General features: G+C 72.8%; 47 protein-coding genes (1 of these 47 cut by a window edge). 27 read left to right on the top strand and 20 right to left on the bottom strand.

Features of this window, described 5'->3' with window-relative positions; all coding sequences use genetic code 11:
* From ACFWBW_RS22650 to ACFWBW_RS22630, 5 genes are all read right to left on the bottom strand, one after another.
* Positions 1 to 608, bottom strand: the 5' end (the start) of a protein-coding gene (locus ACFWBW_RS22650) for a class I SAM-dependent DNA methyltransferase (protein WP_385375094.1). Its footprint begins 4453 nt before the window's first position; the window shows 608 of its 5061 coding nt (coding positions 1-608); it begins with the start codon at positions 606 to 608; its stop codon lies off the left edge, out of view.
* A 10-nt stretch (positions 609 to 618) separates the two neighbouring features.
* Positions 619 to 3510, bottom strand: coding sequence for a DEAD/DEAH box helicase (locus ACFWBW_RS22645; protein WP_385375092.1), 2892 nt, complete (start codon positions 3508 to 3510; stop codon positions 619 to 621).
* Between the two features lie 125 nt (positions 3511 to 3635).
* On the bottom strand, positions 3636 to 4853 hold the full coding sequence (locus ACFWBW_RS22640; RefSeq protein ID WP_385375090.1) for a protein kinase: 1218 nt from the start codon (positions 4851 to 4853) through the stop codon (positions 3636 to 3638).
* A 190-nt stretch (positions 4854 to 5043) separates the two neighbouring features.
* On the bottom strand, positions 5044 to 7614 hold the full coding sequence (locus ACFWBW_RS22635; protein ID WP_385375088.1) for a DUF262 domain-containing protein: 2571 nt from the start codon (positions 7612 to 7614) through the stop codon (positions 5044 to 5046).
* A 134-nt stretch (positions 7615 to 7748) separates the two neighbouring features.
* Positions 7749 to 8198, bottom strand: a complete 450-nt coding sequence (locus tag ACFWBW_RS22630) for an Lrp/AsnC family transcriptional regulator (protein WP_385375087.1) — start codon at positions 8196 to 8198, stop codon at positions 7749 to 7751.
* 136 nt (positions 8199 to 8334) lie between these two features.
* On the opposite strand from ACFWBW_RS22630, the gene ACFWBW_RS22625 reads away from it, so the two are divergent.
* Complete coding sequence (locus tag ACFWBW_RS22625; protein ID WP_385375085.1) at positions 8335 to 9345, top strand: asparaginase; 1011 nt, start codon at positions 8335 to 8337, stop codon at positions 9343 to 9345.
* Positions 9346 to 9646: 301 nt separating this feature from the next.
* On the opposite strand, the gene meaB is transcribed toward ACFWBW_RS22625, so the two are convergent.
* From meaB to ACFWBW_RS22605, 4 genes are all read right to left on the bottom strand, one after another.
* Complete coding sequence (gene meaB / locus ACFWBW_RS22620; protein ID WP_385375084.1) at positions 9647 to 10633, bottom strand: methylmalonyl Co-A mutase-associated GTPase MeaB; 987 nt, start codon at positions 10631 to 10633, stop codon at positions 9647 to 9649.
* An 8-nt stretch (positions 10634 to 10641) separates the two neighbouring features.
* Positions 10642 to 12831 carry a methylmalonyl-CoA mutase gene (gene scpA, locus ACFWBW_RS22615; RefSeq protein WP_385375138.1) on the bottom strand — a complete coding sequence of 730 codons (2190 nt, stop codon included), beginning with the start codon at positions 12829 to 12831 and terminating at the stop codon, positions 10642 to 10644.
* A 20-nt stretch (positions 12832 to 12851) separates the two neighbouring features.
* Positions 12852 to 14708, bottom strand: a complete 1857-nt coding sequence (locus ACFWBW_RS22610; protein ID WP_385375082.1) for a methylmalonyl-CoA mutase family protein — start codon at positions 14706 to 14708, stop codon at positions 12852 to 12854.
* Between the two features lie 62 nt (positions 14709 to 14770).
* A complete protein-coding gene (locus tag ACFWBW_RS22605) occupies positions 14771 to 16108 on the bottom strand; it encodes an ROK family protein (RefSeq protein ID WP_385375081.1) in 1338 nt (445 codons plus the stop codon).
* Between the two features lie 1279 nt (positions 16109 to 17387).
* On the opposite strand from ACFWBW_RS22605, the gene ACFWBW_RS22600 reads away from it, so the two are divergent.
* The 8 genes from ACFWBW_RS22600 to ACFWBW_RS22565 all read left to right on the top strand — a co-directional run bounded on the left by ACFWBW_RS22600 (position 17388) and on the right by ACFWBW_RS22565 (position 25264).
* Positions 17388 to 18356, top strand: a complete 969-nt coding sequence (locus tag ACFWBW_RS22600) for a TauD/TfdA dioxygenase family protein (RefSeq protein ID WP_385375079.1) — start codon at positions 17388 to 17390, stop codon at positions 18354 to 18356.
* A gap of 77 nt (positions 18357 to 18433) precedes the next feature.
* Positions 18434 to 18991, top strand: coding sequence for an NADPH-dependent FMN reductase (gene ssuE, locus ACFWBW_RS22595; protein WP_385375077.1), 558 nt, complete (start codon positions 18434 to 18436; stop codon positions 18989 to 18991).
* A gap of 71 nt (positions 18992 to 19062) precedes the next feature.
* The gene (locus tag ACFWBW_RS22590; RefSeq protein WP_385375075.1) at positions 19063 to 20097 is read left to right on the top strand and encodes an ABC transporter substrate-binding protein; all 1035 of its coding nucleotides are present in this window, start codon (positions 19063 to 19065) and stop codon (positions 20095 to 20097) included.
* Positions 20098 to 20106: 9 nt separating this feature from the next.
* Positions 20107 to 20928 carry an ABC transporter ATP-binding protein gene (locus ACFWBW_RS22585; RefSeq protein ID WP_385375073.1) on the top strand — a complete coding sequence of 274 codons (822 nt, stop codon included), beginning with the start codon at positions 20107 to 20109 and terminating at the stop codon, positions 20926 to 20928.
* Positions 20925 to 21872 carry an ABC transporter permease gene (locus ACFWBW_RS22580; protein WP_385375071.1) on the top strand — a complete coding sequence of 316 codons (948 nt, stop codon included), beginning with the start codon at positions 20925 to 20927 and terminating at the stop codon, positions 21870 to 21872. The genes ACFWBW_RS22585 and ACFWBW_RS22580 overlap by 4 nt, the downstream gene beginning before the upstream one ends.
* A gap of 97 nt (positions 21873 to 21969) precedes the next feature.
* Positions 21970 to 23319, top strand: coding sequence for an LLM class flavin-dependent oxidoreductase (locus ACFWBW_RS22575; RefSeq protein ID WP_385375069.1), 1350 nt, complete (start codon positions 21970 to 21972; stop codon positions 23317 to 23319).
* 86 nt (positions 23320 to 23405) lie between these two features.
* Positions 23406 to 24899, top strand: coding sequence for an FAD-binding protein (locus ACFWBW_RS22570; protein WP_385375067.1), 1494 nt, complete (start codon positions 23406 to 23408; stop codon positions 24897 to 24899).
* A complete protein-coding gene (locus ACFWBW_RS22565) occupies positions 24896 to 25264 on the top strand; it encodes a 4Fe-4S binding protein (RefSeq protein WP_385375065.1) in 369 nt (122 codons plus the stop codon). The genes ACFWBW_RS22570 and ACFWBW_RS22565 overlap by 4 nt, the downstream gene beginning before the upstream one ends.
* Before the next feature lie 76 nt (positions 25265 to 25340).
* Here the strand turns inward: ACFWBW_RS22565 and ACFWBW_RS22560 are convergent, their stop codons facing one another.
* Positions 25341 to 26261 carry an NADP-dependent oxidoreductase gene (locus ACFWBW_RS22560; RefSeq protein ID WP_385375063.1) on the bottom strand — a complete coding sequence of 307 codons (921 nt, stop codon included), beginning with the start codon at positions 26259 to 26261 and terminating at the stop codon, positions 25341 to 25343.
* 84 nt (positions 26262 to 26345) lie between these two features.
* A complete protein-coding gene (locus ACFWBW_RS22555; RefSeq protein ID WP_385375061.1) occupies positions 26346 to 27071 on the bottom strand; it encodes a DUF2470 domain-containing protein in 726 nt (241 codons plus the stop codon).
* 205 nt (positions 27072 to 27276) lie between these two features.
* On the opposite strand from ACFWBW_RS22555, the gene ACFWBW_RS22550 reads away from it, so the two are divergent.
* The 4 genes from ACFWBW_RS22550 (at position 27277) to ACFWBW_RS22535 (ending at position 31038) form a co-directional block, all read left to right on the top strand.
* Entirely contained in the window at positions 27277 to 27672 is a 396-nt protein-coding gene (locus ACFWBW_RS22550) for a cell division protein SepF (protein WP_250742110.1), read from the top strand.
* 1180 nt (positions 27673 to 28852) lie between these two features.
* The gene (locus tag ACFWBW_RS22545) at positions 28853 to 30043 is read left to right on the top strand and encodes an ATP-binding protein (RefSeq protein WP_385375058.1); all 1191 of its coding nucleotides are present in this window, start codon (positions 28853 to 28855) and stop codon (positions 30041 to 30043) included.
* Positions 30036 to 30428 carry a nucleotide pyrophosphohydrolase gene (locus tag ACFWBW_RS22540; protein ID WP_385375056.1) on the top strand — a complete coding sequence of 131 codons (393 nt, stop codon included), beginning with the start codon at positions 30036 to 30038 and terminating at the stop codon, positions 30426 to 30428. Before ACFWBW_RS22545 ends, ACFWBW_RS22540 begins: the two co-directional genes overlap by 8 nt.
* 124 nt (positions 30429 to 30552) lie before the next feature.
* On the top strand, positions 30553 to 31038 hold the full coding sequence (locus ACFWBW_RS22535; protein ID WP_385375054.1) for a DUF6099 family protein: 486 nt from the start codon (positions 30553 to 30555) through the stop codon (positions 31036 to 31038).
* Positions 31039 to 31390: 352 nt separating this feature from the next.
* Here the strand turns inward: ACFWBW_RS22535 and ACFWBW_RS22530 are convergent, their stop codons facing one another.
* Entirely contained in the window at positions 31391 to 31678 is a 288-nt protein-coding gene (locus ACFWBW_RS22530; protein WP_385375146.1) for a hypothetical protein, read from the bottom strand.
* 203 nt (positions 31679 to 31881) lie between these two features.
* Between ACFWBW_RS22530 and ACFWBW_RS22525 the strand changes: the two genes are divergently transcribed.
* Together ACFWBW_RS22525 and mmuM are read left to right on the top strand one after the other, a co-directional pair.
* Complete coding sequence (locus tag ACFWBW_RS22525; protein ID WP_385375052.1) at positions 31882 to 32805, top strand: LLM class F420-dependent oxidoreductase; 924 nt, start codon at positions 31882 to 31884, stop codon at positions 32803 to 32805.
* Positions 32806 to 32819: 14 nt separating this feature from the next.
* A complete protein-coding gene (mmuM, locus tag ACFWBW_RS22520) occupies positions 32820 to 33731 on the top strand; it encodes a homocysteine S-methyltransferase (protein WP_385375050.1) in 912 nt (303 codons plus the stop codon).
* Here mmuM and ACFWBW_RS22515 read toward each other — a convergent pair.
* Both ACFWBW_RS22515 and ACFWBW_RS22510 read right to left on the bottom strand, forming a co-directional pair.
* Positions 33718 to 34140, bottom strand: coding sequence for a hypothetical protein (locus ACFWBW_RS22515; protein ID WP_385375048.1), 423 nt, complete (start codon positions 34138 to 34140; stop codon positions 33718 to 33720). The genes mmuM and ACFWBW_RS22515 overlap by 14 nt on opposite strands.
* Positions 34141 to 34281: 141 nt before the next feature.
* A complete protein-coding gene (locus ACFWBW_RS22510; RefSeq protein ID WP_385375046.1) occupies positions 34282 to 34527 on the bottom strand; it encodes a hypothetical protein in 246 nt (81 codons plus the stop codon).
* Positions 34528 to 34595: 68 nt separating this feature from the next.
* On the opposite strand from ACFWBW_RS22510, the gene ACFWBW_RS22505 reads away from it, so the two are divergent.
* The 5 genes from ACFWBW_RS22505 (at position 34596) to argF (ending at position 41829) form a co-directional block, all read left to right on the top strand.
* Positions 34596 to 36116: a 3' terminal RNA ribose 2'-O-methyltransferase Hen1 gene (locus ACFWBW_RS22505; protein WP_385375044.1), complete on the top strand. Its 1521-nt coding sequence runs from the start codon at positions 34596 to 34598 to the stop codon at positions 36114 to 36116.
* Entirely contained in the window at positions 36113 to 38695 is a 2583-nt protein-coding gene (locus ACFWBW_RS22500; RefSeq protein WP_385375042.1) for a polynucleotide kinase-phosphatase, read from the top strand. Before ACFWBW_RS22505 ends, ACFWBW_RS22500 begins: the two co-directional genes overlap by 4 nt.
* A gap of 201 nt (positions 38696 to 38896) precedes the next feature.
* Positions 38897 to 39364, top strand: coding sequence for a hypothetical protein (locus tag ACFWBW_RS22495; RefSeq protein ID WP_385375040.1), 468 nt, complete (start codon positions 38897 to 38899; stop codon positions 39362 to 39364).
* Positions 39365 to 39482: 118 nt separating this feature from the next.
* A complete protein-coding gene (locus ACFWBW_RS22490; RefSeq protein WP_385375038.1) occupies positions 39483 to 40712 on the top strand; it encodes an arginine deiminase in 1230 nt (409 codons plus the stop codon).
* 106 nt (positions 40713 to 40818) lie between these two features.
* On the top strand, positions 40819 to 41829 hold the full coding sequence (argF, locus tag ACFWBW_RS22485; RefSeq protein WP_385375036.1) for an ornithine carbamoyltransferase: 1011 nt from the start codon (positions 40819 to 40821) through the stop codon (positions 41827 to 41829).
* 31 nt (positions 41830 to 41860) lie between these two features.
* Here argF and ACFWBW_RS22480 read toward each other — a convergent pair whose 3' ends face one another.
* Positions 41861 to 42280 carry an ATP-binding protein gene (locus tag ACFWBW_RS22480; protein WP_385375034.1) on the bottom strand — a complete coding sequence of 140 codons (420 nt, stop codon included), beginning with the start codon at positions 42278 to 42280 and terminating at the stop codon, positions 41861 to 41863.
* A 240-nt stretch (positions 42281 to 42520) separates the two neighbouring features.
* On the opposite strand from ACFWBW_RS22480, the gene ACFWBW_RS22475 reads away from it, so the two are divergent.
* Positions 42521 to 43348 carry an enoyl-CoA hydratase family protein gene (locus tag ACFWBW_RS22475; RefSeq protein ID WP_385375032.1) on the top strand — a complete coding sequence of 276 codons (828 nt, stop codon included), beginning with the start codon at positions 42521 to 42523 and terminating at the stop codon, positions 43346 to 43348.
* Positions 43349 to 43382: 34 nt separating this feature from the next.
* On the top strand, positions 43383 to 45725 hold the full coding sequence (locus ACFWBW_RS22470; protein ID WP_385375136.1) for a bifunctional salicylyl-CoA 5-hydroxylase/oxidoreductase: 2343 nt from the start codon (positions 43383 to 43385) through the stop codon (positions 45723 to 45725).
* Positions 45726 to 45734: 9 nt separating this feature from the next.
* Here the strand turns inward: ACFWBW_RS22470 and ACFWBW_RS22465 are convergent, their stop codons facing one another.
* The 4 genes from ACFWBW_RS22465 to ACFWBW_RS22450 form a co-directional block, all read right to left on the bottom strand.
* Positions 45735 to 46193 (bottom strand): hypothetical protein, encoded by a 459-nt coding sequence (locus ACFWBW_RS22465; protein ID WP_385375030.1) that lies wholly within the window; start codon positions 46191 to 46193, stop codon positions 45735 to 45737.
* On the bottom strand, positions 46190 to 47029 hold the full coding sequence (locus tag ACFWBW_RS22460; protein WP_385375028.1) for a GNAT family N-acetyltransferase: 840 nt from the start codon (positions 47027 to 47029) through the stop codon (positions 46190 to 46192). Before ACFWBW_RS22460 ends, ACFWBW_RS22465 begins: the two co-directional genes overlap by 4 nt.
* A 62-nt stretch (positions 47030 to 47091) precedes the next feature.
* A complete protein-coding gene (locus ACFWBW_RS22455) occupies positions 47092 to 47901 on the bottom strand; it encodes a PaaX family transcriptional regulator C-terminal domain-containing protein (protein WP_385375026.1) in 810 nt (269 codons plus the stop codon).
* 4 nt (positions 47902 to 47905) lie between these two features.
* Positions 47906 to 49552, bottom strand: a complete 1647-nt coding sequence (locus ACFWBW_RS22450; RefSeq protein WP_385375024.1) for an AMP-binding protein — start codon at positions 49550 to 49552, stop codon at positions 47906 to 47908.
* 162 nt (positions 49553 to 49714) lie between these two features.
* On the opposite strand from ACFWBW_RS22450, the gene ACFWBW_RS22445 reads away from it, so the two are divergent.
* The 3 genes from ACFWBW_RS22445 to ACFWBW_RS22435 all read left to right on the top strand — a co-directional run bounded on the left by ACFWBW_RS22445 (position 49715) and on the right by ACFWBW_RS22435 (position 51870).
* On the top strand, positions 49715 to 50917 hold the full coding sequence (locus ACFWBW_RS22445) for an acyl-CoA dehydrogenase family protein (protein ID WP_385375022.1): 1203 nt from the start codon (positions 49715 to 49717) through the stop codon (positions 50915 to 50917).
* Positions 50914 to 51312 carry a RidA family protein gene (locus tag ACFWBW_RS22440; protein WP_385375020.1) on the top strand — a complete coding sequence of 133 codons (399 nt, stop codon included), beginning with the start codon at positions 50914 to 50916 and terminating at the stop codon, positions 51310 to 51312. Before ACFWBW_RS22445 ends, ACFWBW_RS22440 begins: the two co-directional genes overlap by 4 nt.
* A gap of 180 nt (positions 51313 to 51492) precedes the next feature.
* A complete protein-coding gene (locus ACFWBW_RS22435; RefSeq protein ID WP_385375018.1) occupies positions 51493 to 51870 on the top strand; it encodes a hypothetical protein in 378 nt (125 codons plus the stop codon).
* A 135-nt stretch (positions 51871 to 52005) separates the two neighbouring features.
* On the opposite strand, the gene ACFWBW_RS22430 is transcribed toward ACFWBW_RS22435, so the two are convergent.
* Positions 52006 to 53394, bottom strand: coding sequence for an aminopeptidase P family protein (locus ACFWBW_RS22430; RefSeq protein ID WP_385375016.1), 1389 nt, complete (start codon positions 53392 to 53394; stop codon positions 52006 to 52008).
* Positions 53395 to 53574: 180 nt separating this feature from the next.
* Between ACFWBW_RS22430 and ACFWBW_RS22425 the strand changes: the two genes are divergently transcribed.
* Positions 53575 to 56001, top strand: a complete 2427-nt coding sequence (locus ACFWBW_RS22425; protein WP_385375014.1) for a collagenase — start codon at positions 53575 to 53577, stop codon at positions 55999 to 56001.
* A 48-nt stretch (positions 56002 to 56049) separates the two neighbouring features.
* The gene (locus ACFWBW_RS22420; RefSeq protein WP_385375012.1) at positions 56050 to 57219 is read left to right on the top strand and encodes an NAD(P)/FAD-dependent oxidoreductase; all 1170 of its coding nucleotides are present in this window, start codon (positions 56050 to 56052) and stop codon (positions 57217 to 57219) included.
* Positions 57220 to 57415 lie beyond the last annotated feature (196 nt).

Raw genomic sequence — 57415 nt, 5'->3', positions numbered from 1 at the left:
ACGATTACGCCGCCGGCCAGGAGCAGCACGTACCGCGGTGCGTCCTCGCTCGCGAAGAGGAACGACGCCAGCTTCGAGCCCGTACGGAGGGATGCGGATGCATCCAGGGAGATGGGGGCGAGGAGGCGGCCGGGGCCCTCCGGGTCCAGGGCTGCGTCCGGTTCGGCCGCCCAGCCGCAGTCGACCGCCACCAGGCCCGTTTCGGCGTGGGCGACCGGAATCTCGTACGTGTGGTCCGCGCGCACGACCGTGAGGGTCTGCGGCTTGGCGTCGTAGCCCAGGGAGCGGAGGACCGAGGCGTTGAGCGAGGTCGCCCGCTCACGCCAGTCCGGGGAGTCGTACGTCGTCGCATCGTCGGCCGTACCGGCCGCCTCCGCGAAGAAGGCGCGCGTACGGAAGTACGGGCGGCGCAGAGTGCGCAGGCCCAGGCGGGGAGTGACCGGGAGTGCCTCCGCGGCTGGTTCCCGTTCGTCGTCCGAGGACTTGACCTCCTCCTCGCGGGTCTTCCAAGCCGCCAGCAGGCCGGACTTGAGGTCCTTCGGGAAGACCTCGGCCAGGTAGTGCGCGGAGAAGTACTCGCCGCGGTTGACCAGGGAGTCGTACGTCATGGGGATTCTCCTAGGCCTGTGCGGCGGAGCCGTGGGCGGAATCGAGGACGGCCAGCACGCGCAGCATCGGGCGGCCCGTCGTCAGCAGGGAGTCGGCGAGGCGGGAGAGGTCGTCCTTCGTCTCCTCGCCCGCGAGGGTGGGCTGCTCCCACTTGCCCAGGCGTTGCCGGTACTCCTCGATCGGGGCGAGGAGAGCCTTGTCCCATTCGGAGCTGTGGAGCGAGAGGAAAGCCTCGGCCGTCTCCAGGGCCGCCGGGATGCCGGCCCGCAGGCCGTCCAGGTCGTGGCGCTGCAACGGGTTGGCCATTGTCGGGCCGATGCCCGCCTCGCGCAGTATCCCCACCATGTCGTCCGTGACCTCGTCGCCCGTGACGGCCATCCACTTCACGACCGTGGGGCGGCCCAGGGCGTTGGAGTAGATGCCCTGTACGAGGTACACGGGCGCCTCGACGTCGGCCGTGATGACCGGGGCCTCCTGGCGGCCCAGCTTCACCAGCACCTTGTCGGTCAACCACTCCACCACCGGGTGGAGATCGGTGAGCAGGGAGATCTCCGGCCAGCTGGAGGTGCCGGACTCGCGGGCCCGTACGAGGGAGCGGTCGGCGAGCTTCCGGTTGAGGGTGACCAACAGGCGCTCGCTCAGGCGCTGCTCGCGACGGTAGTCGGGCGGCAGCGCCTTGAGCCGGTGCACCAGGTCCACCGGCGGCTTGAAGGAGATCAGGCCGTTCTCCGGGTCGCGGTCCATCCCGAGGGTCTGCTGGGCGTCCGGGTAGACCTCCCGCACCGCCTCGTCGACGAACTCACGCGTGGTCGTGAAGAGACGGGGGACGTCAGCCTTCGGCGGGGCCGAGGACTCGTCCGGTGCGGACGCGTCGGAGTCGGGCGTCCCAGCGGCCTCGGCGGTGTCGTCGACCTGGGCGAAGAAGTCGGCCAGGAAGTCGTCGGCCCCGCCCGCCTCCTCTGCGGTGTGCTGGAGGGACTCGTCGACCGTACGGCCCTTGAGCAGGTCCTGGATCAGCGACTTCTCCTCGGCCTCCGCGCGGTACAGGCCGGAGACCGCCTCCGCCGTGCCGAGCGAGCGGTGCGCCTCGTCCTCGCGTTCCAGGAGCCGCTCGGCCACCGTACGGTCGTCCTTCGCGCCGTCCACCTCGCTGGTCAGGATCAGGGCGCGGAACTGCGGCTTGTGGGTCTGGCCGTAGCGGTCGATACGGCCGTTGCGCTGCTCGATGCGGATCAGCGACCAGGGGACGTCGTAGTGGATGAGCTGGTGGCACTGGCGGTGCAAGTTGACGCCCTCGGAGGCGACGTCGCCGGTGAAGAGGATGCGTACGGGTGCGTCGGCGAGGCCGAAGTCCTCGACGCACTGCATCTGCTGCTCGTCGGAGAGTCCGCCGTGCATGACCCGGGCTGCTTCTTCAAGGGCTTTGCCCTTGAAGCCGAGGGCCGCCGGTACGGCGGACCGCAGCCACTCCAGGGTCTGGACGCGCTCGGAGAAGACCACGACCCGGGTCTCACTGCGAGGCCCGACTCCGATTTCCTTCAGCTGCTCGACGAGAGCGGTGAACTTGGCTGAATCCTGATCGGTCAGACCGGCCGTCAGCTCCTGGAGCCGGTGGAGAGCGGCCAGTTCGGCGCCCGTCGTGCTCGGGGCGTCCTTCTTCTCCAGCGTCTTGATGCGGGTCTCGACCGTCGAGCCCAGGGCGGCGTGGGAAGAGAGGAAGGACTTCAGCAGGGTGTACGGGAAGAGCGGGACCTCGCTCACCGAGCGGCTCTCGGTGGGCAGCCAGACCTGGGCGAGTTCCTCGAAGATCTTCTCCTCGGCCGGGGTGGCAGCGCAGCGCACCGACTCGGAGCGACCCCGTTCGGCCCACTGGCCGGACATCTTCTCCCGTACCTCGGCGCTGACCTTGGTGCGCCGGATGAAGAGGTGCTTGATGTCGTCGGCCGAGTAGCGCTCGGGGTCACGGATCGCCGCGGGGTCCAGTAGCGCGATCAGTTCGGCGAAGGAGCGGGCGTTGCCGTTGTGCGGGGTGGCGCTGGCGAGGATGAGGGCGTCGGTCTGCGGGGCGAGGAGCTGTGCGAGCTGGTTGCGGAGCGAACCGCGGTTGATCAGGTTGTGCGACTCGTCGATGACGACGGCGTCCCACCGGATGTGCTCCAGGTGGTGCTTGTACTGATCGGTGTTCTTGAGGGTGTCGATGGAGACGATCACGCGCTTGAAGAACGTGAAGGGGTTGCGGCCCGCCGGGATCTCGCGCTGGATCCGCTCGATGCCCGCGGAGTCGAGCCGGATGAGCGGAATCGCGAATCGCGTCCACAGCTCGTGCTGGAACTGCTCCAAGACGTGCTGCGGGGTCACGACGAGGATGCGCTCGCCCCGCCCGCGGCGGATCAGCTCCGCGAGGGTGAGGCCGATCTCGAGGGTCTTGCCGAGGCCCACGACGTCGGCGATGAGCATGCGGGGGCGGAGGTTGCGTCCGGAGAGCGCGAGCTGCGCCGGCCGCTGCTGGTAGGGGAGAGGGTCGAGCAGGAAGCTGTCGGCGAGGGCCAGGCCGCGCTCGGACTGGGGCAGCGGGGTCTTGCGGAGGATCGCTTCCAGGAAGAGCCGGCTGCGGCGGAAGTTCGGGGAGTCGTCGCTGATCAGCGTGGTTTTGGCGGGGTCCATCAGCTCGATGCCCGGTTCGCCGTCGCGCGTGCGCTCCAGGCCGGTGAAGAACACGGCCTCCTGGTCGCGGACGAACTCGGAGATCCCGACGGCCTCGATGCGGTCACCGTCGTGGTCGGTCCGGGTGACGTTCTTGACCAGCCATTCCTCGTCGCGCACGACGATCTGGGCGCCGGGAGGGAGACTCGTGCCGGTTTCGCCCTGGCCGGATGGCGGGCTGGACTGCTGGGCGGTCACCCGCGGTACCTCCTGGTAGCTGCTGAACTGTGTAAATCTTCGTGTGGCCCGTGGCCCGTGGCCCGGGATAAGGGGCGACGGTCCCCTCTGCCCGACCCGCCCTCGGGCCGTGGGCCGCGGTCCGCTCAGAACGCGGCAGTCGACGCGTACGTCTCGCGTAGCTGGGTCGCGATCCTGCGCGCGGCGGCCGAACGGCGCGGGCCGGCAGGCGGCGTGGACGCGGCCACGGGCTGCGGTGCGGAACCGGCCGCGGGCTCCGAGTCCGGAGCGGTCTCCGCGACGGTGGGGGTGTAGCCCGGAGAGTGAGCCGGTCCGGCTTGCTGCGGGAGCGGGACAGTCGGAGCGAGCGTCGTCGGGTTGGCGTGCGGGGCCGGGACCGGGAGGGTGCCGGCCTCCGCGAAGGCCGCGGTCTGTGTCGTCGGCGGGACGGGGGCCGGTGCCGGGTTGGGCTCCGGCGGTTGGTACCCGACCGCCGCGAGAGAGGTCAGCTGCCGGCGTGCGTGGGCTACCGACACTCCGTGTGACTTGATGACCTCCACGCATTCGGAGACCACCCCGGCCATCGTCGGACGGTCCTGCTGCCCGTACTGCAGCATGGACGACAGGAGGCCGGTCAGTTCAGCGGGGGCTCCTGACAGGTCGGGTGCCTTGTCGGGATTGACGATGTGGCTGAACAGCACCTGCACGTGGTCGGCCTGGTACGGGTAATGGCCGGTGGTCATGTACAGCAGTACGGCCCCGAGGGCGTACACGTCCACGGGAGCCGTCAGCGGCTTCTCCCCGTTCGCCTGCTCCGGGGACATGCAGGCCGGTGTGCCCATCACCATGTTCGGGGCGGTGAGGGAGGCGCTGGACTCGGCGAAGACGGCGAGGCCGAAGTCGATGATCTTGGGCCCGTTGGGGCCGAGCAGGATATTCGCCGGCTTGAGGTCCCTGTGCAGCAGTCCCTGGCCGTGGACCCCGGCCAGCGCCTCGGCCAGGGTGGCTCCGAGCGAAGCGGCCGCCAGGGGCGAGAGGACTCCGCGCGTATCGAGGAGCCGGCGCAGGTCCGGGCCTTCCACGTACTCGGTCGCGAGCCACGGCTGCTCCGACTCCGTGTCGGCCTTCACGAACGCCGCGACGCGCGGCCCCCAGACCGTCTTGAGCACCTCGATCTCTTGGGCGAACCGCTGCCGGGTCTCCGAGTCGACGACCGTCGGCTTGATGACCTTCACCGCGACGGCCTCACCTGCGGCGGACTCGCCCAGATAGACCTGGCCCATGCCGCCGTGGCCGATTCGTCCAAGCAGCGTGAACCCGCCCAGCTCGGCCGGATCGTCCGGGCTCAGCGGCGTTGTGTTCACTCTGGTCCCACCCTTGAAGATCTACCGATGCTCGCGCGCGTACGCGCCAAGGGTATCGGCGGTGTCCGGCGTATGGCCCGGTCGGGGGCGGGTCCCCTGCGCCTTGGCCGGATACCGCCTCCAGCAGCGTTTCGCTATCTGCTGTACCTGGTCGCAGGCACCGTGCGGGGCGGGAGCGCCCGCCGCGGCCTCAGGCCGTGTCCCGGCTGTCCCAGTGGTCCTTGAACCACGCCAGGGTTTTGGAGAGGGACTCGGGGTTGGTGCCGTTCCCCAGGAGCGACAGCCGGACGTTGGGGCGCAGCTCCAGCTTGCCCTCGGGGATGTCGATGCCGTCCAGTTCGTTGAGACGCCGCAGGAGTTCGGAACGCAGCGCGCGGTCGGTGAACGGCTCCCGGGCCGCGAGGTGCTGGAAGACCACCTCCGCCGTGCCACCGCGCCCGCTGCCCGGGTAGAGAGTGAGAGGCCAGATGCCGCTGCCCGGAGCACCCGCGTCGCCGAGCATGAAGAACGCGCTCGTGGTGACGCGGCCCGATCCGTAGCCGATCCAGCCACCGAGTACCTGCCAGCGGGCGAAGAGGTCGCGTACCGCCTCGACCGTCTCGGAGGAGTCGTCGGCGGAGAGTTGCCGGAGGAAGCGCGCGGCCCGCGTCTCCTCGCCCTGGGCGTCTTCGCCGGCACCTTGCTCGGTGCCCTCTCCGTCCACGTCGTCGTCGGTGCCGGCGGCCAGCAGCGCGAGGTCGTCCGCCGTGAGGCGCTGAGCGGGGTCGGCCGCTCCGCTCGCCGTGAAGTGGATGCCGTCGGCGGTCAGCCGGGCGCGGACGTCCCCTCCCGCGTCCTGGGGGCCCCACTGGAAGCCGTCGGCCACCTTCCCGTCACCCGTCAGGACCCGGTACGCATGATCGACCCCAGGCGTGTCGGCCAGGTGGTTGCCGACGGCCTGGGCGCCGGACCCGATGAAGGCGGCGAGGTCGCCGTAGGAGGTCCAGGTGCCGTGGGGGAGGGCCGCGAGCACCTCGTGAGCCAGTTGCCAGTCCCGGCTGCGCTCCGCCCGGCCGACTCCCCGCAATGGCGCCGGCCACAGACTCACCGCGCGGTCGGCGAGCTCGTCGGCACGGGCAAGTATCTCCTTCGCACCCCAGCGGTCGGTCGCGGCGATACGGCGGTTCATCTCCAGATGGCTGCCCTGGAGTAGGTCCTGCTTGCGCTCGAACGGATGGTTCGAAAGCTCCGAGTTGACCGCGGTGAGAGTCAGGTTCCCGAGGGTGTGTTGTAGTCGGGTGTGCAGGTCCCCCGCGCTCTCCCCGTCATCGGCGTCCTCGCTCAGCATTCGGAGCCACTCGTCGCCGGGCGACTGCGGCATGACGTGCTCGATGGTGAGCTGGGCGGCGGTGAAGTCCACCGGTTCGGGGTGCCCGTGACTCTCCTCCAGACGCTGAAGCACCGCCTTGCGCTGGTGCCAGCGCCCGTACTGGTAGAACGGAGCCGTTCGGATCTTCTCGCGCAGTTCTTCGTCGCCGGGCCAGAATCGGTTGTCGGCGGAGAGGAGCTGGTGCAGTCCGTCGGCTACGGGCATATCGCGCGGAAGCTGTCCGGGCACGGCCTGGAAGATCCTGTTGAGGTTGTTCGTCGGCAGTCGGCAGATCATCCGACGGACGAGGAAGCTCTCGACGTACGACAGGGCCCGGGCCGTTTCGGAGGAATCGAGTTCCCCTCTCTCCCGCCGGTCTAGGAGCAGCATCAGCGCCGGATAAGTGGCCTGGGCCTGCCAGTCGTTCAGGCGGCGCAGATGGGCGCGGACCGCCTCGTCCGGCTCCTCCTCGGGGTGGAGCAGCCGCCGGAAGAGAGGGCCGTGGCGGTGCAGTTCCCGGATGTAGGCCTCGATGGCCGCCTCGCTCGTGTCCCCGCGTTCGAACCGGTGCTGTTGAGCCGTGTAGAGGTCTTGGCGGCGGACCCGGTCGTCCCCGTCGAGTACGAGGCGCAGCCACATGAGCTGTTCGAGCTCGTCATTGCCCAGACTTGCCTGCAGCGGCAGCCAGTGGGTCTCGTAGACGTGCTCACCTCGGTCGGGCAGCCGCATGAACAGGTAGTTGCGCAGCAGGTCCGCCTGGCTGAGCTTGAGGCCCGTGTTGTTGAGGGACTCGAAGATGCGGTGCACGTTGTCGCCGTGGTCGGCGGTCACGGCCACGATCGTGAGGCGGGAGGTGATGGCCTGCTCGATCCGGAATACGTCCTGCGGAGCCGCCGGATCCTCGGCCGCGACGAGCTTGCGGCGGAAGAACTTGTAGGCGTCGGCGACGCTGCCTCCGACCGACGTGCTCCTGGGGCCACGGATGTGTGTGGCGAACTGGGACCGGTCGGCCTGGGTCGGCAGCAGGCGAAAGTGGTCGTCACCCTTCTTGCGCTTGTTGATGAGGTATTCCTCGTCGATGCGTTCGGCCTCGTCGGGCCGGGCGTCGGCGATGTGGTCCCGGATCGCCGCCAGGGCGAGGGAGAGCGTGGTCAGCCGCTGCTGACCGTCGACGACGAGCCAGCGGGGGAAGGTCGCCTCGTTCTGCGGGGAGGGCGCGAGGACGACGGAGCCGAGAAAGTGCGTGCTCCCCTGCTCCCCGGACTCGACCAGCTCGACCTGTTCCAGGATGTCGCTCCACAGCTGCTTCAGCTGCTTCTCCGTCCAGGAATACGTCCGCTGGTACAGGGGCACCTGGAACTGCTGGGCCCTCCCCTGTACGAGATCGGCGAACAGGGTCTCCTTCGCCTGCATGGCTCCCCCTCGGTTGGTGCTGCGGCCGCGGCTCGCGCGAACGAATAGGGACAGATTGCATGACCGCTGACCCTCGCCGCCCCGCTTTCCGACGGAACGGGACGATCGTCGTGCGCGAACCCCGCTCTTCATGGTCAGACCGGCAGGCCCGTGTGTTCCTTGATGCGTTTCATGATGATCTGGGAGTTGACCTCCGTGACGCCCGAGAGGGCCGTGAGTTTTTCGATCCAGAGGCGTTCGTACGCGCGGAGGTCCGCCACCGCGATGCGCAGGAGGCAGCCGGGGCTGCCGAAGAGGCGGTAGGCCTCGATGACGTCGGGGATGTTCTGGAGGGCGGCTTCGAAGGCTTCGACGGCCTCGCGGTCGCGGCGGACCTCCACGGAGACCAGGACCTCGAAGCCGCGGCCCACCGCTTCGGGGGAGATCACGGCGCGGTAGCCCTGGATGATGCCTTCCTCTTCCAGCTGGCGGACCCGGCGCATGCAGGGGGAGGGGGTGAGGCCCACGCGCTGGGCCAGCTCCTGGTTGCTGAGCCGGCCGTCGGCCTGGAGCTCGCGCAAGATTTCTTTGTCAATGGCGTCCATTGCGCAATTATCACGCAGGTTGTGTTACAGGGTGGGGGGAAATCGCAATCGCATTGCGCGTAGATCGGCCTACCATTGCCGTTTGTAGAAAATCTGTACGGGCCGTTTCGGGCTGTGTGAAGGAAGGGTCGTGGTCATGGGACGCATCGTCGTGATCAGCACCGGCGGGACGATCGCCAGCCGCTGGCAGGGTTCCGGTTTCGCGGCCGATGCCGACGGGGCCGAGGTCATGGCGACCGCGCCGCTGCCCGAGGGTGTGAGCGTCGAGGTCGTCGATCTGTTCAGTGTGAACAGCCCCCGGCTGACCACCGCGCACCAGTTGACCCTGCTGCGGACCGTGCACGAGGTACTCGCCGATCCGGGTGTGGACGGGATCGTCGTCACGCACGGCACGGACACGCTGGAGGAATCGGCGTTCCTGGTGGACCTGCATCATCGTGATGAGCGTTCTGTGGTCTTCACCGGCTCGCAGCGGCCCATGGGTGCGGCCGACGGGGACGGTCCCGGCAATCTCTACGATGCCCTGCTGACCGCGTCGACCACGCGCGGGCTCGGCGTCCTGATCGCGTTCGCGGGGCGGGTGCACGCGGCCCGCGGGACCGTGAAGACGCAGGCCGTGGCGCTCGATGCCTTTGCCGACCCGTCGAAGCAGTTGTTGGGGAAGGTCGGCTTCGGCAAGGTCACCGTGCTGCGGACGCCGGTGCGGCCCGAGCCCCTGGCGTTGCCCGCGATGCCCGAGGCGCCGGAAGGGCCGCCGCGCGTGGATGTCGTGATGCACCACGTGAGCGGTGACGCGGTGCTGCTGAACGCCGCGGTGGCGGCGGGGGCGCGGGGGATCGTGCTGGTCGGGACGGGCGCGGGCAACGCTACGCCGGAGGTCGTCGACGCGGTGAAGGCGGCTGTCGCGGAGGGCGTGCTGGTGGCGTTGACCACGCGGGTCGCGGCGGGGCCGGTGACGGAGATCTACACCCATGGGGGTGCGGTGGATCTGGTCGCGGCCGGGGCCGTGCCGACGGGGACGCTGCGGGCGCCGCAGGCGCGGGTGGCGGTGCTCGCGGCGTTGCTCTCCGAGGGGGATGTGGGGGAGCGTGTTCAGGTGTTGAGGCGGGTGCTGGCCACGGGTGGGCCCGTGCTGGTTGCCGCCTGACCCTGGCGGGTCCTGACCCTGGCGGGTCCTGACCCTGGCGGGTCGGGCCGGGGGTGCGTGATTCCGGGGCGGGGTCTGGGGTGCCGCTGCGCGGGGCTTGCTCCCCGCCCCGCCCTTTCTCCGTTTCCCGGGGCTCCGCCCCGGACCCCGCGCCTCAAACGCCGGCGGGGCTGGATTCGGCCGCCCCGGACCCTGCGCCTCGAACGCCGGCGGGGCTGGATTCGGCCGCCCCCGACCCTGCGCCTCGAACGCCGGCGGGGCTGGATGCGCCCGGCGGGGCTGGATCGGGTGGGGTTCCCCGTCAGGAGTCCGTGAAGGCCGCCAGGAGGTGGTCCGCCGCCAGGGTGGGGGTCAGGGTGCCCGCCCGGACCGCTGATTCCAGGGTCGGGGCGAGGTCCCGTACCGCCGGGTTCGAGCGGAGGCGTTCCAGGAGTTCGTCGCGGACCATCGACCAGGTCCACTCCACCTGCTGGGCCGCGCGCTTCGACGCCAGGCGGCCGCCCGCTTCCAGGAGCACGCGGTGTTGTTCCAGGCGGTTCCAGACCTCCTCCAGGCCCGTGGATTCCCGGGCGCTGCACGTCAGGACCGGTGGGGTCCACGCGGCGTCGGCCGGGTGCATCAGGCGTAGCGCGCTGGACAGTTCGCGTGCCGCCGCCTTCGCGTCGCGCTCGTGCGGGCCGTCCGCCTTGTTGACGGCGAGGACGTCGGCCAGTTCCAGGACGCCCTTCTTGATGCCCTGGAGGCCGTCGCCGGTGCGCGCGAGGGAGAGGAGGAGGAAGGAGTCGACCATGCCGGCGACCGTGGTTTCGGACTGGCCCACGCCCACCGTTTCGACCAGGACCACGTCGTAGCCCGCGGCCTCCATCACGATGATCGATTCCCGGGTGGCCTTCGCCACCCCGCCCAGCGTCCCCGCCGAGGGGGAGGGCCGGACGAAGGCCGCGGGGTCCACGGAGAGGCGTTCCATGCGGGTCTTGTCGCCCAGGATGGAGCCGCCCGTACGGGTGGAGGAGGGGTCGACCGCCAGGACCGCCACGCGGTGGCCCAGGCCCGTCAGCAGCGTGCCGAAGGCGTCGATGAAGGTGGACTTCCCGACGCCCGGCACACCGCTGATGCCGATCCGGCGCGCCTGCCCCGCGTGGGGGAGGAGTTCCGTCAACAGGCTCTGGGCCAGGGCCCGGTGCGCGGGCAGGGTGGACTCGACGAGGGTGATCGCGCGCGCGATGAACGCGCGCTTCCCGTCGAGTACGCCCTTCGTGTAGGCGGGGATGTCGATCCGCGGCGGCACGGCGGCCCCTACAGCTCGTGCAGCTCGTGGCCCAGGTCCGCGGCGAGCCGCGTCACCAGGTCGTGCGCCGCGTCCGGGATGACCGTGCCGGGCGGGAACACCGCCGTCGCGCCCATTTCCAGGAGCGTGGGGACGTCCGCCGGCGGGATGACCCCACCAACCACGATCATGATGTCCTCGCGGCCCTCCGCGGCGAGGGCCTCGCGCAGCGCCGGCACGAGGGTCAGGTGGCCGGCGGCGAGGGAGGAGACGCCGACCACGTGCACGTCGGCCTCGACGGCCTGGCGGGCCACTTCCTCCGGGGTCTGGAACAGCGGGCCGACGTCCACGTCGAAGCCCAGGTCGGCGAAGGCGGTCGCGATCACCTTCTGGCCGCGGTCGTGCCCGTCCTGGCCCATCTTGCAGACCAGGATGCGCGGGCGGCGGCCCTCCGCCTCCTCGAACCGGTCGACGAGCGCACGGGTGCGCTCCAGGGACGGGGACTCGCCTGCCTCGGTTCGGTACACACCCGAGATCGTACGGATCTGGCTCGCGTGCCGCCCGTACACCTTCTCGAGGGCGTCCGAGATCTCGCCGACCGTGGCCTTCGCGCGCGCCGCGTCGACGGCCAGGGCGAGGAGGTTGCCGTCCCCGCGCTCGGCCGCGTTCGTCAGGGCCCGCAGGGTGTCCTGGGTGACCGCCTCGTCGCGCTCCTCGCGCAGCCGCCGGAGCTTGGCGATCTGCTGGGAGCGGACCGAGGAGTTGTCGACCTTGAGGACGTCGATCTGCTCGTCCGTCGCCACCCGGTACTTGTTGACGCCGATCACCGGCTGACGGCCCGAGTCGATACGGGCCTGCGTGCGGGCCGCCGCCTCCTCCACGCGGAGCTTGGGGATGCCCGCGTCGATGGCCTGCGCCATGCCGCCGGCCGCCTCGACCTCCTGGATGTGCTGCCAGGCCCGGCGCGCCAGGTCGTACGTCAGCTTCTCTACGTACGCGCTGCCGCCCCACGGGTCGATCGAGCGGCAGGTGCCCGACTCCTGCTGGAGCAGGAGCTGGGTGTTGCGGGCGATGCGGGCGGAGAAGTCCGTGGGGAGGGCGAGGGCCTCGTCCAGCGCGTTGGTGTGCAGCGACTGGGTGTGGCCCTGAGTGGCGGCCATCGCCTCGATGCAGGTGCGGGTGACGTTGTTGAAGACGTCCTGCGCCGTGAGGGACCAGCCCGAGGTCTGCGAATGGGTGCGCAGGGACAGGGACTTGGCGTTCTTCGGATCGAACTGCTTGACCAGGCGCGCCCACAGGAGGCGGGCCGCGCGCAGCTTCGCCACCTCCATGAAGAAGTTCATGCCGATCGCCCAGAAGAAGGACAGGCGCGGCGCGAAGGCGTCCACGTCCAGGCCGACGGCCTGCCCGGCCCGCAGGTACTCCACGCCGTCCGCGAGGGTGTACGCCAGCTCCAGGTCGGCCGTGGCCCCGGCTTCCTGGATGTGGTAGCCGGAGATCGAGATGGAGTTGTAGCGGGGCATCTTCTGCGAGGTGAAGGCGAAGATGTCGGAGATGATCCGCATCGAGGGCTTCGGCGGATAGATGTAGGTGTTGCGGACCATGAACTCTTTGAGGATGTCGTTCTGGATGGTCCCGGCGAGCTTGTCGGGGGAGACGCCCTGCTCCTCCGCCGCCACGATGTAGAGGGCGAGGACCGGCAGCACGGCGCCGTTCATCGTCATCGACACCGTCATCTTGTCCAGCGGGATGCCGTCGAAGAGCTGGCGCATGTCGTAGATCGAGTCGATCGCCACGCCCGCCATGCCGACGTCGCCCGTCACCCGCGGGTGGTCGCTGTCGTAGCCGCGGTGCGTGGGCAGGTCGAAGGCGATCGACAGGCCCTTCTGGCCGGAGGCGAGGTTGCGCCGGTAGAAGGCGTTGGACTCCTCGGCCGTGGAGAAGCCCGCGTACTGCCGGATCGTCCAGGGCTGGTTGACGTACATCGTCGGGTACGGGCCGCGCAGGTACGGGGCCACACCCGGGTAGGTCTGGAGGAAGTCCAGGCCCTCCAGGTCGCGGCCCGTGTACAGGGGCTGTACGCCGATGCCCTCGGGGGTCTCCCACAGCAGCTCGGCGGCTCCCGAGCCGGTGGACTCCTTCAGCGCGGTGCGCCACTGATCCTCGGACCCGGCGGCCGGGGCCGCGCCGTCCAGCGCGAGTTCGGAGAAATCGGGGATGCGGGGGGTGCGGTCGGTGCTCAAGACGCGACTCCCATCCGGTCGAGTACGGAGGACAGCACGGCGATCGCGTCGCAGCCGGCGAAGACGTACTCGTCCACGGCCGCCGCGGCGGTGCCGGGCCTGCCCGCGAGGAACACGGTCGTCGCGCCGGCCGAGCGCAGGGCCGCGGCCACCGCCTCGGCCTGCTCCTCGTACAGCGCGTCGCTGGAGCACAGCACGGCCATGCCGTCGGCCCCGCTCGCCGCGTAGGCCGCCGCGGCGGTCTCCGGGGTCACCGACACCGGGTCGTGGACCGGGGTGATGCCGCCCGCCTGGAACAGGTTCGAGGCGAAGGTGGCGCGGGCCGTGTGCGCGGCCGCCGGGCCCAGGGCCGCCAGGAAGACGGTCGGCCGGGCGCCGGTCGCCGCCAGGTGTACGTCGCTGCGGGCGCGCAGTGCCTCGTACGCCTCATCGCGCCGCACGCGCGGCAATCCGCCGGTGAGCGGGGCCGGAGCGGGTTCCCGTACGACCGGCTTCTCGGACAGGTGCGGGAACTCGCTGACTCCGGTGACGGGTTCGCGCCGGGTGGCCAGCTTCTTCGAGCGCGCGGCCCAGGTGGCGGCGAGGCGTTCGGCGACCAGCCCGGAGCGCAGCGCGGCGGCCTGGCCGCCCGCCTTCTCGACGGTCTGGAAGAACTCCCAGGCGGCGTGGGCGAGTTCGTCGGTGAGCTGCTCGACGTAGTACGAGCCGCCCGCCGGGTCGATCACCCGGGCCAGGTGGGACTCCTCCAGCAGGATCGTGGAGGTGTTGCGGGAGATGCGGCGCGCGAACGCGTCGGGCAGGCCCAGCTCTTGGTCGAACGGGAGCACGGTGACCGCGTCGGCTCCGCCCACGCCCGCCGCCATGCAGGCGACGGTGGTGCGCAGCATGTTCACCCACGGGTCGCGGCGGGTCATCATCACCGGCGAGGTCACGGCGTGCTGGCGCTGTGCGCCGGCCGCCGGAGCTCCGCAGGCTTCGGCGATCCGGGCCCACAGGCGGCGGGCGGCGCGCAGCTTGGCGATGGTGAGGAACTGGTCGGCGGTGGCGGCGTAGCGGAACTCCAGCTCGCCGAAGGCCGCTTCGGTGCTCAGACCCGACTCGGTGAGGGCGCGCAGGTAGGCGACCCCGGTGGCCAGGGAGAGCCCCAGCTCCTCGGCGGCGCTGCCGCCCGCCTCGTGGTACGGCAGGGCGTCGACGGTCAGGGCGCGCACGTGCGGCCAGGCGGCCGTCTCGGCGGCGAGCGCGGCGGCCCGCGCCAGGTCCAGGGCCTCGCCCGTCCGGGCCTCGTGGCCCAGCGGGTCGGCGCCCAGGGAGGCGTGGGCGGCCTCGGGGGCTACCCGGCGCTCGGCGTACAGCGCGAGCAGGGCCCGGGCGGCCTCCGCGTACTGGGCTCCGGGGTCCAGGGACACGGGCGCGAGGTCGAGGTAGACCCCCTCCAGCGCCCGGCCCAGGCCCTCGGCGGGCAGGCCGGCGTCGCCGACGGCCAGCCACAGCGAGGTGGTGCCGTTCTCCAGGTCGGCCAGGGCCGCGTCGTTCACCCGTACGGGGTCGGTGCCCGCGATCCGCTGGCGCACGTCCCAGCCCGAGGCGGCGCTGCCCTCGGCGCGTCCGCCCCGCACGAACGGCGCGAACCCGGGAAATCCGGTGTCCGGCGCGGTTTCGGGCGCGGTGTACAGCGGGCGGGTGGTGAGCCCGTCTTCAAGCTTCGTGGACAACGCGTCTTCCGCTGCCTCGCCGGAAACTTCCTTGCCCGACTTGCGCAGCACGCCCTCTACCAGGCGCTGCCACTGCTCATGCGTCGCGTCAGGGAATTCGGCGGCCAAGGAGAGCCCGTCATCAGGCAGGACCGTCATGGCTCGAATGTTAGGGGGGTCCTTGTGAACGACCTATAACCACCGGATGTGATCTCGCCCTCTCATGTGAGTCGGGAGGGGTCACGGAAGAGCGGGGCGAGCAGGACGGTCGCGGAGGCTACCGGGAGTACGGCGGGACCCGCGTGCGGGGCGACGATCCGCCGCCCGTACCGGTCCTGGTCGCCGGCCGCGCCGCGGATCTCGTCGAGGTAGCCGTCGTGGAGGATGCTGGACAGTTCGGCGACCACCATGACGGCCGGGTTGAACACGTCGAGGAGCAGGGCGGCGGCCCGGCCGACCGTACGGGCGCGTTCGCGCAGCAGCCGGTCGGCGCGGGGGTCGCCGGTGGCGGCGGCGTCGACCAGGAGGTGGACGGAAGGCTCCGGGACGATGCCCCGGCGCACGGCCTCGGCGCCGAGGACCCCGTCGGAGGCGCTCGCCTGGAGACAACCCGTACGGCCGCACGCGCAGGGGGCCGGCGAACCGGGCACCGGGAGGTGCGCGACGTCCCCGGCGGCGGCTCCGGGGCCCTGGTGCACGGTGCCCTCGATGCCGAAGGCGGCGTCGACGACGTTGCCGATGAAGAGGTGGAGGACGCTGGAGCGGGCCTCCGGGCGGCCGAAGAGGATCTCGGCGTGGGCGACGGCGCGGGCGTGGTTGTCCACGGAGACGGGAAGCCCGAGGCGGTCCGAGAGCTCGGCGCCGAGGGGGAGCTCGCGCCAGCCGAGGGCGTCGTGGCGCACGACGGTGCCGTCGGAGGGGCGGACCCAGCCCCCGAGGGCCGCGCCGAGACCGAGAAGGGGGCGGCCGGCGGGGCTGGACTCCCGCAGGAACCGGCCGAGTTCGGCGGCGATGGCGGCGGGGAGGCGGCCGGGGGAGATGCCCGCGTGCGAGAAGGCCCGGCGGGCCAGGACGCGGCCGCGCAGGTCCACCAGGCTGAAGGTGGAGGACGGCACGCCGATGTGCAGGCCGGCGGCGAGGGGGCCGCCGAGGGGGCCGGTGTGCAGGTCCAGGGGGATGCGGGGGCGGCCGGGGCCGGGGGTGGTTCCGGACCCGGGCGCGGTACCGGACCCGGGCGCGGTACCGGACCCGGGCGCGGTACCCGGTCCGGGCGTGGTGCCGGACCCGGACCCGTACCCGGGCGTGGTACCGGTTGCGGACCTGGCACCGGTACGGGACCCTGCACCGGCACCGGTCGCCGCGGGCGGCTGCTCCGGTCCGGGGCGCTCGCACAGCAGGCCGGCGCGGAGCAGGGCCGTGGTCTGCCGGGACACGGCGGCAGGACTGAGACCGCAGAGCTGCGGGATGTCGCTCCGCGCGAGGGGGCCGTGGCTCAGGACGGTGCGGAGCACGGCGGCGGCATTGGCGGCGGCCCGGCTGTCACCGGGGGTGGGGGGCACGGGCAGGCTCCTCGGGGGGTGGGGTGTGGTCCCGATCATGCCGTGTCGCCGCGCGCGGCGGGGGCGGGTCGGTGGGGTAGCCCCGTGCCGCGGGGCTTCCCGGGGGCCGACCCCCGGACCCCTGCGCCTCAAACGCCGGCGGGGCTGGGTGGAGGGTGGAGCCGTGTGGCGCGGTGCGGCGCCGCACCTGGGGCTCCGCCCCGGACCCGCGCCTCAAACGCCGGCGGGCTGATTACGCCGCCCCGGCCCCGCCCCGGCCCCGCGCCGCAAGCGCCGGACGGCCGATGGCGGGGCTCCGCCCGGGTCCGGCGCCGCACGCCCGGCCGGGCCGGCTCCTGGCTGCTGGTGGTGTGCGGATCCGTTGCCTGGGCTCTGCCCCGGCGCCGGCGGGGCTGCCGGTGGGCGGGGCTGCGTGGCGGGTGCGTTGCGGGGGCGTGAAATCAGGCCATGGGTTTCGGCCGTTCCGGGAGTGGCGGGAAATGGTGAATTGGCAGGTCACAGTAGGTGTGGGACGGGGGCTGGGCGTGAAGGTCCGGGGTGCTCGGTGGGGTTGACCGGGGGTGGGGGCGCTGGCAGTCTCCGGGACATGACCGCGACCGAGTTCCTCGCCCCGCGGCTCCACACCCCCGGCCTCTGTACCGCGCCGGGCGAGTGTCAGGGCCGTCGCTGTACGGCCCCGCGCTGTTCCTGAGCGTGTGCCGCTGAGCGTCTCAGCCCTGAGGCCCTGAGGCCCTGAGGTCCTGAGCCTCGGAGTCCTTGACCCTCGGAGCCGGAGCCTCGGCCCCCGGAGCCGGAGCCTCGGACACCCGGAGCCTCGGCCCCCGGAGCCGGAGCTTCTGAGCCCGTGAGCCACTGAGTCCCCGAGCGGCTGGGCGTTCGTCCCGCCGTCGGGGGTGTGCTCCGGGGCCTGCGCCGTCTCACCGCCGGATGGTGGCGGGACCCTGCGGCTCAGGCCGATGGCTTCCGAGCGCGCCGCCCGCTCACACCCGTCGCCGGCGCCGGCGCCGGTCGCCCGTCGAACCTCGTCGCCCGCCGGCTCCTACCTGCCGAACTTCGTCGCCCGCCACCGGCCTCCGCCCGCCGGACGTCGCGGCCCCGCTCGCCCCGCCCCGGCCGTCCGCCGGACTCCACTCCGTCTGCTTGTCCGTCCGCCCGACCTCGTAGCCCGCCGATCCCGCGCCGCACCGCCGGTCCCCATCCATCCGTCTTCCCCGGCCGGATCGCCGCCGTCTTCGCTTCCCTCATTTCTTCCTCTGCGGAAATAAACAAGGAGCCCATCATGTCCACTGCCACCCGCACCGACCTCACCGTCACCAAGATCGGCGGCCGCATAGGCGCAGAGATCGGCGGGGTCCGGCTTGGCGGCGAGCTCGAAGGCGAGGCCGTCGCCGGGATCCGGGCCGCGCTGCTCGCCCACAAGGTCGTCTTCTTCCGCGGTCAGGACCACCTCGACGAGGACGGTCACGAGGCCTTCGCCGAGCTGCTCGGCGCGCCGGTCGCGCACCCCACCGTGCCCTCCGCCGACGGGCGTTACGCGCTCGGCATCGACTCCCACCACGGAGCCCGCGCCAACCAGTGGCACACGGACGTCACCTTCGTCCCCGCCTACCCCGCCTTCTCCATCCTGCGCGCCGTCACCATCCCGCCCTACGGGGGCAACACCCTGTGGGCCAACACGGCCACCGCGTACGCCGGCCTGCCCGAGCCGCTGCGCGTCCTCGCCGACAGCCTGCGCGCCGTGCACTCCAACGAATACGACTACGCGGCCCTGAAGCCCGACGCCCTTCCCGAGGCGCTCGCCCAGTACCGCGAGGTGTTCACCTCGACCAAGTTCCTCACCGAGCACCCGGTGGTCCGGGTCCACCCCGAGACCGGTGAACGCACCCTGCTGCTCGGCAACTTCGTCCAGCGGATCAACGGGCTCACCGGCCGCGACTCGCGCCTCCTCCAGGACCTCTTCCAGGCCCACATCGAGCTCCCCGAGAACACCGTCCGCTGGCAGTGGCAGGCCGGTGACGTCGCGATCTGGGACAACCGCGCCACCCAGCACTACGGCGTCGACGACTCCGACGACCACGAGCGCACCCTGCGCCGCGTGACGGTCGACGGCGACGTCCCGGTCGGGCCCGACGGGGTTCCGTCCCGGCTGATCAGCCCCGAGACCGTGCCGGACCCGGCCTTCGGCATCGCCTCCGGAGCCTCCAACTCCGACTCCCACTCCGGCTCCGGCTCCGGCTCCGAAGCCTGAGCCGAACAGAACCCCGGTCGACCCCGGTCGACCCCGAACCACCCGTCTCCCCATCTCCGTCAGCCAAGGAGCGCTCCGTGCCCAAGCTGCTCGCCCTCACCGGCAGCCCGTCCCTCCACTCCCGTACCGACGTGGTCGCCGATCACGTGCTGCGCCGCCTGAACCACGCCGGGTACGAGACCGCGCAGCTCGCTGTCCGGGAGCTCCCCGCCGCCGATCTGCTCGCCGCGCGCCGCGGCGAGCCGGAGATCCTCCGGGCCCTGTCGGCCGTCGCCGAAGCCGACGGGATCGTCATCGCGACGCCCGTCTACAAGGCCTCGTACACAGGGCTCCTCAAGGCCTTCCTCGACCTGCTCCCGCAGGACGGGCTGGCCGGGAAGACGGTCTTCCCGCTGGCCACCGGTGGCAGCCTCGCCCACGTCCTGACCATCGACTACGCCCTGCGCCCGGTCCTCGCCGCGCTCGGTGCCCGGCACGTCACCGCCGGCCGCTTCGTCCTGGACTCCTCCGTCGAGCGCGGGGCCGGCCCGGACCGGCTGCGCCCGGAGGCGGAGCTGGACCTGTACCAGGCCGTCGACGAGTTCGCCGAAGCCCTGCGCGCGGCTCAGGCCGCCGCGCTCGCCACCGCGCGCTGATCTCCGTACGGAAACCGTCCCACCTGCACTACCCGCCCTACTCGCCCGACCCGGATCGACAAGGAATCGCGATGTCCGCAGCTTTCACCACCACCCGCACCTCCCGACGCCAGTTCCTCACCCTGCTCGGCATCTCGGCGGCCGCGGTGAGCTGCGGGACGGCGACCGCCGGCGGCGGCTCCGGCGGCGAGCAGATCACCTCCCTGAAGTACCAGGGCGCCGTCGGCGCGGTCACGCTCCCCGAGCTCGCCGCCGACCTCGGCTACCTCGGCGACGTGACCCTGGACTGGGTCGGCAACACCATCAGCGGCCCGCAGGACATCCAGTCCGCCGCCACCGGTCAGACCCACTTCGGCAGCGCCTTCAACGGCGCGGTCATCAAGCTCGCCTCCACCAAGGCCCCGATCAAGGCCGTCGTTTCCTCCTACGGCTCCGACCAGTACTCCTACGGGGGCTACTACGTACTGGAGGACAGCCCGATCCGCTCGGCCCGAGACCTGATCGGCAAGAAGGTCGGCATGAACACCCTGGGCGCCCACTACCAGGCCCTGCTCGACACCTACCTGAGCCGCAACGGCCTCTCCAAGGCGGACGCGGCCAAGGTCGAGCCCATCGTGGTTCCCCCCGTCAACACCGAACAGTCGCTGCGGGCGAAGCAGATCGAGGTCGGGGTCCTCACCGGAGTCCTGCGCGACAAGGCCCTCGCGACCGGCGGCATCCGCCCGCTGTTCACCGACGTCGAACTGCTCGGCCCGTTCAGCGCCGGTACTTACATCATGACCGAGCGCTTCATCAAGCAGAACCCGGACACCGTACGGACGTTCGTGACCGGGGTGGCCAAGGCCATCGACTGGTCCCGCACCACTCCGCGCGAGGAGGTCATCGCGCGGATGACGGAGATCGTCAAGAAGCGCGGCCGCAACGAGGACACGGCGACCCTGAAGTACTGGCGCTCCTACGGGGTCGCCGAGAAGGGCGGCCGGATCGAGGAGAAGGGCTTCCAGCTCTGGCTCGACTGGCTCGGCGAGCGCGGCGAGATCAAGCCGGGGCAGCTCAAGGCGGCCGACCTCTTCACCAACGAGTTCAACGGACACGGGAAGGGCTGACCGGCTGCCATGGCGAAGATCGTGTTCGAGTCCGTGACGAAGACCTTCCCGACGAAGGACAAGAAGAACAGGGAGGAGTTCACCGCCCTCGACGGCATCGACCTGGAGATCGGGTCGGGGGAGTTCGTGGTCGTCGTGGGCCCCAGCGGCTGCGGCAAGTCCACCCTCCTGGACCTGCTCGGCGGCCTGACCCCGCCCACCTCCGGCCGGATCCTGCTCGACGGCAAGCCGGTCACCGGTCCGGGGCTCGACCGGGGCATCGTCTTCCAGCAGTACGCGCTGCTGCCGTGGCGCACCGCGCTGGGCAATATCGAGTTCGGCCTGGAGGCCACCGGCGTCCCGCGCCGCCAACGCGCGGCGAAAGCCCGTGAGTTCCTGGACCTCGTCGGTCTCACCGGGTTCGAGGACCGGCACCCGCACGAACTGTCCGGCGGCATGCGCCAGCGGGTCGCCATCGCTCGCTCGCTCGCGTACGACCCGGACGTGCTGCTGATGGACGAGCCGTTCGCCGCGCTCGACGCGCAGACCCGCGAGTCCCTCCAGGACGAACTGCGCCGGATCTGGCAGAGCACCGGCAAGACGATCGTGTTCATCACGCACGGCATCGAAGAGGCCGTGTACCTCGGGCAGCGGGTGGCCGTCATCACCTCCCGCCCCGGCAGGGTCAAGCAGGTCGTCCCGGTGTCGTTCGGCGACCGGGCCACCGGTGCCACCGGTGAAGACCTGCGCTCCAGCCCGGAGTTCGCCCGCTACCGCCACGAGATCTGGACCCTGCTCCACGACGAGGTGGCCCGCGCCCAGCAACTGGAGAAGGAGGAGGTCGCCGTATGAGCACGACGGTGGAAGCAGCGGTAGCGGCGGAGGCGGACGTCAAGACGAACGCCGAGGCCGACGTCGAGCCTGACGCCAAGACGGATGAGGCGGCGACAGCCGTACGGGACCTCGCGCCGCCGGAGGTACGGACCCCCGCGCGGCCTCCCGTACGGCGACCGGCCACGGCCCTGGCCCTGCGCGTCCTGCGGGGGCTGCGGGCGGTGGCGCTGCGCTCGGCGGCGATCCTCGCGCTGCTCGCCCTGTGGGAGGCGGCGCCACGGCTGGGGCTCGTCGACGCGACGTTCCTGCCGCCGGTGAGCGAGGTCGCCAAGGCCTGGTGGGAGCTGCTGGGCAACGGGCAGCTCGCCGAGCACAGCCAGGCCAGCCTGGCCCGCTCCTTCGGCGGATTCGGCATCGCGGTGGCCGTCGCGGTCCCGCTCGGCCTGCTGATCGGCTGGTACCGGCCGGTGGCGGCGCTGCTCGGGCCGCTGCTGGAGGTGTTCCGCAACACGGCGGCGCTCGCGCTGTTGCCGGTGTTCGTCCTGCTGCTGGGCATCGGGGAGACCTCGAAGGTCTCGATCGTCGTGTACGCCTGCGTCTGGCCGATCCTGCTGAACACCATCAGCGCCGTGGGCAACGCCGATCCGACGCTGGTGAAACTGGCCCGCTCGATGGACCTGTCCACGCCGAAGCTGTTCCAGAAGGTGATCCTGCCGGCGTCGGTGCCGGTCATCTTCACGGGCATCCGGCTGGCGGGGGCCGTCTCCATCCTGGTCCTCGTCGCGGCCGAGATGATCGGCGCGAAGGCGGGCCTCGGCTACCTGATCAACGCCTCGCAGTTCAACTTCGCGATCCCGCAGATGTACGCGGGCATCGTCACGATCTCCGCGATCGGCCTCGCCTTCAACCAGGTCCTCGTCACGATCGAACGCCGCCTGAGCACGTGGCGCGTCCCGTCCTGAGGCCCCGGCCCCCCGGCCGCCGGCCGCTCGGGCCGTCCGGCCCGCCACGACCACCCCTGCGGGCGCCGCGCGCCCGACTCCCCACCGAGGACAAGAAATGACCGCACCCCGGACCCTCCACCTCAACGCCTTCCTCATGAACGCCGGCCACCACGACGCCGCCTGGCGCCACCCGGCCAGCAGCCCCGAGCGGATCACCGATCTGCGCTACTTCCAGGAACTGGCCCGCACCGCCGAGCGCGGACGGCTCGACTCGATCTTCTTCGCCGACGGGGTCGCCCTCTGGGGCAAGGCCCGCTACAACGCCGTCGGCGGCTTCGAGCCGCTCACCCTGCTCTCCGCGATCGCCGCCGTCACCGAGCACATCGGGCTCATCGCCACCGTCTCCACCACCTTCAACGAGCCCTTCAACACCGCGAGGAAGTTCGCCTCCCTCGACCACATCAGCGGCGGCCGCGCCGGCTGGAACATCGTCACCTCCGGCAGCGTCGACGAGGCCCGCAACTTCAACCGGGAGGAGCACCTGGAGCACAACCTCCGCTACGACCGGGCCCGCGAGTTCCTCGACGTGGCCACCAAGCTCTGGGACAGCTGGGAGGACGACGCGATCGTCCTCGACAAGGAGAACGGCGTCTACGCCGACACCGACAAGCTCCACCCCGCCGCGCACAAGGGCGAGTACTTCGGCGTCGCCGGACCGCTCAACGTGCCCCGCTCCCCGCAGGGCCACCCGCTGCTCGTGCAGGCCGGCTCCTCCGAGGACGGCAAGGAGTTCGCCGCCCAGTACGCCGAGGCCGTCTTCACCGCCCAGCAGACCCTCGCCGACGGGCAGACCTTCTACAAGGACCTCAAGTCCCGCCTCGCCAAGTACGGCCGTTCCGAGGACGAGCTGCTCGTGCTGCCCGGCATCGCCCCCGTCATCGGCTCCACCGAGGCCGAGGCCAGGGCCCTGGAGCAGGAGCTCACCGAGCTCCAGATCCCGGAGTACGGCCTCGCGCAGCTCTCCAACATGCTGGGCGTGGACCTCAGCGGGCTGCCGCTCGACGGCGGGCTGCCCGAGCTGCCCGAGGAGCGGGACATCAACGGCAACAAGAGCCGCTTCACGCTCGTCGCCGAGCTCGCCCGCCGCGAGGGCCTGACCCTGCGCGAGCTGATCGCCCGGCTGGGCGCCGGCCGCGGCCACCGCGTCTTCGCGGGGACGCCCGAGCAGATCGCCGACCAGCTGGAGGAGTGGTTCACCCAGGGGGCCGCCGACGGCTTCAACATCATGGCTCCCGTACTCCCCACCGGGCTGACCGACTTCGTCGACCAGGTCGTGCCGATCCTCCAGCGCCGCGGGCTCTTCCGCACCGAGTACACCGGCCGGACCCTGCGCGAGAACTACGGACTGGCGCGCCCGGCCAACCGCTACACGGCAGCCGGAGCCACCGCCGGAGCCGGGGCGTGAGCGAGCACGTCACCGACGTGCTCGTGGTCGGCGGGGGCCCCGCCGCCGCCTGGGCCGCCCTCAAGGCGGCCGGGGCCGGGGCCTAAGTGGTGCCCGCCGCCAAGATCTCCTGCCCCACCAGAAGAGCTCCGGTCGGAGGCGGCACCGGCGTCTGGTACGTCCCGCCGGAGCCGGCGGCCCGCGAAGCGGCGATGGCGAGCCGCGAGGGGCTCGGCGGGTACCTCGCCGACCGGCGGTGGATGTCCCGGGTCCTCGACGAGACGTACGACCGGATGAACGAGCTGGCGGACGAAGGCCGTTACCCCTTCCCGACCGGCCCGGACGGGCAGCCGCTCCGCAACGGCCTCCAAGGGCCCGAGTACATGCGGCGGATGCGCATCCGGATCCGCCGCGCCGGAGTCCGGATCCTCGACCACAGCCCCGTCACCGAGCTGCTGACCGACGCGGACGGCGCCGTCGCGGGCGCCGCCGGCTACCGCCGCCAGGCCGGCGAGCCCTACCGGGTCCGGGCCGGCGCCGTCGTCCTGGCCACCGGGGGCTGCGCCTTCCTCAGCGGGGCGCTCGGCACCAACACCAACACCGGGGACGGCGCCCTGTTCGCCGCCGAGGCCGGGGCCGAACTGTCCGGCATGGAGTTCTCCAACTCCTACGGGATCGCCCCCGAGGGCACCTCCGTCACCAAGACGGCCTTCTACACCTTCGCCACCTTCTACCAGGAGGACGGCGAGGTCCTGGAGGGCGCCGCCAGCCAGGGCGGGCGCTCCGCCATCGCCCGCGAACTCCTCACCGGAGCCCGGGTCTACGCCCGCCTCGACCGGGCCGACGCCACCGCGCAGGCCGCGATGCGGCTCGCGCAGCCGAACTTCTTCCTCACCTTCGACCGGCTCGGCATCGACCCCTTCACCGACCGCTTCTCCGTGACCCTGCTGGCCGAGGGCACCGTCCGCGGCACCGGCGGGATCCGGATCACGGGGGACGACTGCGCCACCGCCGTCCCCGGCCTCTACGCCGCCGGGGACGCGGCCACCCGCGAGGAGATCTGCGGGGGCTTCACCGGAGGCGGCAGCCACAACGCCGCCTGGGCGATGTCCTCGGGCAGCTGGGCGGGGGCCGGCGCCGCCCGGTACGCCCGCTCGCTGGGCTCGGGCCGGGCCGCCTTCCGGCCCGTCACCGGGGCCGGCGGGGCGGGCCTGCGGCCGACCGGGGGCGCCGGGTCCGCGGCAGGGCCCGGGGAGGCACGGGAACTCGTACGCCTCGTCCAGGAGCAGGTGCTGCCGTACGACAAGAACTACCTGCGGCGCGGCTCCGTCCTCACCGACTCGCTCGGCGCCCTCGACGAGGTCTGGGCGCAGCTGCGCGGTTCTTTCCGCGGGGAGGGCGCCGGGCTCGTCAAGGTCCGGCAGGCGGCGGCCATGACGGCGCACGCCCGCTGGATGTACGCCTCCGCGCTGGCCCGCACCGAGAGCCGCGGGATGGCCCGCCGGCTCGACCACCCGGGGCAGGATCCGGCGCAGCACCACCGCATCGTGACCGGCGGGCTCGACCGGGTGTGGACGCGGCCGGCGGAGCTGGTCGCATGATCGAGCTGGTCTCGGCCGAGCGGTGCATCGCCTGCGACAAGTGCGTGGAGGTGTGCCCGACCGACGTCTTCGAGCGGGGACCGGAGGGGATCCCGCTGCTCGCCCGGCAGGAGGACTGCCAGACCTGCTTCCTGTGCGAGGCGAACTGCCCGGTGGACGCGCTGTTCGTGTCCCCGCTGACCCGGCCGGTCCCCGAGGACCCGGCCGTACGGGACGAAGCCGGGCTCGCCGGCCGGGGGCTGCTCGGCAGCTACCGGCGGGAGATCGGCTGGGGCGAGGGGCGCACACCGGGCGCCCTGCGGGCGGTCGGACCCTCGCTCGGCCCGGCGGGCGGCGGCGGTGCGGCGCCGCCGATCACCTCCTGAGCGAGGGGCCGCACCCGCGTCGGACGGCCGGACCGTTAGTCTGCCGGACCGTTTGGTCCGTCAGACGGCCAGTCCGTCAAACGGTCAGGACGATCTTGCCGCGGGTGCGGCCCGTGGCGCTCAGCGCCCAGGCCTTCGCCGCCTCGGCGAGCGGCAGCGCGTGCTCCACGTTGACCGTGAGTCCGCCCTTGTCCGCGAGCTCGGCCAGGAAGGCCAGGTCGGCGGTGTCCGGGCGGACCCACAGCTGGTGCGCGCCCTGGGCGGCCGCCGTGTAGTCGGCGATGGACACCACCCGGCGCTCCTCCTTGACCAGGGACCGGAGCGCCGGGATGACGTCGTCGCCGAAGAAGTCCAGGGCGGCGTCCACCCCTTCGGGTGCCAGCTCGCGGACCCGGTCGGCGAAGCCCTCGCCGTACAGGACCGGTTCGGCGCCCAGCGAGCGCAGGTAGTCGTGGTTGTGCGCGCCGGCCGTGCCGATGACGCGCAGGCCGAGCGCGACGGCGATCTGCACGCCGAAGGAGCCGGTGCCGCCGGCGGCTGAGTGGATGAGCACGGTCTCGCCGGCCTCGAGCCCCACGCGGGTCAGCGACTGGTAGGCCGTGAGCCCGGCCAGCGGGATGCCGGCGGCCTGCTCGAAGCTCAGCTCGCGCGGCTTGCGGGCGAGGGTGCGGACGGGGGCGGAGACCAGCTCGGCGTAAGTGCCCAGCTCCACCCACTCCTTGCGGACGTAGCCGTACACCTCGTCGCCGACGGCGTAGTCGAAGGTGTCCTCGCCGACCGCCTCGACGACGCCGGCGACGTCCCAGCCGGGTATGACCGGGTAGCGGACTTCGAGGATCGGGTCGAGGTAACCGGCGGCGAGCTTCCAGTCCACCGGGTTCACGCCGGCGGCCTTGACGCGGACGAGGACCTCGCCCGGACCGACCTTCGGCTCCGGAACCTCGGTGAGGGCGAGGACGTCAGGCGTTCCGTATGCGGTGTATGTGATTGCCTTCATGATCTTCCCAACGGGCCTTCGGGGGAGCGTTGTTCCGGGATTCGGCACTCTCTTCCGGAATGGCCCGTTCCTGGGGGAGGCCGCTCAGGCGGGCAGGGTGTTGCGGTGCGAGCTGCGGCGGGCCGCGCTGAACAGGGCCTGGATCTGCGCCCCGGACTGCTCCACGTCATCGAGCGGGGAGGGGAAGGGGATCCGTACGTCACGGTGGCCGCGCCGCTCCTCCAGGCGCAGGGTGATCCCGTACCGGTCCATGGCGAGGGGCAGTGCGCGCAGGACGGCGGACCCGGCCCCCGGATCCGCGGCCGGCTGCGGCCGGACCAGGCGCAGCAGGAGGGTGACCAGTTCGGCGTGGTCGTCGAGGAGGTGGGTGAGCATCCCGGCCTCGTAGGGGGCGAGCGGATCGGGGCAGGCCGCGTCCAGCTCCTCGAGACCGACGTACGCGCGGGCGCCGTCGGGGGTGACGAGGACGGCCCGGCCGAACTCCACGCAGGTGGAGTCGGAGCCCTCGGTGCTCCCGTCGGTGTAGGGGGTGAGGAGGCGGCCGACGAGGGTGACCCGGGCGCGTACGCGGTCCCGTACGGGAGTGGGCGCGATGTCCGTGAACTCCAGCCGGATCGCGGGGCGGTGAACGGCGCCGGCCCCCGGATCGGCGGGGTGCAGGTGCAGCCGGCCGAGGGGGTCGGTGCCGTCGAGGTGGCGGATCTCCGTGCGCTGCCCGTCGGTGACGACGGTCATGGAGTGGGCGGCGGCCAGGATGGACCGGACCCGCTCGGCGTCGGTGGGCAGCGGCAGCGGCAGGGGCAGGTGCATGTGGATCTCCGTCGTCCCGAGTGGCGAGGTGGCACGTACTTAGGTATGCCTAACCTAACCTACTCGGCGAGTGGAGGGTAGACGGGGGATTGGACGGAGGGCGGTCGGCGGCCCGTCTCAGCTGCCTCGTGTCGGTGTTGGGCTGAACGGGTGAAACGAGAGAGGATGGGGGGATGCACATGAAGCGCAAGGCCGAGGCGGCCTGGTGAGCAGGTACGACGTCACCGACGAACAGTGGGAGGGGCTCGCGCAGGTGGTCCCCCTGCGGAGCCGCAACGAGTGGCCCTCCCGCGTGGATCACCGCACGATCCCCACGGTTCCGGGGGCGTCCGCGGCGGAGCAGCGCCGCTTCGTGGTGATCCGGGTCCAGGTCTTCGCGGACGCGCGGGAGGTGGCGGAGTACCTGATCGCACAGATCCCGGTGCTGCTGGACCTCACGGGCGCGGACGGCGAAGTGGCCAAGCGCATCCTGGACTTCAGCAGTGGCGTGGTCTTCGGGCTGGGCAGCGGGATGCACCGGGTCGACCGGAACGTCTTCCTGCTGGCGCCCGTCGGGACCGAGGTGGAGGGGATCGCGGCCGCGGCCGTCCCCCGATCGTAGGAAGGTCCCGCGGGCGGAACGGTTCGCCGGACCCACGGGGGGTCCGTCGGCCCGTACCGTCCCGCGCATGACCTCGCGCCTCGCCGTTCCGGCGGCTCCTCCCACGGCCCCCACCGCGGCTTCCGCCACACCCCCGGCCACGCCTTCCGCCGTGCCGACCGCGCCTGCGGCCTCCACTGCTCCGGCAGCACCTGCGGCCGCCGCACCGGCCGCCGCTCCGGCCGGGCCCGGTGTTCCCGCTCTGCCCCCGGCCCCCGCGCCGGCCACCGCGCCGGCCGCCGCTCCGGCCGCCGCTCCGGCCGGGCCCGGTGTTCCCGCTCTGCCCCCGGCCCCCGCGCCCTCCGGCGGGCCTGCGGCCTCTGCCGGGCCTGCGGCTTCGGTTGCGCCGTCCGGGGCCGCCGCCTCCGTGGCTTCGGCCGTGCCCGCGGTCGCGTTGGCCGGGCGCCCCGCCTCCGCGGCTTCCGCCCTGCCCGTGGCCCCCGCGACTTCCGCCGGGCCCGCCGTCGTGTCGGACGGGTCCGCCGCCCCCGCGGCTTCCGCCGTGTTCGCTGGTCCGGAGTTAGCCGTTGGCCGCGTCCCGGCTCCTGCCGCGGCTACGGCTTCGGCGTCGACTCCGCCACCTGTGCCGACCCCGGCCCAAGTCCCGGCCCTGCCCTCGGCCCCGGCCCAAGTGCCGCCCCCGGCCTCAGCCTCGCTCCTGGCACCTGCCCCGGCCTCAGCCCCGGCCCCGGCCCCGGCCCCGGCCTCAGTCCCGGCCCAAGCCTCGGCCCAAGTTCCGGCCCCACTCCCGGCCTCGGCCCAAGTTCCGGCCCAAGCCTCGGCCCCGGCCCAAGCCTCGGCCCCGGTCCCGGCCTCGACCTCGGCCTCGACCTTGGTCCCGGCTCCGGCCCCGGCCCCGGCCTCAGCCCCGGCCCAAGTTCCGGCCCTGCCCTCGGCCTCGGCCCCAGCATCGGTCCCGGTCCCAGCATCGGTCCCGGCCCCAGTCCCGGTCCCGGCCTCAGCCTCGGTCCCGGTCCCGGCTCCGGTCCCGGCCTCAGCCCCGGCCCAAGTTCCGGCCCTGCCCTTGGCCTCGGCCCCAGCATCGGTCCCGGTCCCGGCCCCAACCCCAACCTCGGCCCCGGGCCCGGCCTCGGCTCAGGTTCCGGTTCAGGGCGCAGCCCCAGCCCCAGCCCCGGTCCGGGTGCCGGCCCAGGCCCAGGCCAAGGCCCCGGCCCCGACTCCGGTTCAGCCCGCCGCAGGCGCCCCGCATCTGCGGCCCGCCGTCACCGAGTTGCGGCTCTCCGCCTACGGGGCGCACCGCGGGGCGCGGTTCGCGCTCGGGCCCGTCACCCTCTTCGCCGGGCCGAGCGGGAGCGGCAAGTCCCAGGCGCTGGAGGCCTACGGGGCGCTGGCCGCCCTGGGTGCCGGGGCCACCCTGGAGGAGGTGTTCCCCGATGCGCGGGCCCGGATCCCCGACCGGGCGGTGCCCGATGCCGAGCGGCGCCGGGGGTTCCGGATCGGCTGCACGGTCGACGGCCCCGCCGGGCCGGTCCGGCTCGACCTCGCCGTCCAGGCGGAGCCCGCGCTGCGGATCGTCGGCGAACGGCTCTCGGTGGGCGGGCAGGTCCTCCTCGCCACCGCACTGCGCGACCCCGGGCGGCGGTCCGTCCAAGCGGCCTGGCTGACCGGCGGAGCCACCGGGGTCACCCGGGCCCCGCTGCCCGACGACCGGCTCGGGACCGCACTGCTCCCGCTGCGCGTGGCCGGGGCCACCGAGGGCCAGCGGCAGGTGCTGGCCGCCGCCGAGCAAGTGGTGGTCGCGCTGCGCTCGGTGTTCCCCTGCGACCCCCGCCCGGAGCGGATGCGGGAGCCGGCCCTGCCGGGGGAGGGGCGGCTGCTGGGCGACTGCGCCAACCTGGCCGACGTGCTGCGCCGGACCCGCCTGGAGTGCGGCACCCGGTACGGGCTGCTGACCGGGGCCGCCCGTACCGGCTGCGCGGGGTGGGTGGAAGGGCTGGACGTACGGGCTCCCGAGGGCGGCCCGGTCACCGGCCTGCTGGACCGCGGTCCGTCCAGGCCCGCCACCGAGCTGGCCCGGCTGGGCGCAGGCGAGCTGCGCTTCCTCGCCCTCGCGCTGGTGCTGCTCACCGGGCCGGGGGTCCTGGACGTGGATCCGGCGGCCGAACTGCCCTCCGCGCGACAGGCGCTGGCGGTGCTCGCGGACGGCTTCGACCGGGACCTGGACGGCCGGCAGAGCGCCGAACTGCTGCGGCTGGCCGTACTGGCGTGCGGGCGCGGGCAGGTCAGGCTGGTGGCCTCGGCGGGGGAGGTCTGCGCGGCGGCCGCCCGGGGGGTCGCGGGGGTCTCGGTGGTAGACCTGGTGCATGAGTGAAGAGCGTGGAGTGACCGAGGGTGAGAAGGGGGCCGGTGAGCGGATCGACCGGCTCCAGCGGCGGCTCGCCGAGTTCGCGGCGGCGCGCGGGTGGGAGCCCTTCCACACGCCGAAGAACCTGGCGGTGGCGCTGAGCGTCGAGGCGTCCGAACTGGTGGAGATCTTCCAGTGGCTGACGCCGGAACAGTCCGCCAAGGTCATGGAGAAGCCGGACACCGCACACAGAGTGGCCGATGAGGTGGCCGACGTACTCGCCTACCTGCTGCAGTTCTGCGAGGTCCTCGGGGTCGATGTGCTGGATGCGCTCGCCGCGAAGATCGAGCGGAACGAGCTGAGGTTTCCCGTACCGGGCGCTCCGGGGGCAGATCGTCACTCTTCGGAGTGATGGTGATATCCACAACCATCTTCGGTGTCCACAATTTCCGAATACCCCTGGCTTTACCGGCCCGTTGCCCTCACTCTGGGTAGTGGAGAGAACGGCAAGATGTCGTGCGGACGGGGGACGGCATATGGACGCGGTACGGCTCATCGCAGCCGGCCGGCACGCGCTGGCGCAGAGCGGGGCTGCATGGGACATCGTGGGCGAGGCCTGGCAGGCACAGGCCCTCGCGCAGGGGATAGGGAGCTGGCTGGCGGTCACCGGGCCGCCGGAGCTGAGAGCGGAGGCACGGGGGCTGGGTGAAGCGGGGGGCAGAGGCTGCGGGGTGCTCGACCGGGCGGCTTTGCGCGGAGAAGGTTATGCGCCCGATCTCCCGCCCCGAGCGGCACAGTTGACCGAGGTGACGGACGCCCGGCAGGCGTTGCTCGGGCTTCAGGCGCTGCTCGGTGAAGTGGGCATAGCGCTGGTCGGGGTGGCCTGCGGGACGGACGACGAGGGTCTGTACTGGCAGTGCATAGAGTCGATAGACGCGGCCGACGAGTCGAGCGACAGGGTCCGGGCGATCCTGCGGCGGATGTCCGTGCGCGAGCGAGGATCCGCCTCCGGCGTGGCCTGAGACGGCGCGGGCTGGGCCGGTGCGGGGTGGGCCGACGCGGCTGGCCCGGTGCGGGGTGGGCCGGCGTGGCTGAGGTGGTGCGGGGTGGGCCGGTGCGGCGGTGCGGGCTGGGCCGGCACGGCTGGGCCCATGCGGGCTGAGACTGGGTGGCCTGAGAGGGCGCGGGCTGGGCCGACGCGGCTGGCCCGGTGCGGGCTGGGCCGGCGTGGCTGAGGTGGTGCGGGGTGGGCTGGCGTGGGCTGGGCTGGCGTGGCTGAGGTGGTGCGGGGTGGGCCGGTGCGGGCTGGGCCCGGGTGCTGCGGTGTCCGGGTGGTTCGGTGGGGTCCCGCCGCGCGCGACGGGACCCGGGCGGTCAGTAGGACCGGTAGGACGGGCGGTCTTCGCTCTCCGGGGTGCGGCAGCCCTCGGGCAGGGCAGTGCCCGGGCTGCGGTCGGTGGAGGACTGGAGGTCGGCGTCGAGCTGTGAGAGGTCGGCGTTCAGCGCTGCCATCAGCTCTTCCATCTGCTGCAGCAGGCCCTTCGGCGCGCCGCCCTGTGCGGGTACCGCGGGCTCCTGGCGTGCGTGGTCGTGCGCTGCCTGCCCGGTCTGACAGTCCTGACGGGATTGCCGGTGGGTCTCCGGCGCGGACTCCTGGGACATGGCGGCCTCCTCGGCCCTGGCCCTTCCGTGAGGTGGAAGGGGGCGGTGGACGCACCGGCGAATGCCGCCGGCGCGCGGGCCGGGCGGTCCGGCTCCGTCCGAGCCAACGATCCCCATCCGGGCTGGTCACTGGCGCGGGCGGCGGGGAGCGCCCGGGTTGACTCAGATTCACCCGGCCGGGGCCGAAAGGGCAGGATGGAGACATGGATCTCCGTATCTTCACCGAGCCCCAGCAGGGCGCGAGCTACGACACCCTCCTGAGCGTCGCCAAGGCCACCGAGGACCTGGGCTTCGACGCCTTCTTCCGCTCGGACCACTACCTGCGCATGGGTACGGCCGACGGTCTGCCCGGTCCCACCGACGCCTGGATCACCCTGGCGGGCCTGGCCCGCGAGACCCGGCGGATCCGGCTGGGCACGCTGATGACGGCCGGCACCTTCCGGCTCCCCGGCGTACTCGCCATCCAGGTCGCACAGGTCGACCAGATGTCGGGCGGCCGGATCGAACTCGGCCTGGGTGCGGGCTGGTTCGAGGAGGAGCACAAGGCGTACGGCATTCCCTTCCCCGCCGAGCGCCTCGCCCGGCTGGAGGAGCAGCTGGCGATCGTCACCGGGCTGTGGGCCACCGCGCCCGGCGCCACCTTCGACTACACGGGCGTCCACTACCAGGTGGAGAACTCCCCGGCGCTGCCCAAGCCGGCCCAGGACAAGATCCCGGTCCTGATCGGCGGTCACGGCGCGAAGCGCACCCCGCGCCTCGCCGCCCGGTACGCCGACGAGTTCAACATGCCCTTCGCCTCGATCGCGGACAGCCGGCGCCAGTTCGGCCGGGTCCGCGCGGCCGCCGAGGAGGCCGGCCGCAAGGCCGGCGACCTCGTCTACTCCAACGCCCTCGTCGTCTGCGTGGGCAAGGACGACGCCGAGGTGGCCCGGCGGGCCGCCGCCATCGGCCGCGACGTGGCGGAGCTCAAGGCCAACGGCCTGGCAGGCTCCCCGGCCGAGGTCGTCGACCGGATCGGAGCCTACGAGGCGGTCGGTTCCTCCCGCCTCTACCTCCAGCTGCTCGACCTCGGCGATCTGGACCACCTGGAGCTGATCTCCTCCCGGGTCCAGTCCCAGCTCGGCTGACGGGAGCGACGACGGTGCCCCGCGCGTCCCGCCCGCTCGCCGGGGCCCTGGCCGGCCCCGGCGGGCGGACCGTGCTCCTGGACGGCGGACTGAGCAACCAGCTCGCCGACCAGGGCTGCGACCTGTCCGGCGGCCTCTGGACGGGCCGGATCCTCGCCGAGCGGCCGGAACAGGTGACGGCCGCCCACACCGCCTACGCGCGAGCCGGCGCCGAGGTGCTGATCACCGCGAGCTACCAGGTGGGGTACGCCGCCTTCGCCCGGCACGGCCACGGCCCCGAGCGCACGACGGCCCTGCTGCGGCGCAGCGTGCGGCTGGCCGACGCGGCGGCCCGGGCGGCCGGGCACGGGGTGTGGGTCGCCGCGTCCGTGGGCCCGTACGGGGCGGTGCTGGCGGACGGCTCCGAGTACCGGGGCCGGTACGGCCTGAGCGTGCGCGAGCTGGCCGGCTTCCACCGGCCCCGGATCGAGGCGCTGCTGGCCGAGGGGCCCGACGTCCTGGCCCTGGAGACGGTCCCGGACACCACCGAGGCCGAAGCCCTGCTCACCGTCCTCGCGGAGACCGGCGCCCGCGCCTGGCTGAGCTACACGGTGGCGGGCGGCCGCACCCGGGCCGGGCAGCCCCTGCCCGAGGCCTTCGCCCTCGCCGCCGGGTCCCCGCAGGTCATCGCCGTCGGCGTGAACTGCTGCGACCCGGCCGAGGTCCTGCCGGCCCTGGAAGCGGCCGCCACGGTCACCGCCAAACCGCTGCTGGCCTACCCCAACGACGGCTCGGTCTGGGACGCCGCGACCCAGACCTGGCAGGCCCCGGCCGCCCCCGCCCCCTGGCCCACGGCCGACTGGCTCCGCACGGGCGCCCGTCTCGTCGGCGGATGCTGCCGCATCGGCCCCGACCGCATCGCGGACCTGGCGGCTACGCTCCGCTGAGGTCCCAGCGCACGCCCGGCGATCCGCCGCCCGAGGCCACAAGGGCGCTCATCTCGGCCTCCACGGCGGCCAGTTCCTCCGGACGCTCCATCAGGAGGAGCTGTTCGCGGTAGTGCACCAGTGCGGTGAGGAGCAGTTGGGTCTCCTCGGGATCCAGCGTGCACATCCGCCGTGCGGCGCCCACGGATTCGGCGCGCAGGGCAAGCGCTATCCCGGGCCGGTGCACGAACTCCTGACGGCTGTACACGAACAACGCGGCCGCCAGCAGCGGCAGATAGGCCAACGGACTCACCTGGACGAGGACGCGATAGGCGGCCACCCGCTCCCGGACGGGCAGCGTGCCCGATCCGAGGAGCGCCACCCGGGCACGCAGCACGGCGTCGTGATTGATGTTCTCCGTGGGATTCATGAGGGAGATTCTGCGAGCCGAACGAGGCCCGGAACAAGGCAGATCGGCTGTGCCGTCCGTCCTACGAAAACACCCTCTGACCTGTCATGATGGATACGTCATCACCCTTGGGGCCGCCACTCGCGGAGGGTGCCGCGGGCCCTAGTCCTCGCCCATCACCGCCTCACAGCCGGGACACACCGCGTCGGCGTACTCCGGCGGACACCAGGCGTCCGGATGTTCGGACGGTTTCCAGTCGGCCGTTTCCATGGCGAAGGTGTCCTTGCCGCACATGGTCCGCGGGCCGCGCTCGGCGCCGCCTCCGGGGGCGGTGGGCGCGGCGTGCACCCGGTGGACGGATCCCGCCACCGGCTGGTCGAGCTCGTACACAACGACGATGCCGCTCATGTTTCGACGGTAGGCGCCCGCGGAAAATAGGGCGCGGGCAACACCGGTGACCAGCAAGAATCGCTCGCATGTTCCTGACGATCTCCACGACCGGCACGGCCGAGCGACCCGCCACCGACCTGGGCTTCCTGCTGCACAAGCATCCCGGCAGGTCGCAGGTGTTCTCCACCTCCCACGGCACCGCCCACGTCTTCTACCCCGAGGCCACGGACGAGCGCTGCACGGCGGGCCTGCTGCTGGAAGTGGATCCCGTCGCGCTCGTTCGGCGCGGTCAGGGCAGGGGGCAGGGCGGCACGCCGGACGCCGCGCTCGCGCAGTACGTCAACGACCGCCCCTACGCCGCCTCCTCGCTGCTGGCCGTCGCGCTCAGCGGCGTGTTCCGCAGCGCGCTGAAGGGGCAGTGCGCGGCCCGCCCGGAGCTGCCCGACGAGGTGCGCCCGCTGCGCATCGAGATCCCGGTGCTGCCCGCCCGGGGCGGCGCCGAGCTCGTGCGCCGGCTGTTCGGCCCGCTCGGCTGGGAGTCGGTCACGGCCACCCCGGTCGCGCTCGACGAGACCTTCCCGGAGTGGGGCGACTCGCGGTACGTACGGCTCGTCCTGGAGGGCGAGCTGCGGCTGTCCGACGCGCTGCGCGGCCTGTACGTCCTGCTGCCCGTCCTCGACGACTCCAAGCACTACTGGATCGCCCCCGACGAGGTGGACAAGCTGCTGCGCGCCGGGGACGGCTGGCTCGCCGAACACCCGGAGAGCGGGCTGATCACCTCCCGCTACCTGGCCCGCCACAAGCGGCTGACCCAGGACGCCCTGGAGAGGCTGGAGCTGGTCCGCCTCGCCGAGGCCGACGGCAGCGAGGTGGAGGAGCTCGACAACGCGGTCGACGAGTCCAGCGACACCGAGGAGAAGCCCGTACCGCTCGCCGTGCTGCGCCGCGAGGCGATCCTCGCCGCGCTGGGAGCGGCCGGTGCGGCCCGCGTCCTCGACCTGGGCTGCGGACAGGGCCAGCTGGTGCAGGCGCTGCTCAAGGATCCGGCGTACACCGAGATCGTCGGTGTGGACGTGTCCGTCCGGGCGCTGAACACCGCCGCGAAGCGGCTGCGGCTGGAGCGGATGGGGGAGCGGCAGAGCTCCCGCGTCCGCCTGACGCAGGGCTCGCTCGCGTACACCGACAAGCGGCTCGTGGGCTACGACGCGGCCGTGCTCAGCGAGGTCATCGAGCACCTGGACCTCGAGCGGCTGCCCGCCCTGGAGTACGCGGTGTTCGGCTCGGCCCGCCCCCGCACGGTCCTCGTGACCACTCCGAACGTCGAGTACAACATCCGCTGGGAGACCCTGCCCGCAGGGCACGTCCGGCACGGCGACCACCGCTTCGAGTGGACCCGCGAGGAGTTCCGGGCCTGGGCCGGGGACGTCGCCTCCCGGCACGGCTACTCGGTCGCCCACCTGCCCGTCGGGGACGACGACCCCGAGGTGGGGCCGCCGACCCAGATGGCCGTCTTCACCCTGACCAGCCCGAATACCGGAACCACCGGAACCACCGGAACCACCGGAACCACCGGCACCGACACCCCGAAGGAGGGCGAGGCAGCATGACCACCGACACCGACACCGACACCGACACCAGTGCCACCACCGACCGCAAGCGCGTACTTCCCGTCACCGACCTGTCCCTCGTCGTCCTGATCGGGGCCACCGGCTCGGGCAAGTCCACCTTCGCCCGCACGCACTTCAAGCCCACCGAGGTCATCTCCTCCGACTACTGCCGGGGCCTGGTCGCGGACGACGAGAACGACCAGAGCGCCAGCAAGGACGCCTTCGAGGTCCTGCACTACATCGCGGGCAAGCGGCTCGCCGCCGGCCGCCTCACCGTGGTCGACGCCACCAGCGTCCAGGCCGAGTCCCGCCGGCAGCTGGTCCAGCTCGCCCGCGAGTACGACGTCCTGCCCATCGCGATCGTCCTCGACCTGCCCGAAGAGGTCTGCGCCGAGCGCAACGCGGCCCGCCCCGAGCGGGCGAAGCTGCCGCGCGCCGTCATCCAGCGCCACCGCCGCGACCTGCGGCGTTCACTGCGCGGCCTGGAGCGCGAGGGCTTCCGCAAGGTCCACGTGCTGCGCACGCCCGAGGAGGTCGAGTCGGCCGAGGTGGTCCTGGAGAAGCGTTTCAACGATCTCACCCACCTGACCGGCCCCTTCGACATCATCGGCGACATCCACGGCTGCGCCTCGGAGCTGGAGACCCTGCTCGGAAAGCTCGGCTACGAGGACGGCGCCCACCCCGAGGGCCGCACCGCCGTGTTCGTCGGCGACCTCGTCGACCGCGGCCCGGACAGTCCCGGCGTCCTGCGCCGCGTGATGGGCATGGTCGGCTCCGGCAACGCCCTGTGCGTGCCCGGCAACCACGAGAACAAGCTCGCCCGCCACCTCAAGGGCTCCAAGGTCCAGCGGACCCACGGCCTCGCCGAGACCATCGAGCAGCTCGACAAGGAGCCGCCGGAGTTCGTCCAGGAGGTCCGCACCTTCATCCAGGGCCTGGTCAGCCACTACGTCCTGGACGGCGGCAAGCTCGTGGTCTGCCACGCCGGGCTCCCCGAGAAGTACCACGGCCGCACGTCCGGCCGGGTGCGCTCGCACGCCCTGTACGGGGAGACCACGGGAGAGACCGACGAGTTCGGGCTGCCCGTGCGCTATCCGTGGGCCGAGGACTACCGGGGCAAGGCCGTCGTGGTCTACGGCCACACGCCGGTCCCGAACACCGCCTGGATCAACAACACCATCTGCCTCGACACCGGAGCCGTCTTCGGCGGGAAGATGACCGCCCTGCGCTGGCCCGAGCGCGAACTGGTCGACGTACCGGCCGAGAAGGTCTGGTACGAGCCGGTCAAGCCGCTCGTCACCGAGGTGCCCGGCGGCCAGGACGGGCGCCCGCTCGACCTGGCGGACGTCCACGGCCGCCGGATCGTCGAGACCCGGCACCTGGGCAACGTCAACGTCCGCGAGGAGAACGCGGCCGCCGCCCTGGAGGTGATGAGCCGCTTCGCCGTGGACCCGCGCCTGGTGCCGTACCTCCCGCCGACCATGGCGCCGACCGCCACCTCGCACGAAGAGGGCTACCTGGAGCACCCCGCCGAGGCCTTCGCGCAGTACCGCAAGGACGGCATCGCCCAGGTCGTCTGCGAGGAGAAGCACATGGGCTCCCGCGCCACCGTGCTGCTCTGCAAGGACGCCGGCGCGGCCCGCGAGCGGTTCGGGGTCGACGGCCCCACCGGGTCCGTGTACACCCGCACCGGACGGCCCTTCTTCAAGGACGCCGAGGTCACCGAGGAGGTCCTCGCCCGGCTCCGCTCGGCGGTCACCGACGCGGGCCTGTGGGAGGAGCTGGACACGGACTGGCTGCTCGTCGACGGCGAACTGCTGCCCTGGTCGCTGAAGTCCGGCGGCCTGCTGCGCAACCAGTACGCCGCCGTGGGCGCCGCCTCCGGCGCCGTGTTCCCGGAAGCCGTCGCCGCCCTGGAGGCGGCCGCGGCCCGGGGCGTCGACACCGGGGAGCTGCTGGAGCGCCAGCGCGGGCGGGCCGCCGACGCGGCGAAGTTCACCGAGGCGTACCGGCGTTACTGCTGGAGCACCGACGGGCTGGACGGCGTACGGTTCGCCCCGTTCCAGCTGCTGGCGGCGGCCGGCCGCTCGCTGGCGGCCGTACCCCACGACGAGCAGCTGTTCTGGCTGGACCGGCTCGTCGCCGCCGACGAGGCCGCCGGGACCGGACTGCTGCGCCGCACCGGCCGGATCCTGGTGGACACCGCCGACGAGGCCTCGGTACGGGCGGGCACCGACTGGTGGCTGGAACTGACGGCCGCCGGCGGCGAGGGCATGGTCGTCAAACCGCTCCAGGCGTACGCCAAGGACGGCAAGGGCCGGCTCGTGCAGCCGGGGGTGAAGGTGCGCGGACGCGAGTACCTGCGGATCATCTACGGTCCCGAGTACACGCGCCCGGACCACCTGGAGCGGCTGCGCGGGCGCCACCTCGGGCACAAGCGCTCGCTCGCCCTGCGCGAGTACGCGCTCGGCCTGGAGGCCGTGGACCGGCTGGCGGCCGGGGAGCCGCTGTGGCGGGTCCACGAGGCGGTCTTCGCCGTCCTCGCGCTGGAGTCGGAGCCGGTGGACCCGAGGCTCTGACACCCCCTGGAGCCGCAGCGCCCGGCGTCAAGGAAGGACCCCCGTACGGCCGCGCATTAGGTCGTATGGGGGAACTTTCGCGGAGAACTCCGGGAAAACCACCGGCGGGATCGTTCATCCAGGGCAGCGGAATGTCCGCGACCCTGGAAGGACGGAACGTCACCTATGAAGATGACCGCGCGCGGAAGCATTGCGGCACTCATGACCTGTATGGCCGCGGCAGGCGCGGCCACCCCGGCCATGGCCGACGCGGTGCCGGTGGGAGTCCCCCTGGACGCGGTGCGGACCACGCTCGGCGTGGACGTCCCGCACCTGGCCACCGGAGTGCCGGTGCCCGTGGCCGGAGCGCCCGAGGCGCCCCGGTTCCACAAGGGCGACATGCTGCCGACCCCGCTGCTGCCGGCGGTGCCGATCGGCACCGAGCTCGGCAACACCCTCCTCACCTCCCCGGTGCCGAACCTGGCCGGAAAGCCCGAGACGGACGGCGAGGGCTCGCTCGACGCCCCCGCGACCACCGTGCGCACCCGGACCCCGGGACTGCTCGTCGGCTCCCCGCTGACCATGCCCGACGCGTCCAACTACGGGCTGCCGAACGTGACCGCCCCCGCCCTGGGCGTCATCGCCCCGGACCTCACCGGCACCCCGGAGGCCCTGCTCGGCCTGCGCTGAACCGGCGGTCCCCGGCCCGCCGTCGGGCCCGCCGCCGGATCCGGCGGGACGGACCTGTTGGAGACGCCCTGGGCCGACGCCACGTCAAAAAGCCGCCCGGTCTGCGAACGTGTACGGCATGGGATTCCATGTCGATTCCGAGACCGGGCGGCTTCGCCGCGTCATCCTCCACCGGCCCGACCTGGAGCTGAAGCGGCTCACACCGAGCAACAAGGACGCGTTGCTCTTCGACGACGTGCTGTGGGTGCGCAGGGCCCGCCAGGAGCACGACGGCTTCGCCGACGTACTGCGCGACCGGGGAGTGGAGGTCCACCTCTTCGGTGACCTGCTGGTCGAGTCCCTGGGCATCCCGGAGGCGAGACATCTCGTCCTGGACCGGGTCTTCGACGAAAAGGAGTACGGTCCGCTCGCCACCGACCACCTGCGGGCCGTCTTCGACGGACTGCCCTCGGCGGACCTGGCCGAGGCACTGATCGGCGGGATGACCAAGCGGGAGTTCCTGGAGCGGCACGCGGAGCCGGTGTCGGTCCGCTTCCACGCCCTGGACCTGGACGGTTTCCTGCTGGGGCCGCTGCCCAACCACCTCTTCACCCGGGACACCTCCGCCTGGATCTACGACGGGGTGTCCATCAACGCGATGCGCTGGCCGGCCCGGCAGCGCGAGACCGTGCACTTCGAGGCCATCTACAAGCACCACCCGCTCTTCACCGGCTCCGGCCCCTTCCACACCTGGTCGCAGGGGCAGGCCGACTACCCCTCCACGATCGAGGGCGGCGACGTCCTGGTCATCGGCAACGGCGCCGTGCTGATCGGGATGAGCGAGCGCACCACCCCGCAGGCGGTGGAGATGCTGGCGCGCGGGCTGTTCGCCGCCGGGTCGGCGAAGACGATCGTGGCGCTCGACATGCCGAAGAGCAGGGCGTTCATGCACCTGGACACGGTGATGACGATGGTCGACGCGGATACGTTCACCCAGTACGCGGGCCTGGGGATGCTGCGCTCCTACACGATCGAGCCCGGCGGCGGGCCGAGCGAGCTGAAGGTGACCGACCACCCGCCGGAGCACATGCACCGGGCCATCGCCGCCGCCCTCGGCCTGGACGCGATCCGGGTGCTCACGGCCACCCAGGACGTGCACGCCGCCGAGCGCGAGCAGTGGGACGACGGCTGCAACGTGCTCGCCGTGGAGCCGGGCGTGGTCGTCGCGTACGAGCGGAACGTCACGACCAACACCCACCTGCGCAAGCAGGGCATCGAGGTGATCGAGATCCCGGGCAGCGAGCTGGGGCGGGGCCGGGGCGGGCCGCGCTGCATGAGCTGTCCGGTGGAGCGGGACGCGGTGGCCTAGCCGGCCGGGGTGCGGGGCAGGGGACGGGAGAGGGCTCTGTATATCAATGCATCCCGTCGTATAGACTTCCAGCATCCCCTGTCACCGTGACTCTGGAGCGCCCCCCATGGCCACCGATCTTGTCGGCCGCAGTTTCCTCAAGGAGCTCGACTTCACCGCCGCCGAGTTCCGCGGCCTGGTCGAGCTCGCCGCCGAACTCAAGGCGGAGAAGAAGGCCGGGACCGAGCGGCGCCGCCTCCAGGGCAAGAGCGTCGCCCTGATCTTCGAGAAGACCTCCACGCGCACCCGCTGCGCCTTCGAGGTCGCCGCCGCCGACCAGGGCGCCCACACCACGTACCTCGACCCCTCCGGCTCCCAGATGGGCCACAAGGAATCGGTCAAGGACACCGCGCGGGTGCTGGGCCGGATGTTCGACGGGATCCAGTACCGGGGAGACGCGCAGGACGCCGTCGAGCAGCTCGCCACCCACGCCGGCGTGCCCGTCTTCAACGGCCTCACCGACGACTGGCACCCCACCCAGATGCTGGCCGACGTGCTCACGATGACCGAGCACTGCGCCAAGCCCCTGGAGCGGATCGCCTTCGCCTACCTCGGCGACGCCCGCTTCAACATGGGCAACTCCTACCTGGTGACCGGCGCGCTGCTGGGCATGGACGTACGGATCGTCGCGCCGCGCCGCTACTGGCCGGCCGAGCCCGTGGTGGCAGCGGCGCGCGAGCTGGCGGCCGCCAGCGGCGCCCGGATCACGCTCACCGAGGACCTCGCGGAGGGTGTCGGGCAGGCCGATTTCGTGGTGACCGACATCTGGGTGTCCATGGGGGAGCCCAAGGAGGTGTGGGACGAGCGGATCGAGGCGCTGAGCCCGTACGCCGTCACCATGGACGTGCTGCGCGCCACCGGGAACCCGGACGTGAAGTTCATGCACTGCCTGCCGGCGTTCCACGACCTCGGCACCAAGGTGGCCCGCGAGATCCACGAGCGGCACGGGCTGGAGTCGCTGGAGGTGACGGACGAGGTGTTCGAGTCCGCGCACTCCGTCGTCTTCGATGAGGCGGAGAACCGGCTGCACACCATCAAGGCCGTGCTCGTCGCGACCATGGGGGAGCCGGCCGCATAGTCATGCGGCGGGCCGCCGGGCGGCCGGAGGGCTAGAAGGCCGGCCGGGACGGCAGCGTGAACCACACGGCCTTGCCGTGCGCGGTGGCGCGGTGGCCGCAGGCCGAGCTCAGGGTCCGGATCAGCAGCAGGCCGCGGCCGTGCTCCTGCCAGGGGTCGGGATGAGTGTCGTCCGGGCCGGGGGCGGTCAGGTCGGCGGGGGCGTGCGGATCCCCGTCGTGGACCTCGACCTGGCAGCCGTTCGCCAGCAGTTCCACGACCAGCTCGATCGGGGAGTCGCCGGGGGTGTGCTCCACGGCGTTGGCGACCAGTTCGGCGGTGAGCAGTTCGGCGGTGTCGCTGTCGGCGGGTGCGTCGATGTCGGCGAGGGCCGTACGGACGAGGGCGCGGGCGATGGGTACGGCCGCTGTCGTGTGCGGCAGGGCTATCCGCCAGGCGGAGGCATCGGGCAAGGGGGACCGTCCGTTCCGTGGGGTCGCGGGGGGCGGGGCGTACGGGGTGCGGTGCGGGAAATCCTGCTTTCAACGATACGAAGTGGAAATGTTCCGCTGTAGGGCACCCCGGCGTGATCGCAAGGGACGTCGGGCACAGCGGGTCGGGACCTTCGGTGCGTGTGGCCCCCGGCCCCGGCACCGACCAGAAGTTATCGCGCTTCCCTGACGACAGTCATGGACCGGTGATACCTTCGGGAGGTGAGTCCCTTCCTCGGTTCCACACCCGCGACCGAACGCTGGAAACACCTCCGGGTGGACCGGCGGGACGGAGTCGCCACCGTCACCCTCGACCGCCCCGAGAAGCTCAACGCGCTCACCTTCGGCGCCTACGCCGACCTGCGCGACCTGCTCGCCGAACTGTCCAGGGAGCGGTCCGTACGCGCCCTCGTGCTCGGCGGCGAAGGGCGCGGCTTCTGCTCCGGAGGCGACGTCGACGAGATCATCGGCGCCACCCTCTCGATGGACACCGCCCAGCTCCTCGACTTCAACCGGATGACCGGCCAGGTCGTGCGCGCCCTGCGCGAATGCCCCTTCCCGGTCATCGCCGCCGTCCACGGGGTCGCCGCCGGCGCCGGAGCCGTCATCGCGCTCGCCGCCGACTTCCGCATCGCCGACCCCACCGCCCGCTTCGCCTTCCTGTTCACCCGGGTCGGCCTCTCCGGCGGGGACATGGGCGCCGCCTACCTGCTGCCCCGCGTCGTCGGGCTCGGCCACGCCACCCGGCTGCTGATGCTGGGGGAGCAGGTCAGGGCCCCGGAGGCCGAACGGATCGGGCTGCTCAGCGAGGTCACCGAGGAGGGCAAGGCCTCCGTGCGCGCGGCGGAGCTCGCCGCGCACCTCGCCGCCGGTCCGGCCCTCGCGTACGCGCAGACCAAGGCCCTGCTGACCGCCGAGCTGGACATGCCGCTCGCCGCCTCGGTGGAACTCGACGCGAACACCCAGGCCCTGCTCATGAACGGCGAGGACTACCGGGAGTTCCACGCGGCCTTCACCGGGAAGCGGCCGCCCCAGTGGAAGGGCCGGTAGTTCGATGAGCACCGGTTCGATGAGCACCGGTTCGATGAGCACCGGTTCGATGAGCACCGGCCGGACACCCGCCGCCCTGCGCGTCGCCGTGGTCGGCGGGGGCCCCGGCGGGCTGTACGCCGCCGCGCTGCTGGCCCGGCAGGGGCACGCGGTGGACGTGTGGGAGAAGAACGCCCCCGACGACACCTTCGGCTTCGGAGTGGTCCTCTCCGACGAGACCCTCGGCGGCATCGAAGCGGCCGACGCCGTGGTCTACGCGGCCCTGAGCGCCGAGTTCGTCCGCTGGGACGACATCGACATCGTGCACCGGGGCCGGCTGCTGACCTCCGGCGGCCACGGGTTCGCCGCGCTGGGCCGGCGCCGGCTCCTGGAGATCCTGCACGAGCGCTGCGCGGGCCTCGGGGTCCGGCTCCGCTTCCGCACCCGGGCGCCCGATCCCGGGGCGCTCGCAGCCTCGTACGACCTGGTGGTCGCGGCCGACGGGGTGCACAGCCCGACCCGGGAGACCGCGGCGGAGCACTACGGGCCCGCGCTGACGGGCGGGCGGTGCCGGTACATCTGGCTGGCCGCCGACTTCGCCCTCGATTCCTTCCGCTTCGAGATCGCGGAGACCGAACACGGGGTGATGCAGCTGCACGCCTACCCCTACTCGACGGACTCCTCGACCGTGATCGTCGAGATGCGCGAGGAGGTCTGGCACAGCGCCGGCTTCGACCTCTGCGACGAGGCGGATTCGGCGGCGCGCTGCGCGAAGATCTTCGCCGAGGCCCTGCGGGGACGGCCGCTGCGCGGCAACGGCTCCGCCTGGACGCAGTTCCGTACGGTGGTCAACGCGCGCTGGTCGCACGGGAACACGGTGCTCATCGGCGACGCCGCGCACACCGCGCACTTCTCGATCGGCTCCGGCACCAAACTGGCGGTCGAGGACGCGCTCGCGCTGGCCCGGGCGGTGGAGACCGAGGCGGACGTCCCGGCCGCGCTGGCCGCGTACGAGGCCGCACGGCGGCCGGCCGTGGCCTCCACCCAGCGGGCGGCCGCCGCCAGCATGCGGTGGTTCGAGGAACTCGCCGGGTACGTGGACCAGCCCGCCCGGCAGTTCGCCTTCAACCTGCTCACCCGCAGCCTGCGCGTCACCCACGGCAACCTGCGGCTGCGCGATCCGCGCTTCACCGACGCGGTGGAGCGCGACTTCGGCTGCCCGCAGGCGCCTGACGGGGGCCCGGACGAGGCGGGAACCCCGCCGATGTTCACGCCGTTCACCCTGCGCGGGCTGACGCTGCGCAACCGGGTCGTGGTGTCCCCGATGGACATGTATTCGGCAGGCGGAGGGGCTTCGGCAGGCGGGGGGGCCTCGGCTTCGGCCGGCGACGGCATGCCGGGCGACTTCCACCTCGTCCACCTCGGCGCGCGGGCGCTGGGCGGGGCCGCCCTGGTGATGACCGAGATGGTGTGCGTCAGCGCCGACGGCCGGATCACCCCGGGCTGCACGGGCCTGTACACCGCCGAGCAGGCCGCCGCCTGGGCTCGGATCGCCGACTTCGTGCACACCTCCGCGCCCGGCACCGCGCTCGGCGTCCAGCTCGGCCACTCCGGCCGCAAGGGCTCGACCCGGGTGATGTGGGAGGGCATGGACGATCCGCTGCCCGAGGGGAACTGGCCCCTGACGGCCGCCTCCGCACTGCCCTACCGCCCCGGAATCTCCTCCGTGCCCCGGGCCTTGAGCGCCGCCGACCTCGCCGCCGTCCGCTCCGACTTCGCCGCCGCCGCCGTCCGGGCGGCGAGCAGTGGCTTCGACCTGCTGGAGCTGCACTGCGGGCACGGCTACCTGCTCTCCGGCTTCCTCTCCCCGCTGACCAACCGCCGCACCGACGCCTACGGCGGCCCGCTGGAGAACCGGCTCCGCTTCCCGCTGGAGGTCTTCGACGCGGTCCGTGCCGTCTGGCCGGCGGACCGGCCGATGACGGTCCGCCTCTCGGCCACCGACTGGGCGCCCGGCGGCACCTCGCCCGAGGAGGCGGTGGCCATCGCCGCCGCCTTCGCGGCCCACGGAGCCGACGCCATCGACGTCTCGACGGGCCAGGTCGTGGCGGAGGAGACCCCCGAGTTCGGGCGCGCGTACCAGACCCCGTACGCCGACCGGATCCGCAACGCCCTGAACGTCCCCGTGATCGCCGTCGGGGCGATCTCCTCCTGGGACGACGTCAACTCCCTGCTGCTGGCCGGCCGGGCCGACCTCTGCGCCCTCGGCCGCCCCCACCTCTACGACCCCCACTGGACCCTGCACGCGGCCGCCGACCAGTCCTACACCGGCCCGGCCGCGCCCTGGCCCGCCCCCTACCGCGCCGGCAGCCGCAAGCCGCCGACGGGGCGGGGGTAGCGGCACCGCCTACCGGTGCGGCCGCAGGGTCAGGCACTCGTGGCAGTGGCAGGGCTCCGGATGCGGCCAGTACGGTCCGGCGCCGGAGCGGAGATCCCAGGCGCGGTACTCCATGAGCACCGCGCAATCCTCCGCGTCCTCCTTGTCGGAGAAGACCGAGCCCTCGGCGATCCGCAGCACGGCGGGAGACCGTACGAGCACGGGCCGGAAGCCGTGCAGGTGGCGGATGGCCAGGTACGCACAGCGGTACCCGCGGCCGTGTCGTGGCCGGCCGACGATCTGGCAGCCCTCCCAGCCGCTCACCAGGTCGTGGACGTACACCTTCGCGCCGCCCTTGAACATCCTGGTGCCCGGGCGCTGGCCTTGGCCGCCCTCGCCGTAGCGGCGCCACAGGACCACGTTCGCGGCCGGCATCCAGACGGGTTCGAGCGGTTCGGCCGGTTCCCCGTCGCCTGCCGGGGTGCTCATGCCAGTGCCACCTCCACCCGGTCCTCGACGGGGGTGTAGCCCAGCCGCTGGTAGACGCCGTTGCTGGTGGGGTTCGCCAAGTCGGTGAAGAGCAGCACCTCCCGCGCCCCCGCCGCGTGCGCCGCCTCGGTCGCGGCGTACGTCACCCCGGCCGCGTAGCCGCGGCCGCGCAGCTCCGGCGGGGTGTAGACCGGCCCGATCCGGGTCACCGCGTCGACCGGGCGGAAGAACCCGGCCAGGGAGACCGGGGTCCCGGCGTCCTCCCAGAGCAGCATGCCCCCGTACGAGATCCGGTCGCGCAGGGCCTCCTCGGAGGCGGCCCCGCCCTCGCCTGACTCCTGTTTGAAGGCGGTCACCCACTCCAGGAGCAGCGGGAGGTCCGCCTCTCCGGCAGGGCGGGCCCGCCCTGCCGGGGCGGGATCGGGGGCGATGAGCCCGGCGAGCCGGTAGAGGCGGTTCTCCTCCACGACCTCGGTCGGCTTCCCCCAGGAGACGGCCAGCTCCCGCGCGTCCTCGCGGCGGGCGTTGAGCGCGTCGACCCCGGCGAGCAGCGGCTCGGCGGCCAGCGCGGCCCCCAGCTCCCGGACCGCCTCGGCGGGCAGCGCGCCGATCAGCAGCGGGTGCGGCGGGCACTGCACCACGGCGCCCGCGACCCGTCCGTCGGCCCCGGTCCACGAGCCGAAGAAGGGCGGCTCGGACCCGAAGGCGTGCGGGCCCCGCCGTTCCAGCGCGTCCATGGTCGTGAGCAACTGGGTGTTGGGCACGGGCTGCGCGGCCACGGCGGGGCGCACGGCGGCCAGCCAGGCCGTCAGGTCAGGGGTGAAGGTCCACGTCATGGCACATGATCACCCCGGTCCGGAGCGCGGTACACCCCCTTTTCCCGCCGGCTTCGCCGGGATCAGGGCTCCACGAAGCCGGCCCCGAGGTCCCGCAGCCGTTCGTGCAGCTCCGCGAAGACCGCCGCCGAGCGGTCGCCGGGCCAGTCCGCCGGGAGCAGCTCGCGCGGCAGGCCCGGGTCGGCGTACGGGAGCCTGCGCCAGGTGTCCAGGGCGAGGAGGTAGCCGCGGTAGGCGGCCTCCGGGGTGGGGACGGCCGGGTCCGCCCGCAGGGCGCGCAGGGCGGGCTCGTGGAGGTCGAGGAACTCCTCGTGCTGCTTGGCCAGCGCCGCCAGGTCCCACCAGCGGGCCACCGACTCCGCCGTCGGGGCGAAGCCCAGGTGGGCGCCCCGGAAGAGCTCCACGTACGCCGTCAGGTGCAGCCGCTCCAGGGTGTGGCGGGTCTCCCCGTCCAGGTGGGCCGGGGCGATCCACACGCCCGGAGCCACCGCGCCGAAGCCCAGCCCGGCGAGCCGGGAGCGCAGCAGGTGCCGCTTCGCCCGCTCCTGCTCCGGGACGGAGAAGACGGCCAGCAGCCACTCCTGGGACTCCGCCGGGCGGGCGGCCCCGTAGATCCGCCGGTCGCCGTCCTCCAGGAGCCGGTGGGCCTCCTCGGAGAGCTCGTACGCCGCCGCGCGGTCCCCGGTGCGCGCGGGCAGCAGGAAGCCGCGCCGCTTCAGCCGGGACACCGACGAGCGGACGGACGGAGCGTCCACGCCGGCCGCGCCCAGCAGGCGGACCAGCGCGGACACCGGGACCGGGCCCGGGAAGGCCCGCCCGTAGGCACCGTAGAACGTGACGATCAGAGATCGCGGGGTGTGCTGCTCGACCACGGCTTCACTCTAATTCGTGTCTTTGACCGGGACCCTCCTGATCGCGCAGCCGGAAGCGCTGCAGCTTGCCCGTCGCCGTCCGGGGCAGGGACGGCAGGAAGACGAAGGTGCGCGGGCACTTGTGCGGGGCGAGCTCGGTCCGCATGAAGGTGCGCAGGGCGTCCTCGGTGAGGACGGAGCCCTCCCGGGGGACCGTGTACGCGACCACGATCTGCCCGCGCCGCTCGTCCGGGCGGCCGACCACGGCCGCCTCCAGCACGTCGGGGTGGCGCAGCAGGGCCTCCTCGACCTCCGGGCCCGCGATGTTGTACCCCGCGGAGATGATCATGTCGTCGGCCCGGGCCACGTAGCGGAAGTAGCCCTCCGCGTCCCGGACGTAGGTGTCGCCCGTGAGGTTCCAGCCGTCCCGTACGTACTCGCCCTGCCGCGGGTCCGCCAGGTAGCGGCAGCCCACCGGCCCCCGTACGGCCAGCAGCCCCGGCACCTCGTCCGCGACCGGCAGCCCCGCCTCGTCCACCACCCGTGCTTCCCAGCCCGGCACCACGCGGCCCGTCGTACCGGGCCGGATGTCCTCGTCGGCCGCCGAGATGAAGATGTGCAGCAGCTCGGTCGCACCGATCCCGTTGATGATCCGCAGGCCCGTGCGCTCGTACCAGGCCTGCCAGGTGGCGGCCGGCAGGTTCTCGCCCGCCGAGACGCAGCGGCGCAGCGCGGAGAGGTCGTAGGCGCCCGTGTCGTACGGGCCCAGCGTGTCCAGCATCGACCGGTACGCGGTGGGCGCGGTGAACAGCACCGACACCCGGTGCTCGGCCAGCGCGGGCAGCAGCCGGCGCGGCGAGCCGTCCGCCAGCAGCAGTGCCGAGGCGCCGGCCCGCAGCGGGAAGACCACCAGACCGCCGAGGCCGAAGGTGAAGCCGAGCGGCGGACTGCCCGCGAAGACGTCCTCGGGGCGGGGGCGCAGCACCTCCCGGGAGAAGGTGTCGGCCACCGCGAGCAGATCGCGGTGGAAGTGCATGCAGCCCTTGGGGCGCCCGGTGGTGCCCGAGGTGAAGGCGATCAGCGCCACGTCGTCGGCGGAGGTCTCCACCGCCGGGAAGGGCCCGGAATGCCGCTCCGCCAGGCGCAGCAGGTCGTCCGGGTCCGCGCCGCCGTACGCGGTGATCCGCAGACCCGGCACCCCGGCCTTCACCAGGTCGTCCACCACCTCCGCCTGGCACAGCGCGTGGCTCACCCGGGCCATCGAGCACACCGTGGCCAGCTCCTGCGCACGCTGCTGGGCCAGGACGGTGACGGCCACCGCGCCCGCCTTCATCACCGCCAGCCAGCACGCGGCGAGCCAGGGGCCGGTCGGGCCGCGCAGGAGCACCCGGTTGCCGGGGACCACGCCGAGGTCGGTGGTGAGGACGTGCGCGAGCCGGTCCACGCGGGCGTGCAGCTCCCCGTACGACCACACCGTGCCGTCCGCGCCGCGGAAGGCGGGGCGGCCCGGGCCCAGCCGGGCGATGGTGGCGTCGAGCAGCTCCACGCCGCAGTTGAGCCGGTCGGGGTAGGCCAGGGCGGGGAGTTCGAAGAGCAGCCGCGGCCAGGCGTGCGCGGGCGGCAGGTGGTCGCGCGCGAAGGTGTCTCGGTGAGCGGAAGGCTTGAGCTCCAAGGCGGGTTCGCCCCCTTGCGACGGCCCGCGCCCCGGGTGGGGGCCGGACCCTGCGTATGGACTGTGGACCGAAGTGGAAGAGCCGGGCCGTGCGAACGCAGCACGAGCGTATCGTCATGGTGACGGGAGTCAACAGGACGCGATAGAGGCTGGGGCATACGGATGACCCGATTCACGGGATTCGCGCTCGGGACCGACCAGGAGGAGTGGTGCGCGCGGCTGCGCGCACTGGCGGCGGAGCGGCTGCGGCCGCTGGCCGAGAAGGGGGAGCCGGGCCGGGTCAACCGGCCGCTGCTCGCCGCACTCGGCGAAGAGGGGCTGCTGGGGCGGGTGTTCACCTCGGGCGCACTGGAACTGTGCCTGCTGCGCGAATCCCTCGCCTACGGCTGCACGGAGGCGGAGACGGCCCTCGCCCTCCAGGGGCTGGGCGCCTACCCGGTACTGCGCTCGGGCAGCGACGCACAGCGCGAGCGCTGGCTGCCCGGGGTGCGGGCCGGGCGCACGGTGGCGGCCTTCGCGCTGAGCGAGCCGGGGGCCGGCTCGGACGCGGGGGCGCTGGCGCTCGAAGCGGTGCCCGAGGGCGGGGGAGGGGATCGGGGCGGGGGCCCGGGTGACCGCCGGGGCTGGCGGCTCAGCGGGGAGAAGTGCTGGATCTCCAACGCGCCCGAGGCCGATTTCTACACCGTCTTCGCCCGCACCGGCGAGGGCCCGGGGGCCAAGGGGGTCAGTGCCTTCCTGGTGCCCGCGGACCGGCCGGGGCTCTCGGGGGAGCCCCTCGACATGCTCTCCCCGCACCCGATCGGCGCGCTCGCCTTCGACGGGGTCCCGGTCGGCCCGGCCGACCTGCTGGGGGAGCCGGGCCGGGGCTTCAAGGTGGCCATGGACACCCTGAACCTCTTCCGCCCCAGCGTGGGCGCCTTCGCCGTCGGGATGGCCAGGGCCGCCCTGGACGCGACGGTGGCGCACACGGCCGCCCGTACCGCCTTCGGAGGGGTACTGGGCGACCTGCAGGCCGTGGCGCACCGGGTGGCCGAGATGGCCACCCGGACCGAGGCGGCCCGGCTCCTGGTGTACGCGGCGGCGGAGGCCTACGACGCGGACGCGCGCTCCCCGCAGGTGCCGCGGCGGGCGGCCATGGCGAAGCTGCTGGCCACCGAGACGGCCCAGTACGTCGTCGACCACGCGGTACAGCTGCACGGTGCGGCCGCCCTGCGCCGGGGCCACCTGCTGGAGCACCTGTACCGGGAGGTGCGGGCGCCGAGGATCTACGAGGGGGCGAGCGAGGTGCAGCGCACGATCATCGCCAAGGAGCTCTACCGGGAGATGCGGGAGATGCAGGAGGCGCGGGGGGTGGGGGAAGCGTGAGTCCGGAGCGGATCAACCCGGAGGAGCTGTCCCCGGCGACGGGCTTCTCGCACGCCGTCGTCGCGAGCGGGAGCCGGCTGGTGTTCCTGGCCGGGCAGACGGCGCTCGACGGGGCGGGGAAGGTGGTGGGGGAGGCGCTGCCGGAGCAGTTCGAGCGGGCGCTGGCGAACCTGCTGGCCGCGCTGGCGGCGGCGGGCGGCTCGCCGTCCGATCTGGCGCGGGTCACCGTCTACGCCGTGGACGTGGCCGAATACCGGGCCTGCGTCGGCGAACTGGGCCGGATCTGGCGCCGGTTGGCGGGCCGGGACTATCCGGCGATGGCGGTCGTGGGCGTGGTCCGGCTGTGGGACGAGGCGGCGCTGGTCGAGCTGGACGGGCTGGCGGTGCTCCCGTAGGCCTTTTCGCTGGTGAGCACCGGTGCCTTTGACAGTGGGCAGGGGAGGGGGGAGGGTGGAATTGGCCCATAACGGAGTAATCCGGACCAATCAACCCTTCATTCTCGGAGGTGTATGACTATGCGCCGTGGGTTCATTGCGGCAGCCGTGGCAGGGGCCGCCGGGATCACACTCGGCCTGATGCCGGTCAGCAGTGCCTTTGCCTCGGGGCTGCCGCAGACGTACGACCGGTGTTCCGACTGGCGTGGGAACGACTGGCGCGGGGACGGCTGGTGGCGTGACTGCTGCGACCCCTCGCGCGGTAACGACCGTCCCAGCTGGTGCTGGGACAACAGCAACTGGGACAACGACAGTTGGCACGGCAACTGGCACAACAGCAACTGGAGCAACGACAACTGGGACCACGACAACTGGAACGACGACAACAACTGGAACGACAACGACAGCTGGAACCGTGACAACGGCAACTGGAACCGTGACAACGGCAACAACTGGCGTGACGGTGGCGGCGGCTGGAACGACGGCGGCTATCGCAACGGGAACAACTGGAACGACTGACTCACTCATTGACTGATTGACTCACTGACCGGCCGGCAGGCGCGAGGCCCGGGCGCGGTGAACCGCGCCGGGGCCCGCCCGCCCTCCTTCATCGGCCTGCGCGGACTGGCGGCCCGTGAGGCCTGTGCGGCCCGCTCAGCGGCCGCCCTCCAGCAGGTTCCCCATCCATTCCTCGATGCCCGCCACCGTGCGCGGCAGGGCGCCCGACATCAGCCGGGCGCCCTCTGTCGTGATCACCAGGTCGTCCTCGATGCGGACGCCGATGCCGCGCAGCTCCGGCGGGAGGGTCTCGTCGTCGGGCTGGAGGTAGAGGCCGGGCTCCACGGTGAGGACCTGGCCCGCTTCCAGGACCCCGTCCAGGTAGGTGTCCGCGCGCGCCTGCGCGCAGTCGTGCACGTCCAGCCCGAGCATGTGTCCGCTGCTGCACAGGGTGTAGCGCCGGTGCAGATCCCCCTCGGCGTTCTTGAGCACCCCCCACTCCGCGAGCCCCTCCGCGATCACCCGCATCCCGGCCCGGTGGAAGTCGCGGAAGCTCGCGCCCGGCCGCAGCGCCGCCATGCCCGCGTCCTGCGCGGCCAGGACCAGTTCGTACACCTGGCGCTGGACGGGGGAGAACCGGCCCGACAGCGGGAGGGTGCGGGTGACGTCCGCCGTGTAGAGGCCGTCGGTCTCCACGCCCGCGTCCATCAGGAGCAGGTCGCTCGCGTTCAGCCGGCCGTCGTTGCGGATCCAGTGCAGCACGCAGGCGTGCGCGCCCGACGCGGCGATCGTGTCGTAGCCGGTGCCGTTGCCCTCGGCCCGGGCGCGGCGGTTGAAGACCCCCTCGATCCACCGCTCGCCGCGCGGGTGGGCCAGCGCGCGCGGGAGGTCCCGTACGACGTCCTCGAACCCGGCGGTGGTGTGGTCGACGGCGAGCTGCAGCTCGGCCACCTCCCAGGCGTCCTTGACCAGGCGCAGTTCGGAGAGGGCGACGGCGAGCTCCGGGTCGGCGGCGGCATTGCGCCCCGTCGGGGAGCCCAGCGCGTCCAGGTGGGCGCAGCGGATGCCGGAGAGCCGCTCCGCCTCCGCGAGGTCGGGGCGGCGGCCGACCCAGAACTCCCCGTAGCGGCGGTCGCGGTAGAACTCCTCGTTGCCGCCGGTGCGCGGTGAGCGCGGGCGCAGGTAGAGGACGGCCTCGTGCCCGTTCGGGCCGGCCGGTTCCAGGACCAGGACGTGGCCGACCTGGTCCTCGCCGGTGAGCCCGGTCAGCCAGGCGTAGGCGCTGTGCGGGCGGAAGCGGTAGTCGCAGTCGTGGCTGCGGACCTTCAGCTCGCCCGCGGGGATGATCAGGCGCTCCCCGGGGAAGCGTGCGGAGAGCCGTGCGCGGCGGGCCGGGGTGACGGCGTACGAGGGGACGCGCGTGGCGTCCGGCAGCGGGGAGGCCGCCCAGTCCGACGCCATGAAACGGGACAACTCGGCTGACACCGGCAGGTCGTGACTGCCGATGTTGAGCCCGGTGGTGGGGCGGGAGGGGGTGTCGGTCACAGGGGCTCCCTCAAGAAGATGCGAACTGGTGGGCGCACAGGGCTTGTCAGTGCAATTTCACATTACTATGTTACAGCTCACATCGCGCCCCCTTGATCCACGCCCAATCCCCGTCGAACGCCGCGTGAAGCAGGGCAGTTCCGCACCTTCCCCACCGCCCCTCCCAGCCAGGAGTCCTTGGTGTCCCAGCACAGAGTCGTGCGCACGTCCCTCCTCTCCGCCGCCGTCGCGGTCACCCTCCTCGCCACGGCGGGCCAGGCCGGAACCCAGGCCACCGAGGCCGGCGCCCGCGCCGACGCTCCGGGTGCCACCGCGCCCGGCACCTTCGCCGGCTCCACCACGGCTCCCCTCGGCGGCGCCCCGGGCGCCGAGGCCGGTGCGAACCCGTTCGACGAGGTCGAGCACCTCGCCGACGCGCAGCAGACGGCCCCCGCGCCGGCCCCGGCTCCGGGCGGCCGGAACACGGGCGGCCCGGCCGTCACCGACGGCAAGGTGCCCGGCGCCGCCACCGCGCCCGATGCCGTGACCGCCACCAAGAGCGGCCGGCTCGCCGCCTCCGCCGCCCAGGGCACGGCCGCGGGCGTCCCCTGCACCCTCGACGGGATCACCGGGCTCACCCCGGAGCAGTTCGCCGACTTCCTCGCCGACCCGGCCGTCACCGCGGCCAAGGGCGGCTGCCTCTCCGGCCTCATCTGGACCTGGGACGCCCGCCTGGCCCCCGTCATGTCGGACGCCCACGTGCAGGCCGTCTCCCGCCGGATATCCGGCCTGGCCGCCTCCCACGACGGCCTGAACTCCTCCCATCTGGAGGAGATGTTCACCTACCTGCACGCCGTGGCCTACCACGACCACTCCCGCGCCGAGATCGACGTCACCGACGCCCCCACCGTCGACGCCATGCGCCAGGCCATCGCCGCCTTCGCGGGCGCGGCCCGCAGCTTCGACGCCACCGGCTCCAACGCCCGCACCCTGCGCGAGGCCCTCTACGCCGGCAGCGCCCCCGGCCTGCGCCACCACCAGCTCGGCCTGATCAAGAACGTGCTGGCCACCATGGACCCGTCGCACACCGCGACGCACCTGGACACCGCCTGGGCGGGCGCTGCGCTCGCGGCCCTCTCCGTCAACTACCTCGGCGTGTACAACAACGACACCGCGTTCCACGCGGCGGCCGCCGCCGACGCCCCGTACCGCGCCACCTTCAAGAACTTCGCGGCCTACGCCCACCTCAAGGGCACCGCGAACGCCTGGGTGGCGCGCGACGCCATCGCCGAGTTCGGCCGTTTCGGCCAGCTCGCGGGGCTGAAGGATGCCGTCACCGCCGACCTCGGCGCGCTCCTGGCCCCGGCCCGGGCCGCCTTCGGCGACGGCAGCGAGCCGTGGGCCAAGGCCGTCTCCTGGCTCAACTTCTACCAGGCCTGCAAGCCGTACGGGGTGTGCAAGGAGGACATCGAGCGGGAGCTTTTCCCGAACACCTACACGTACGACAGCGGCGCCATCAAGGTCCGCACCGCCCTCGACCGGGCCACCGTCGACCAGCTCTACTACGCGAGCAAGCAGGTCAAGACCCAGTACCACCGGGTCGTGGGCGCCGATCAGCCGATCGCCGGGGACACCAACACCACCCTGAACATCGTGCTCTACGCCTCCCGCGCCGACTACGTGAACTACCACCCGATCCTCACCGGCTACGGCACCAACAACGGCGGCATCTACATCGAGAACGGCGCCACCTTCTACACCTACCAGCGCCGCGTCCCGCAGGACTCCCAGCTCACCCTGGAAGAGCTCTTCCGCCACGAGTACGTGCACTACCTCAACGGCCGCTTCGCCGTCCCCGGCACCTTCGGCCAGGGTGCCTGGTACCAGGGCGACCGTACGACCGCCATGGACGAGGGCACCGCCGAGTTCTTCGACGGCGCGACCCGCGACAACGGCATCGCCGTACGCAAGTCCCTGATCAAGAGCATCATCAGCGACACGGCGGGCGGCGGCCCGCGCATGTCGGTGGACCAGCTCCTGCACGCCACGTACGCCAACGACGGCTTCCGCTTCTACGGCTACTCGGGCGCCTTCTTCGAGTTCCTGTGGACCGAGCAGCCCTCGAAGCTGCGGGAGATGTACGGGTACCTGCGGGCCGACGACCCGGCGGGCTTCGACGCCTGGCGGAACCGGATGGGGCGGGACGCGGCCGTCCAGACCGGCTACGACCGGTTCCTGGACGCCCAGATCGCCAAGGTCGACCAGCTGTTCGTGCCGAACACCTCCTTCACCCCGAACGCGCAGCTGCGCGACGCGGTGCTCGCGGACGTGAAGTCCACCTTCGCGACGGCCACGTACAACACCCCGGACTGCGTGGAGAACGGCGAGCCGGGCAAGCGCCGGTTCACCTGTACCGGCAGGATCACGGCGAACCTGAAGGACTGGCGCAGCGAAGACCAGAACTTCAAGGACATGTCCGAGACGGTCGACTACTTCATCCTGGACCGGGCGGGCGCGGCCTCGAACAACCTGGCCGACATGAACTGCTCCTTCGGGGCGCTGGACATCTGGACCAACCGGGTGGCGGGTACGTCGAGTTACAGCTGCGAGGGCCCGCTGCGCGGCTGACCTCGGCCGACCCTGTTCCCCCTTAGAGATATGTGACATATTACTGCCGTGCCCAGACACTTCCCGTCCCCGTCCCCGTCCCCGGACCTCGTGGTCATCGGTGCCGGCGTCGTCGGAGCCGCGTGCGCGTACTACGCGGCGCGCGCCGGACTCCGCGTGGCCGTCGTCGACCGCGGCCCGGTCGCCGGCGGCACCACAGGCGCCGGCGAAGGCAACCTCCTCGTCTCCGACAAGGAGGCCGGCCCCGAGCTGGACCTCGCGCTGCTCTCGGCGCGACTCTGGCGCGAGCTCGCGCTCGAACTCCCGGAGGGGATCGAGTACGAGGCCAAGGGCGGCCTGGTCGTCGCCGCGTCCGAGGCCACCGTGAAGGCCCTGGGCGGCTTCGCGGACGGCCAGCGCGCGGCCGGGGTCGACGCGGTCGAGGTGGGGGCGGGGGAGCTGCGCGAACTGGAGCCCCACCTCGCCCCGGACCTGGCGGGCGGCTTCCTCTACCCGCAGGACGCCCAGGTCCAGCCGGCCCAGGCCGCGGCGCGGCTGCTGGCGGCGGCGCCGGGTGTGGAGGTCCACCTCGGAGAAGAGGTGACCGAGCTGCTCCGCGGCCCGGCGGGCGAGCTGCGCGGCGTCCGTACGGCCCGCCGCGACCTCCTCGCCCCGGCCGTGCTCAACGCGGCCGGCACCTGGGGCGGAGCGGTGGCCGAGCTGGCCGGAGTCGGCCTTCCGGTGCTGCCCCGGCGGGGGTTCGTCCTGGTGACGGAGCCGCTGCCGAGGGTGGTGCGGCACAAGGTCTACGCCGCGGACTACATCGCGGACGTCGCGAGCGGGTCGGCGTCGCTGCAGTCCTCGGCGGTGGTCGAGGGCACCCCGGCGGGGCCGGTCCTGATCGGCGCCACGCGTGAACGGGTCGGCTTCGACCGGTCGCTGTCCACGGAGGCGCTGCGGCGGCTGGCGGCGCAGGCGGCTGCTCTCTTTCCGGTACTGGCGGACGTGCGCGTGCTGCGGACGTACCACGGCTTCCGGCCGTATCTGCCGGACCATCTTCCGGCGATCGGTCCGGACCCGCGGGTGCCGGGGCTGTTCCATGCCTGTGGGCACGAGGGTGCGGGGATCGGGCTGGCGCCGGGGACGGGGGTGCTGGTCGCGGGGTTCCTGACGGGGGAGGCTCCCGTCCTGGACCCGGCGCCCTTCGCGCCGGCCCGCTTTGCGGAGGCCCCGCGATGACCCCGGGTGCGGCGCCGTTGCCGGGGACCGGTCCCCGGACCCCTGCGCCTCAAACGCCGGCGGGGCTGGGGTGTGGCCGGCCTCGGTTTGTACGTGGTGGGGGCTGCGGGTGGGGGCCGGTGCCGGGGGCGGGGTGGGGTGTCGGCCTGGACTGCATGATTTAGGCGCCCTCTGCTCTACTCCGACAGGGCGCGGG

The sequence above is a fragment of the Streptomyces sp. NPDC059957 genome (assembly GCF_042730015.1).
GTDB lineage: Bacteria > Actinomycetota > Actinomycetes > Streptomycetales > Streptomycetaceae > Streptomyces.
This window is presented reverse-complemented; position numbering and strand designations above follow the sequence as displayed.

What these genes read in the sequence shown, in the direction of transcription:
- ACFWBW_RS22635 (WP_385375088.1), bottom strand. Translation starts at nt 7,614, where the DNA reads ATGCAGGCGAAGGAGACCCTGTTCGCCGATCTCGTACAGGGGAGGGCC.
- ACFWBW_RS22630 (WP_385375087.1), bottom strand. Translation starts at nt 8,198, where the DNA reads ATGGACGCCATTGACAAAGAAATCTTGCGCGAGCTCCAGGCCGACGGC.
- ACFWBW_RS22625 (WP_385375085.1), top strand. Translation starts at nt 8,335, where the DNA reads ATGGGACGCATCGTCGTGATCAGCACCGGCGGGACGATCGCCAGCCGC.
- ACFWBW_RS22610 (WP_385375082.1), bottom strand. Translation starts at nt 14,708, where the DNA reads ATGACGGTCCTGCCTGATGACGGGCTCTCCTTGGCCGCCGAATTCCCT.
- ACFWBW_RS22600 (WP_385375079.1), top strand. Translation starts at nt 17,388, where the DNA reads ATGTCCACTGCCACCCGCACCGACCTCACCGTCACCAAGATCGGCGGC.
- ACFWBW_RS22590 (WP_385375075.1), top strand. Translation starts at nt 19,063, where the DNA reads ATGTCCGCAGCTTTCACCACCACCCGCACCTCCCGACGCCAGTTCCTC.
- ACFWBW_RS22585 (WP_385375073.1), top strand. Translation starts at nt 20,107, where the DNA reads ATGGCGAAGATCGTGTTCGAGTCCGTGACGAAGACCTTCCCGACGAAG.
- ACFWBW_RS22580 (WP_385375071.1), top strand. Translation starts at nt 20,925, where the DNA reads ATGAGCACGACGGTGGAAGCAGCGGTAGCGGCGGAGGCGGACGTCAAG.
- ACFWBW_RS22575 (WP_385375069.1), top strand. Translation starts at nt 21,970, where the DNA reads ATGACCGCACCCCGGACCCTCCACCTCAACGCCTTCCTCATGAACGCC.
- ACFWBW_RS22565 (WP_385375065.1), top strand. Translation starts at nt 24,896, where the DNA reads ATGATCGAGCTGGTCTCGGCCGAGCGGTGCATCGCCTGCGACAAGTGC.
- ACFWBW_RS22560 (WP_385375063.1), bottom strand. Translation starts at nt 26,261, where the DNA reads ATGAAGGCAATCACATACACCGCATACGGAACGCCTGACGTCCTCGCC.
- ACFWBW_RS22555 (WP_385375061.1), bottom strand. Translation starts at nt 27,071, where the DNA reads ATGCACCTGCCCCTGCCGCTGCCGCTGCCCACCGACGCCGAGCGGGTC.
- ACFWBW_RS22540 (WP_385375056.1), top strand. Translation starts at nt 30,036, where the DNA reads ATGAGTGAAGAGCGTGGAGTGACCGAGGGTGAGAAGGGGGCCGGTGAG.
- ACFWBW_RS22535 (WP_385375054.1), top strand. Translation starts at nt 30,553, where the DNA reads ATGGACGCGGTACGGCTCATCGCAGCCGGCCGGCACGCGCTGGCGCAG.
- ACFWBW_RS22530 (WP_385375146.1), bottom strand. Translation starts at nt 31,678, where the DNA reads ATGTCCCAGGAGTCCGCGCCGGAGACCCACCGGCAATCCCGTCAGGAC.
- ACFWBW_RS22525 (WP_385375052.1), top strand. Translation starts at nt 31,882, where the DNA reads ATGGATCTCCGTATCTTCACCGAGCCCCAGCAGGGCGCGAGCTACGAC.
- ACFWBW_RS22515 (WP_385375048.1), bottom strand. Translation starts at nt 34,140, where the DNA reads ATGAATCCCACGGAGAACATCAATCACGACGCCGTGCTGCGTGCCCGG.
- ACFWBW_RS22510 (WP_385375046.1), bottom strand. Translation starts at nt 34,527, where the DNA reads ATGAGCGGCATCGTCGTTGTGTACGAGCTCGACCAGCCGGTGGCGGGA.
- ACFWBW_RS22505 (WP_385375044.1), top strand. Translation starts at nt 34,596, where the DNA reads ATGTTCCTGACGATCTCCACGACCGGCACGGCCGAGCGACCCGCCACC.
- ACFWBW_RS22500 (WP_385375042.1), top strand. Translation starts at nt 36,113, where the DNA reads ATGACCACCGACACCGACACCGACACCGACACCAGTGCCACCACCGAC.
- ACFWBW_RS22495 (WP_385375040.1), top strand. Translation starts at nt 38,897, where the DNA reads ATGACCTGTATGGCCGCGGCAGGCGCGGCCACCCCGGCCATGGCCGAC.
- ACFWBW_RS22490 (WP_385375038.1), top strand. Translation starts at nt 39,483, where the DNA reads ATGGGATTCCATGTCGATTCCGAGACCGGGCGGCTTCGCCGCGTCATC.
- argF (WP_385375036.1), top strand. Translation starts at nt 40,819, where the DNA reads ATGGCCACCGATCTTGTCGGCCGCAGTTTCCTCAAGGAGCTCGACTTC.
- ACFWBW_RS22470 (WP_385375136.1), top strand. Translation starts at nt 43,383, where the DNA reads ATGAGCACCGGTTCGATGAGCACCGGCCGGACACCCGCCGCCCTGCGC.
- ACFWBW_RS22465 (WP_385375030.1), bottom strand. Translation starts at nt 46,193, where the DNA reads ATGAGCACCCCGGCAGGCGACGGGGAACCGGCCGAACCGCTCGAACCC.
- ACFWBW_RS22460 (WP_385375028.1), bottom strand. Translation starts at nt 47,029, where the DNA reads ATGACGTGGACCTTCACCCCTGACCTGACGGCCTGGCTGGCCGCCGTG.
- ACFWBW_RS22445 (WP_385375022.1), top strand. Translation starts at nt 49,715, where the DNA reads ATGACCCGATTCACGGGATTCGCGCTCGGGACCGACCAGGAGGAGTGG.
- ACFWBW_RS22435 (WP_385375018.1), top strand. Translation starts at nt 51,493, where the DNA reads ATGCCGGTCAGCAGTGCCTTTGCCTCGGGGCTGCCGCAGACGTACGAC.